The sequence below is a fragment of the Sphingomonas sp. FW306-05-A genome (assembly GCF_058782275.1).
This window is the reverse complement of the sequence record NZ_JBYSXN010000001.1, coordinates 515,985-572,439: the sequence shown is the minus strand read 5'-3', so window position 1 is coordinate 572,439 and position 56,455 is coordinate 515,985. Positions and strand designations below refer to the sequence as shown.

54 protein-coding genes and 2 tRNA genes (2 of these 56 only partly in view) are annotated in these 56,455 nt (G+C 64.2%); 29 read left to right on the top strand and 27 right to left on the bottom strand.

Annotated elements, in window-relative coordinates; translation table 11 throughout:
• The 3 genes in view from glyS to AC3WJR_RS02575 are tightly spaced (each overlapping or abutting the next) and all read right to left on the bottom strand, a layout consistent with a single transcriptional unit that may run on beyond the window.
• Window positions 1-2,186, bottom strand: the 5' portion of a protein-coding gene (glyS, locus tag AC3WJR_RS02585) for a glycine--tRNA ligase subunit beta (protein WP_492722035.1). It extends 91 nt beyond the left edge of the window; 2,186 of the gene's 2,277 nt are visible here — the first part of the coding sequence; the start codon lies at window positions 2,184-2,186; its stop codon lies off the left edge, out of view.
• The gene (locus tag AC3WJR_RS02580; RefSeq protein WP_492722033.1) at window positions 2,183-2,446 is read right to left on the bottom strand and encodes a hypothetical protein; all 264 of its coding nucleotides are present in this window, start codon (window positions 2,444-2,446) and stop codon (window positions 2,183-2,185) included. Before AC3WJR_RS02580 ends, glyS begins: the two co-directional genes overlap by 4 nt.
• Window positions 2,443-3,339: a glycine--tRNA ligase subunit alpha gene (locus tag AC3WJR_RS02575; RefSeq protein WP_277967638.1), complete on the bottom strand. Its 897-nt coding sequence runs from the start codon at window positions 3,337-3,339 to the stop codon at window positions 2,443-2,445. The genes AC3WJR_RS02580 and AC3WJR_RS02575 overlap by 4 nt, the downstream gene beginning before the upstream one ends.
• A 122-nt stretch (window positions 3,340-3,461) precedes the next feature.
• Between AC3WJR_RS02575 and AC3WJR_RS02570 the strand changes: the two genes are divergently transcribed.
• Both AC3WJR_RS02570 and AC3WJR_RS02565 read left to right on the top strand, forming a co-directional pair.
• The gene (locus tag AC3WJR_RS02570) at window positions 3,462-4,385 is read left to right on the top strand and encodes a TraB/GumN family protein (RefSeq protein ID WP_492722031.1); all 924 of its coding nucleotides are present in this window, start codon (window positions 3,462-3,464) and stop codon (window positions 4,383-4,385) included.
• Window positions 4,382-5,242 (top strand): TraB/GumN family protein, encoded by an 861-nt coding sequence (locus AC3WJR_RS02565; RefSeq protein WP_492722029.1) that lies wholly within the window; start codon window positions 4,382-4,384, stop codon window positions 5,240-5,242. Before AC3WJR_RS02570 ends, AC3WJR_RS02565 begins: the two co-directional genes overlap by 4 nt.
• 7 nt (window positions 5,243-5,249) lie before the next feature.
• Here AC3WJR_RS02565 and AC3WJR_RS02560 read toward each other — a convergent pair whose 3' ends face one another.
• Window positions 5,250-8,633 (bottom strand): trifunctional glycoside hydrolase family 18/polysaccharide deacetylase/glycosyltransferase family 2 protein, encoded by a 3,384-nt coding sequence (locus AC3WJR_RS02560; RefSeq protein WP_492722027.1) that lies wholly within the window; start codon window positions 8,631-8,633, stop codon window positions 5,250-5,252.
• Window positions 8,634-8,834: 201 nt separating this feature from the next.
• On the opposite strand from AC3WJR_RS02560, the gene AC3WJR_RS02555 reads away from it, so the two are divergent.
• Window positions 8,835-10,130, top strand: coding sequence for an FAD-dependent oxidoreductase (locus AC3WJR_RS02555; RefSeq protein WP_492722025.1), 1,296 nt, complete (start codon window positions 8,835-8,837; stop codon window positions 10,128-10,130).
• Between the two features lie 70 nt (window positions 10,131-10,200).
• A tRNA-Pro gene (locus tag AC3WJR_RS02550) sits at window positions 10,201-10,277 on the top strand.
• Window positions 10,278-10,470: 193 nt separating this feature from the next.
• Here the strand turns inward: AC3WJR_RS02550 and AC3WJR_RS02545 are convergent.
• Complete coding sequence (locus AC3WJR_RS02545; protein ID WP_492722023.1) at window positions 10,471-11,025, bottom strand: peroxiredoxin; 555 nt, start codon at window positions 11,023-11,025, stop codon at window positions 10,471-10,473.
• Between the two features lie 122 nt (window positions 11,026-11,147).
• On the opposite strand from AC3WJR_RS02545, the gene lepA reads away from it, so the two are divergent.
• A complete protein-coding gene (gene lepA / locus AC3WJR_RS02540) occupies window positions 11,148-12,971 on the top strand; it encodes a translation elongation factor 4 (protein ID WP_010215643.1) in 1,824 nt (607 codons plus the stop codon).
• A 340-nt stretch (window positions 12,972-13,311) separates the two neighbouring features.
• Here the strand turns inward: lepA and AC3WJR_RS02535 are convergent, their stop codons facing one another.
• Complete coding sequence (locus tag AC3WJR_RS02535) at window positions 13,312-13,947, bottom strand: FKBP-type peptidyl-prolyl cis-trans isomerase (RefSeq protein ID WP_492722021.1); 636 nt, start codon at window positions 13,945-13,947, stop codon at window positions 13,312-13,314.
• Window positions 13,948-14,023: 76 nt separating this feature from the next.
• Entirely contained in the window at window positions 14,024-14,230 is a 207-nt protein-coding gene (gene rpsU, locus AC3WJR_RS02530) for a 30S ribosomal protein S21 (RefSeq protein ID WP_034160206.1), read from the bottom strand.
• Window positions 14,231-14,383: 153 nt separating this feature from the next.
• Between rpsU and cysS the strand changes: the two genes are divergently transcribed.
• The 4 genes from cysS (at window position 14,384) to AC3WJR_RS02510 (ending at window position 18,486) form a co-directional block, all read left to right on the top strand.
• Complete coding sequence (gene cysS, locus AC3WJR_RS02525) at window positions 14,384-15,814, top strand: cysteine--tRNA ligase (RefSeq protein ID WP_492722018.1); 1,431 nt, start codon at window positions 14,384-14,386, stop codon at window positions 15,812-15,814.
• 250 nt (window positions 15,815-16,064) lie between these two features.
• Window positions 16,065-16,511, top strand: coding sequence for a TM2 domain-containing protein (locus AC3WJR_RS02520; RefSeq protein ID WP_354279710.1), 447 nt, complete (start codon window positions 16,065-16,067; stop codon window positions 16,509-16,511).
• A 33-nt stretch (window positions 16,512-16,544) separates the two neighbouring features.
• The gene (locus AC3WJR_RS02515) at window positions 16,545-17,480 is read left to right on the top strand and encodes a D-2-hydroxyacid dehydrogenase (protein WP_492722015.1); all 936 of its coding nucleotides are present in this window, start codon (window positions 16,545-16,547) and stop codon (window positions 17,478-17,480) included.
• Between the two features lie 103 nt (window positions 17,481-17,583).
• Window positions 17,584-18,486: an alpha/beta fold hydrolase gene (locus AC3WJR_RS02510; RefSeq protein WP_492722013.1), complete on the top strand. Its 903-nt coding sequence runs from the start codon at window positions 17,584-17,586 to the stop codon at window positions 18,484-18,486.
• Window positions 18,487-18,635: 149 nt separating this feature from the next.
• On the opposite strand, the gene AC3WJR_RS02505 is transcribed toward AC3WJR_RS02510, so the two are convergent.
• Window positions 18,636-19,007, bottom strand: a complete 372-nt coding sequence (locus AC3WJR_RS02505) for a nuclear transport factor 2 family protein (protein ID WP_492722011.1) — start codon at window positions 19,005-19,007, stop codon at window positions 18,636-18,638.
• Between the two features lie 195 nt (window positions 19,008-19,202).
• Between AC3WJR_RS02505 and AC3WJR_RS02500 the strand changes: the two genes are divergently transcribed.
• Window positions 19,203-20,789, top strand: a complete 1,587-nt coding sequence (locus AC3WJR_RS02500; RefSeq protein WP_492722009.1) for a class II 3-deoxy-7-phosphoheptulonate synthase — start codon at window positions 19,203-19,205, stop codon at window positions 20,787-20,789.
• Window positions 20,790-20,813: 24 nt separating this feature from the next.
• On the opposite strand, the gene AC3WJR_RS02495 is transcribed toward AC3WJR_RS02500, so the two are convergent.
• The gene (locus AC3WJR_RS02495) at window positions 20,814-20,960 is read right to left on the bottom strand and encodes a lmo0937 family membrane protein (protein WP_277967943.1); all 147 of its coding nucleotides are present in this window, start codon (window positions 20,958-20,960) and stop codon (window positions 20,814-20,816) included.
• 173 nt (window positions 20,961-21,133) lie between these two features.
• Between AC3WJR_RS02495 and AC3WJR_RS02490 the strand changes: the two genes are divergently transcribed.
• The 3 genes from AC3WJR_RS02490 (at window position 21,134) to AC3WJR_RS02480 (ending at window position 21,872) form a co-directional block, all read left to right on the top strand.
• Window positions 21,134-21,208, top strand: a tRNA-Glu gene (locus tag AC3WJR_RS02490).
• Between the two features lie 86 nt (window positions 21,209-21,294).
• Window positions 21,295-21,480, top strand: coding sequence for a DUF6538 domain-containing protein (locus AC3WJR_RS02485; protein WP_492722007.1), 186 nt, complete (start codon window positions 21,295-21,297; stop codon window positions 21,478-21,480).
• Window positions 21,481-21,701: 221 nt separating this feature from the next.
• The gene (locus tag AC3WJR_RS02480; protein ID WP_492722005.1) at window positions 21,702-21,872 is read left to right on the top strand and encodes a hypothetical protein; all 171 of its coding nucleotides are present in this window, start codon (window positions 21,702-21,704) and stop codon (window positions 21,870-21,872) included.
• Between the two features lie 223 nt (window positions 21,873-22,095).
• Here AC3WJR_RS02480 and AC3WJR_RS02475 read toward each other — a convergent pair whose 3' ends face one another.
• The 7 genes from AC3WJR_RS02475 to AC3WJR_RS02445 form a co-directional block, all read right to left on the bottom strand.
• Entirely contained in the window at window positions 22,096-24,999 is a 2,904-nt protein-coding gene (locus AC3WJR_RS02475) for a TonB-dependent receptor (protein ID WP_492722003.1), read from the bottom strand.
• A 219-nt stretch (window positions 25,000-25,218) separates the two neighbouring features.
• On the bottom strand, window positions 25,219-25,860 hold the full coding sequence (locus tag AC3WJR_RS02470) for a M17 family peptidase N-terminal domain-containing protein (protein ID WP_492722001.1): 642 nt from the start codon (window positions 25,858-25,860) through the stop codon (window positions 25,219-25,221).
• A gap of 90 nt (window positions 25,861-25,950) precedes the next feature.
• Window positions 25,951-27,150 (bottom strand): MFS transporter, encoded by a 1,200-nt coding sequence (locus AC3WJR_RS02465; RefSeq protein WP_492721999.1) that lies wholly within the window; start codon window positions 27,148-27,150, stop codon window positions 25,951-25,953.
• Window positions 27,151-27,220: 70 nt separating this feature from the next.
• Window positions 27,221-27,769: a helix-turn-helix domain-containing protein gene (locus tag AC3WJR_RS02460; RefSeq protein ID WP_492721997.1), complete on the bottom strand. Its 549-nt coding sequence runs from the start codon at window positions 27,767-27,769 to the stop codon at window positions 27,221-27,223.
• 149 nt (window positions 27,770-27,918) lie between these two features.
• On the bottom strand, window positions 27,919-28,548 hold the full coding sequence (locus AC3WJR_RS02455; protein ID WP_354279671.1) for a response regulator: 630 nt from the start codon (window positions 28,546-28,548) through the stop codon (window positions 27,919-27,921).
• Between the two features lie 41 nt (window positions 28,549-28,589).
• Window positions 28,590-29,192: a M17 family peptidase N-terminal domain-containing protein gene (locus tag AC3WJR_RS02450; protein ID WP_492721994.1), complete on the bottom strand. Its 603-nt coding sequence runs from the start codon at window positions 29,190-29,192 to the stop codon at window positions 28,590-28,592.
• Between the two features lie 442 nt (window positions 29,193-29,634).
• On the bottom strand, window positions 29,635-30,456 hold the full coding sequence (locus AC3WJR_RS02445; protein ID WP_492721992.1) for an alpha/beta fold hydrolase: 822 nt from the start codon (window positions 30,454-30,456) through the stop codon (window positions 29,635-29,637).
• Window positions 30,457-30,533: 77 nt separating this feature from the next.
• On the opposite strand from AC3WJR_RS02445, the gene AC3WJR_RS02440 reads away from it, so the two are divergent.
• Window positions 30,534-31,220: a response regulator transcription factor gene (locus AC3WJR_RS02440; RefSeq protein ID WP_492721990.1), complete on the top strand. Its 687-nt coding sequence runs from the start codon at window positions 30,534-30,536 to the stop codon at window positions 31,218-31,220.
• Between the two features lie 80 nt (window positions 31,221-31,300).
• Entirely contained in the window at window positions 31,301-31,684 is a 384-nt protein-coding gene (locus AC3WJR_RS02435) for a response regulator transcription factor (protein ID WP_492721988.1), read from the top strand.
• On the opposite strand, the gene AC3WJR_RS02430 is transcribed toward AC3WJR_RS02435, so the two are convergent.
• The 7 genes from AC3WJR_RS02430 to AC3WJR_RS02400 form a co-directional block, all read right to left on the bottom strand.
• The gene (locus AC3WJR_RS02430; protein WP_492721986.1) at window positions 31,613-33,244 is read right to left on the bottom strand and encodes a sensor histidine kinase; all 1,632 of its coding nucleotides are present in this window, start codon (window positions 33,242-33,244) and stop codon (window positions 31,613-31,615) included. The genes AC3WJR_RS02435 and AC3WJR_RS02430 overlap by 72 nt on opposite strands.
• 129 nt (window positions 33,245-33,373) lie before the next feature.
• Complete coding sequence (locus AC3WJR_RS02425) at window positions 33,374-33,961, bottom strand: carboxymuconolactone decarboxylase family protein (protein WP_492721984.1); 588 nt, start codon at window positions 33,959-33,961, stop codon at window positions 33,374-33,376.
• 96 nt (window positions 33,962-34,057) lie between these two features.
• Window positions 34,058-37,021 carry a sensor histidine kinase gene (locus AC3WJR_RS02420; RefSeq protein WP_492721982.1) on the bottom strand — a complete coding sequence of 988 codons (2,964 nt, stop codon included), beginning with the start codon at window positions 37,019-37,021 and terminating at the stop codon, window positions 34,058-34,060.
• Window positions 37,022-37,189: 168 nt separating this feature from the next.
• Window positions 37,190-38,068 carry an alpha/beta fold hydrolase gene (locus AC3WJR_RS02415; RefSeq protein ID WP_492721980.1) on the bottom strand — a complete coding sequence of 293 codons (879 nt, stop codon included), beginning with the start codon at window positions 38,066-38,068 and terminating at the stop codon, window positions 37,190-37,192.
• Entirely contained in the window at window positions 38,065-39,045 is a 981-nt protein-coding gene (locus tag AC3WJR_RS02410) for an MBL fold metallo-hydrolase (protein WP_492721978.1), read from the bottom strand. Before AC3WJR_RS02410 ends, AC3WJR_RS02415 begins: the two co-directional genes overlap by 4 nt.
• A gap of 86 nt (window positions 39,046-39,131) precedes the next feature.
• Entirely contained in the window at window positions 39,132-40,115 is a 984-nt protein-coding gene (locus tag AC3WJR_RS02405; protein ID WP_492721976.1) for an alpha/beta fold hydrolase, read from the bottom strand.
• Between the two features lie 195 nt (window positions 40,116-40,310).
• Window positions 40,311-40,730 (bottom strand): DoxX family protein, encoded by a 420-nt coding sequence (locus AC3WJR_RS02400; RefSeq protein WP_492721973.1) that lies wholly within the window; start codon window positions 40,728-40,730, stop codon window positions 40,311-40,313.
• Between the two features lie 359 nt (window positions 40,731-41,089).
• Here AC3WJR_RS02400 and AC3WJR_RS02395 point away from each other — a divergent pair, with 359 nt between their 5' ends.
• The 9 genes from AC3WJR_RS02395 (at window position 41,090) to AC3WJR_RS02355 (ending at window position 49,516) form a co-directional block, all read left to right on the top strand.
• A complete protein-coding gene (locus AC3WJR_RS02395; protein WP_492724124.1) occupies window positions 41,090-41,749 on the top strand; it encodes a hydrolase in 660 nt (219 codons plus the stop codon).
• A gap of 4 nt (window positions 41,750-41,753) precedes the next feature.
• The gene (locus tag AC3WJR_RS02390) at window positions 41,754-42,008 is read left to right on the top strand and encodes a XapX domain-containing protein (RefSeq protein ID WP_492721971.1); all 255 of its coding nucleotides are present in this window, start codon (window positions 41,754-41,756) and stop codon (window positions 42,006-42,008) included.
• Between the two features lie 80 nt (window positions 42,009-42,088).
• Complete coding sequence (locus AC3WJR_RS02385) at window positions 42,089-43,942, top strand: amidohydrolase (protein WP_492721968.1); 1,854 nt, start codon at window positions 42,089-42,091, stop codon at window positions 43,940-43,942.
• Window positions 43,943-43,962: 20 nt separating this feature from the next.
• A complete protein-coding gene (locus AC3WJR_RS02380; RefSeq protein WP_492724122.1) occupies window positions 43,963-44,859 on the top strand; it encodes a glyoxalase in 897 nt (298 codons plus the stop codon).
• A gap of 1 nt (window position 44,860) precedes the next feature.
• On the top strand, window positions 44,861-45,301 hold the full coding sequence (locus tag AC3WJR_RS02375) for a DoxX family protein (protein WP_492724120.1): 441 nt from the start codon (window positions 44,861-44,863) through the stop codon (window positions 45,299-45,301).
• Window positions 45,294-46,673 carry an alginate export family protein gene (locus AC3WJR_RS02370; protein WP_492721966.1) on the top strand — a complete coding sequence of 460 codons (1,380 nt, stop codon included), beginning with the start codon at window positions 45,294-45,296 and terminating at the stop codon, window positions 46,671-46,673. The genes AC3WJR_RS02375 and AC3WJR_RS02370 overlap by 8 nt, the downstream gene beginning before the upstream one ends.
• 10 nt (window positions 46,674-46,683) lie before the next feature.
• Window positions 46,684-47,394, top strand: a complete 711-nt coding sequence (locus AC3WJR_RS02365) for a YoaK family protein (RefSeq protein ID WP_492721964.1) — start codon at window positions 46,684-46,686, stop codon at window positions 47,392-47,394.
• Window positions 47,395-47,490: 96 nt separating this feature from the next.
• Window positions 47,491-48,312 carry an alpha/beta fold hydrolase gene (locus tag AC3WJR_RS02360; RefSeq protein WP_492721960.1) on the top strand — a complete coding sequence of 274 codons (822 nt, stop codon included), beginning with the start codon at window positions 47,491-47,493 and terminating at the stop codon, window positions 48,310-48,312.
• Window positions 48,313-48,319: 7 nt separating this feature from the next.
• A complete protein-coding gene (locus AC3WJR_RS02355) occupies window positions 48,320-49,516 on the top strand; it encodes a sensor histidine kinase (protein ID WP_492721956.1) in 1,197 nt (398 codons plus the stop codon).
• Window positions 49,517-49,627: 111 nt separating this feature from the next.
• On the opposite strand, the gene AC3WJR_RS02350 is transcribed toward AC3WJR_RS02355, so the two are convergent.
• Window positions 49,628-50,203 carry a TMEM175 family protein gene (locus AC3WJR_RS02350; RefSeq protein ID WP_492721953.1) on the bottom strand — a complete coding sequence of 192 codons (576 nt, stop codon included), beginning with the start codon at window positions 50,201-50,203 and terminating at the stop codon, window positions 49,628-49,630.
• Window positions 50,204-50,214: 11 nt separating this feature from the next.
• Window positions 50,215-51,144, bottom strand: a complete 930-nt coding sequence (locus AC3WJR_RS02345) for a LysR family transcriptional regulator (RefSeq protein WP_492721950.1) — start codon at window positions 51,142-51,144, stop codon at window positions 50,215-50,217.
• Between the two features lie 340 nt (window positions 51,145-51,484).
• Between AC3WJR_RS02345 and AC3WJR_RS02340 the strand changes: the two genes are divergently transcribed.
• On the top strand, window positions 51,485-52,183 hold the full coding sequence (locus tag AC3WJR_RS02340; protein ID WP_354279634.1) for a pirin family protein: 699 nt from the start codon (window positions 51,485-51,487) through the stop codon (window positions 52,181-52,183).
• Window positions 52,184-52,294: 111 nt separating this feature from the next.
• Here AC3WJR_RS02340 and AC3WJR_RS02335 read toward each other — a convergent pair whose 3' ends face one another.
• Together AC3WJR_RS02335 and AC3WJR_RS02330 are read right to left on the bottom strand one after the other, a co-directional pair.
• Window positions 52,295-53,272 (bottom strand): MBL fold metallo-hydrolase, encoded by a 978-nt coding sequence (locus AC3WJR_RS02335; protein ID WP_492721946.1) that lies wholly within the window; start codon window positions 53,270-53,272, stop codon window positions 52,295-52,297.
• On the bottom strand, window positions 53,269-53,979 hold the full coding sequence (locus tag AC3WJR_RS02330; RefSeq protein WP_492721943.1) for an alpha/beta fold hydrolase: 711 nt from the start codon (window positions 53,977-53,979) through the stop codon (window positions 53,269-53,271). The genes AC3WJR_RS02335 and AC3WJR_RS02330 overlap by 4 nt, the downstream gene beginning before the upstream one ends.
• A 328-nt stretch (window positions 53,980-54,307) precedes the next feature.
• Between AC3WJR_RS02330 and AC3WJR_RS02325 the strand changes: the two genes are divergently transcribed.
• The 4 genes from AC3WJR_RS02325 to AC3WJR_RS02310 all read left to right on the top strand — a co-directional run.
• On the top strand, window positions 54,308-54,616 hold the full coding sequence (locus AC3WJR_RS02325; protein ID WP_492721941.1) for a hypothetical protein: 309 nt from the start codon (window positions 54,308-54,310) through the stop codon (window positions 54,614-54,616).
• 8 nt (window positions 54,617-54,624) lie between these two features.
• Window positions 54,625-55,236 carry a hypothetical protein gene (locus AC3WJR_RS02320; protein ID WP_492721939.1) on the top strand — a complete coding sequence of 204 codons (612 nt, stop codon included), beginning with the start codon at window positions 54,625-54,627 and terminating at the stop codon, window positions 55,234-55,236.
• A gap of 267 nt (window positions 55,237-55,503) precedes the next feature.
• Window positions 55,504-56,061: an NADPH-dependent FMN reductase gene (locus tag AC3WJR_RS02315; protein WP_492721937.1), complete on the top strand. Its 558-nt coding sequence runs from the start codon at window positions 55,504-55,506 to the stop codon at window positions 56,059-56,061.
• A gap of 268 nt (window positions 56,062-56,329) precedes the next feature.
• Window positions 56,330-56,455, top strand: the 5' portion of a protein-coding gene (locus AC3WJR_RS02310; protein ID WP_492721935.1) for a sensor histidine kinase. 2,889 nt of this gene lie beyond the right edge of the window; the window shows 126 of its 3,015 coding nt (coding positions 1-126); its start codon is at window positions 56,330-56,332; the stop codon falls past the right edge of the window.

Sequence of the window (56,455 nt, the reverse complement as noted above, 5' to 3'; positions counted from 1 at the left end):
ACGGGGTCGTTGACGATCACGGTTTCAAAGAACGTATCGATCGGTGCGCGAAGCGTTGCCAGCGCTGCCATTGCGGCCTCGAAGTCCTCGCGCTCGATTGCGGCTGAGGCTGCGGGTTCGGCAGAGTCGAGTGCGGTGGCGAGCGCAGTCTCTGCTGGTTCGGGCGTGTAGGACAGCTCTTTCTGCTCCCTCTCCCCTTCAGGGGAGAGGGTCGGGGAGAGGGGCTGTGCTGCATTATCGAGTGAGCCGCCTGTTGAAGCGTTCCCCTCTCCCCGACCCTCTCCCCGGAGGGGAGAGGGAGAAGAAGGGACGCCCTCCTTTTTCAGGATATTCGCGGCGCGCTTGTAGCCTGCGAGCAGGTTCGTGCCGTCCTCGGTCGCCAGGAAAGCAGCCAAGGCTTTTGCCCTTTGTTCGACTCGCTCCATGCGATCGTCGCTGCTCGTGCCCCAGTCCGTTGAGGCCTGGACGTAATCGTAGCGAACACCCTGTTCCCGCAACTGAACTCCTAGGCGATCCTGCAAAAAGTCCGCCAATACCAGTCCGAGCATTGAGTCGTCGTCGTCCGACCATGCTTCCGATGCAGCGGAAATACGGAACTTTGCACCCGATACCTGGATTGTCCGGAGCACTCCCAATGCCGCACGTCTCAACGCAAACGGATCCTTTGATCCGGTTGGGAACAGTTGCACCGAGAAGAACGAGAACAACGTATCCAGCTTGTCCGCCAGACTTACCGCCACCGTCACCGGATCGGTCGGGACGTCGTCGCCCTGCCCGACCGGCTTGTAGTGATCGCGGATCGCGGCGGCGACGCGGGGGTCTTCGCCTTGTGCGGCGGCGTAATAGCCGCCCATCAGACCTTGCAGCTCTGGGAATTCGCCGACCATGCCGGTGACGAGATCCGCCTTGCAGAGCAAGGCTGCGCGGTGCGCGAGGTTGGCCAATTCTGCCTTTAGCCCCTCCCCTTCAGGGGAGGGGTTGGGGTGGGGCAGTTCAGCAGGCGTGCCTTCGGAAGTAGGCACGGCCCCACCCCCAACCCCTCCCCTGAAGGGGAGGGGCTTAGGAGAAACGATTCCTTCCTCGACCAGCCATCGTGCCAGCTTCGCCACCCGCGCGACCTTGTCCGCGACCGTTCCGAGCTTCTCGTGGAACACGATCCGGTCGAGCTTCTCCGCCTGCGCCTCCAGCGGCACCTTCAAATCGGTCTCGTAAAAGAACTTAGCATCCGAAAGCCTTGCCGCGAGCACCTTGCGGTTGCCCTCGACGATCTTCTCGCCGCCATCCACCGCATCGATGTTGGCGGTGCAGACGAACGCATCCGCGAGTGCGCCACCGGGATCGCGACACACGAAATACTTCTGGTTCACGCGCGCGGTAAGCTGGATCACCTCGGGCGGGACGCTCAGAAACGCAGCGTCGAAGCGCCCGAGCAAAGGCACCGGCCATTCGGTCAGCCCAGCATTCTCGGTCAGCAGCCCCTCGTCTTGCACCAGTTCAAGCCCCGCCTTGCGCGCGGCCATCGTCGCGCCGAGCGCGATGATCTGGCGGCGTTCGGCCTGGTCGACGATCACATGGCAGGCGCGCAATTTCTCGACATAATCGTCCGCCGAGCCGATCGTGATGATCCCCGGGTGATGGAAGCGATGCCCGACGGTCGCGGCACCGCTGGTGATGCCGGCGATCTCGACGGGCACGATCTCGTCGCCGAACAGCGCGACAATGCCCTGCAACGGGCGGACCCAGCGAAGCGATTCCATCGTGGTAGACGCCCCGCCCCAGCGCATCGCCTTGGGCCAGGGGAAGGCGCGGATGATCGCGGGGATCGCGTCCGCGAGCACGCCGGTGGTGGCACGACCGGGCTTTTCGACCACCGCGAACAGCACGCCGTCGCGCTCGACCAGTTGCTCGCGCGTGAGGCCGGTCTTGCGGAGGAAGCCTTCGAGCGCCTGCGGCGGTGCGCTCGCCTTGGGGCCCTTGGTTTCCTCGGACACCGCGGCGGTCTCGGTCGGGAGCCCACGCGCGATCAGCGCGAGGCGGCGCGGGGTGGCGTAGGTGACGAGCTCGGTCGCGGCGAGGCCCGCCTTGGCGAGTTCGGCGGCGAACAGCTTGGCGAGGTCCTCACGGGCGCGGTCCTGCATCCGCGCGGGGATTTCTTCCGAGCGGAGTTCGAGAAGGAAATCGGTCATGCGGGCACCGTTGGGAGGGGGTGGATCAGGAAGGGGTTGATCACGCAAAGGCGCAAAGACGCTAAGAGAAAGCAGGAGAAGGTTTGATAGCCTTCAGCGAGTTTGCCCGAGCGAAGCTCAACAAAACCCTCGCAAGCGCGCGCGCCGCCTGCTGCGGCACACGCCATCTTAGCGCCTTTGCGCCTTTGCGTGATAAAACCCTTCTTCTCACCCAAAGCCACTAAGCCATCAAAAGAGAAATTGCCTGCGGCGCGGATCACGCGGTCCACCCCGGATAGGCTTCCTGCCACGCAGGCGTGTGCTTCTCGATCCACGCCTGGCAGCTACCCTTCGCGAGATCGCGCACCCGGCCCATATACGCCTGCCGCTCGGCGACCGAGATGACGCCGCGCGCCTGCAACAAGTTGAACACGTGGCTCGCCTTGATCGCCTGCTCATAGGCCGGGATCGGCAGCCCCGCCGCCAGGCTGTTCTCGCATTCCGCGACATGCTTGCGGAACGAATCGAACAGGCTGTCGGTGTCCGCCACTTCGAAGTTCCAGGTCGACATCTCGACCTCATTCTCGTGGAACACCTCGCCGTAGGTCACGCCCGCGTCGTTGAACGCGAGGTCGTAGACGCTGTCCTTGTCCTGAATGTACATCGCGAGCCGCTCGAGCCCGTAGGTCAGTTCGCCAGCCACCGGCTTCATGTCGAACCCGCCCATTTGCTGGAAATAGGTAAACTGGGTGACTTCCATCCCGTCGCACCAGACTTCCCAACCCAGGCCCCAGGCACCGAGCGTCGGCGATTCCCAGTCGTCCTCGACGAAACGGATATCATGCTTCGTGAAATCGATCCCGATCGCGGCGAGCGAGCCAAGGTACAGCTCCTGCAAATCCGCCGGGCTCGGCTTCAGGATCACCTGATACTGGTAATAATGCTGGAGCCGGTTGGGGTTCTCGCCATAGCGGCCGTCAGTCGGGCGGCGGCATGGCTGGACGAAGGCGGCGTTCCACGGCTTGGGGCCGAGCGCGCGCAGCGTCGTGGCGGTGTGGAAGGTCCCCGCCCCCATTTCCATGTCATAGGGTTGCAGGATCAGGCATCCCCTGTCGCTCCAATAGTCATGGAGCGTCAGGATCATCCGCTGGAAGCTCATCGGGCGATCGGTCATGATGCGCTGGCTTTGGCGCAGTGCCGCAAGGGGGTCAACGCTTGATCGGAAAGCTGTTAACCCGCGCTGGTTTAGGGGGTAGGGCGGCGACCATTCGCCGGACACGTATCGGGACGCCTCGCATGATCCTCACCCGCCCCTTCCTCGCGCTCACCGCACTGTTGCTGAGCGGCGGCGCGGTCGCGCAGACGGCGCCCGCGCCAGTGCAGATGCCCGCAACCCCCCGCGCCGCCACGGTTACTGCCGATCCGGCTTTGTGGGTGGTCAATGACCGGGACACGACCGTGTATCTGTTCGGGACGATCCATGCGCTCAAGCCGCATCTCGGCTGGTTCGACTCGGCGGTTAAGAAGGCGTTCGACGCGAGCGGACAGTTGATCCTAGAGATCCCCCTCCCCGATCCCGCGACCGCGCAAAGCGTGATGCTCCCGCTCGCAACCGACACGTCGGGGGTGCCGTTGACGCAGAAGCTCAACGCGGGCGACCGGGCCGCTTATGCCGCCGCGATGACCAAGCTCGGCATCCCGCCCGCCGCGGTCGAGAAGTTCGAGCCGTGGTTCGTCGCCGTCACCCTCTCCCAGTTGGCGTTGCAAAAGGCCGGGTTCAGCGCGGCCGACGGCGCGGAGGCCACGCTGACCGCCGCCGCGACCGCCGCGGGCAAGCCGATCACGGGGCTCGAGACGTTGCAACAGCAGCTCGGCTATTTCCACGCGCTGTCGCAGGCGGACCAGATCGCGTTCCTCGTGTCGAGCGTGCGGGACATCGACAAGTTCGACGGGATGATCAACGCGATGCTTGACCGCTGGAAGGCGGGCGACGCCGAGGGGCTGAGCGCGCTGATGAACGAGGATTTGACGAGCCAACCCAATCTGTACCGGATCCTGCTGGTCGAGCGGAACAAGCGCTGGGCGGCGTGGGTCGCTGAACGGATGAAGAAGCCGGGAACGGTGTTCATCGCGGTCGGCGCGGGGCATCTCGCGGGGCGCGACAGTGTGCAGGTGCAACTGGCCAAGCGCCACCTCAAAGCCGTGCGTATCCGCTATTGATCCGGCGGTTCGGCCTTACGCTCGCGCTGCTGCTGGCGGGATGCGACCAGACGGCACCGACGCCGGCGCGGCCCGCGCTGTGGCGGGTGTCGGATGCCGATACGACGATCTGGCTGATCGGGACGATCCACGCGCTGCCGCCCAAGGTGCAATGGCAGACACCCGAGGTGGAGCGCGCGATCGGCGCGGCGGACACGCTGGTGCTCGAAGTGCCCCCGGTGGCAGGCGATGATGCGCACGCGCAGTTCGAAACGCTCGGCCGGCAGCGGGGCCTGCCCGCGCTGCTCGATCGCGTCGCCCCCGCGGATCGCGCGCACTTGCGGCAAGGCATTGCCGCCGCGAACCAGTCCGCCGACGATCTTAACGGATACAAGACCTGGGCCGCCGCGCTGGTGATCGGCGCGGGTGCGGGGCACGTCAGCCGAGCATCGGCGAACGACGGGGTCGAGGCGGTGCTGACGCAGCGGTTCGCGGGCAAGACGATCGGTGCGCTCGAAACGCGCGCGGGACAGCTCCACCTGTTCGATCGGTTGCACGAGGCGTCGCAGCGTCGGTTGCTGCTGGATGCCGCACGCGACGCGATCGACCCTGAGAAGGGCTATCGCACGCTGCTCGCCGCCTGGATCAAGGGCGACACGGCGACGCTGTCCGCAACGCTCGACTCCGTCCGCCAGGACCCAGCAATCGCGGATGCGCTCATCGATCAGCGCAACCGCCGCTGGACCCGCGCGATCGTCGGACGAATGGCGCGCCCCGGCCGCGTGCTGGTCGCGGTCGGCGCGGGGCATCTGGTCGGGCGGGGCTCGGTGATCGCCTTGCTCCGCGACCGCGGGCTGAAAGTCGAGCGGGTCGAGTAAGCCCGGCTTACACGTTCACCCGACCGGTCCGCACCAGCTTGCCCCAGCCGACGCGCGGTCCCCGCAACGCCTGGGTGATTGCCTTGAGCACGACATAATACATGATCTGGCGATAGCCGAAGCGCTGCGGGATCAGCAGCCACAGCAGCCGCCAGTCCTCGCGCCGCTCCAGCGCAAACGCGACGATCGCGGCGAGGAGGTCGATCAGTGTGAACACCAGCCAATAGATCAGCATCTTCTCGACATCATGCTGGGTCTGCGCCCAGCCATGCGCGAGCACCGCGAGATAAGTCGTCACGAAACTGACGATCAGCGCGAGGTCGATGATCGGCGAGATCGCGGCAAACACGATCTGGAACAGGATTGCCTGCGGGAGCCCCACGCGCGCGAGGCCGCGCGGCTTGCCCGTCGCCATGATGCTGCCGTGCTTCCACAGGCATTGCAGCGTGCCGAACGCCCAGCGGAAGCGTTGCTTGGCAAGGCCCTTGATCGTCTCGGGCGATTCGGTCCAGGCGACCGCATATTGGTCGTAGGTGACCTTCCACCCGGCGCGCTGGATCGCGATCGTCAGGTCCTGATCCTCGGCAAGCGTATCGTCGGGGTAGCCGCCAACTTGCTTGATCGCGGCCAGACGCCATGCGCCGACCGCGCCCGGCACCACCGCCATCGCATCGAGCCGTGCGAGCGCGCGCCGTTCGAGGTTCTGCGCAGTGATATATTCGACCGCCTGGAACCGCGTCAGCAGATTGACGCGGTTGCCGACCTTGGCGTTGCCCGCGACCGCGCCGAGCGTCGGATCGACGAACCAGCGCGCCAGCCGGGCAATGGTCGTCGGCTCGAACTGCGTATCGGCGTCAAGCGCGATGACGATTTCGCCCGTCGCCAGATCGAGCGCCCGGTTGAGTGCGCGTGCCTTGCCACCATTCTCGAGCGTGAGCAGTTTCACGCGCGGATCATGGGCAAAGGCGGCGTGCACCACCGCGCTCGTCGCGTCGGACGACCCGTCGTCGATCACGATCACCTCGATCCGCACATCGGTCGACGCAAGCACGCCGTGGACCGCGCGTTCGATCACCAGCTCCTCGTTGAACGCGGGGATCATCACCGTCACGAACGTGTCGGGGTCAATCGGCGGGAACACCATCCGGCTTTCGCGCCGCGCCTGGATCAGCGCCAGCGCCGACAGGATGATCGCGCGCGCAATCCCGATCGTGATCGCAAAGAAGAAGATCCAGCCAAGCGCGACGACGATCCCGCCGAGCGCACTGAAGATGAACAGGTTGAACTGTGCCGTGACCTGCTCGCTCTCCGTGATCGGTGGCATCGCGACGTCGCGCGGGATGCCGGCGAGCTCGGACACGGGCACGAAGTGATAGCCCTTGGCGCGCAACTGATCGATGATCTGCGGCAAGGCGGCGACGGTCTGCGATCGGTCCCCGCCCGAATCGTGGAGCAGCACGATGTTGCGGCTGCACTGCGGTTCATCGTCGCCGGTGCAGCGGCCTGCCGGATCGGTGACTTCGCTGACCGTGCGGTCGATGATCGCCTGCGTGCCCGGCCGCTTCCAGTCGTCCGGATCGACGTGCAGCCCGACCGAGATGTACCCGCGGTTCTGCGCCTGCAGCGCCGGGTAGATTTCGTCCGAGGTGGTCGGCTCGGCGTCCCCGAAATAGGGCGCACGGAACAGCCGCAGCGAATGGCCGGTGAACGCCTGGAACAGCCGTTGCGTGGTGTTGAGCTGGAACCGCGTTTCGGTTTCGGACGCGCCCGCAAGATTGGGATGCGTATAGGTGTGGCTGCCGATCTCATGCCCCTCGCGGATCATGCGGTCGAGCAGGCGGCGCTGCGTCAGCGCATTCTCGCCGATGACGAAGAACGTCCCCGGAACCTGCTTCTGCTTGAGCACATCGAGGACGCGCGGGGTCCAGGTCGGGTCGGGGCCGTCGTCGAAGGTCAGTGCGACGAGGCCGGGGCGATAGCCCGTCCGCGCAACGATATACGGCGATGGCAAGGTCACGAAATGGACGTCGGCGATCCCGCCATCGGGGGCCGCGATCGCCTGCCGCACGCCCGCCACCGGCACGCCTGCGATCTTGAGGATTTCGCCGCTGCCCTCGATGTCGACATCGGTCCCGGCGGGGATCGCGTTGATCGCGGAGGGCGCCGGCAGCGTGCGATGCGACCGCCCGAAGATCGACCACAGCCCGGGGTCTTCCGCGCCGAGCCGCCATACGGCGACTCCGTTGAGCCCGACCCGGCTTAGGAACTTCATCTGGTTATACGCGGACGCCGCATCGAGCAGCCAGACGACGTGGCGGCTGCTGCCTTCCATATAGGCGAAACCGGTGTTGCCGCTGGCCTTGTCGAAAATCGGCATCGCGCTCGATTCGCGCGCGGACTGCCAGGCTTCGTCGATCGCGAGCGGATCACCGCCGCCGTCGTGCCAGTCATAGCCATAGCTGCCGATCGCGACGACGATCTTGTTGCGCGGCACGCCCTGGACAGCGCGCGCGACCGAGCGTTCGAACCAGCTTTGCGACGCGATCGGGCCGGAATCGCCGCTCGTCTCATGCTCGTCATACGCCATCAGGAAGACGCGATCGACGATCGAAGCGAAGGCGGCGATGTTCCAGCCATCCTCGCCTTCCGCCGCCCCGATCGGCACCGCAATCGCGATGACCCAGTTATGCTTGGCGAAGCGCACCTTGGCTTCGCGCAGGAACGTGCGGAAGTCCGCCTGCCCGCGCGGGCTGAGTTCCTCGAAATCGAAGAACGCCCCGCCGGCACGGTTACGGACCAGCCACGGTTCCAGCTTGTCGAGGAACGCCGCGCGTTGCGTCGTCGAGTGCAACAGCGCTTCCATGCCCTTCGCGTCCCACACGCCATCCTTGGCGTTCTGGATCATCGGCAGCAGCAAGGGACGATGCGTCGAGCGGTTGATGATCTCGCGTCCCGCCGTATCGCGAAACACGGATATGTCGTGGTTGGTACCGGTGACCGAGACCCAGCCCGGAATCAACCAGTCGAGATCGTTGATATGCCGCCTGAGCGACGCGACGCTCGATTGGTCCCACGGCACATGGAAGCCGATCGCAAGCGGCTGGTCGACCGCAGTGCCGACGCCGCGCGCCGGCGCGGCACCCATCAGGCGCGCATAATCGATGATATTGCGACGTGCGCGGCGCAGCAGCGGATCGTGCGGGGGCGGCAGCTTGGTGTAAGCGGCGTGTTCCGCCTCGACCGGGAGCAGCGGAGGAGCCGGGACCGCGCCGATCGACACCCCCAGCGCAACGATCGACAGCAAGACGAGCAGCACGAACGCCGCCACCGCCATCGCGAAACGCCGACGCCGGCGACCGGACGCATCGTAGAAGATCGGTGCGCGGCTCATCGACGAGGCATCCCTGGAAACCTTCCCAACTGTAACGATCGTACACAATCGCATTGCCGCCTTGGCATGGCGATACGACGACGCCAAGATGACATCGCGTTCATGCAGCGGGATTCCTCGGGGCGTTCGACGTGTCAGCGCGCTTGGTGCTTGCCCCATGATCTCCTCGGGTTACGATCCCCGCACAGGAGAACGTACGCCATGCGGCATATCGCGATCATCGGCTCGGGCCCGGCGGGCTATTATACCGCGGAGGCGTGCCAGAAGGCGTTCGGCGACGATTGCCGGGTCGACATCATCGATCGTCTGCCTGTCCCCTATGGGCTGATCCGCAGCGGGGTCGCGCCCGATCACCAGTCGATCAAGGCGGTCGCGCGCCGCTACGAGGCGGTCGCGCTGAGCGACACCGTGCGCTTCGTCGGCAACGTGTCGGTGGGGGACGCGGTGTCGGTGCCGGAGTTGCTCGAGTTGTACGACGCGGTCGTGCTCGCGACGGGGGCGCCATCGGACAAGCCGCTCGGCGTACCGGGAGACGATCTGCCCGGCGTGATCGGGTCGGCGGCGTTCGTCGGTTGGTATAACGGGCATCCCGATTTCGCCGCGCTCGATCCGCCGGTCGGCGGTCTCGATGCAGTGGTCGTGGGGGCTGGCAACGTCGCACTCGACGTCGCGCGGATCCTTGCGAAGACCGAGGCCGAGTTTGGCGGCTCCGACATCGTCGGCCACGCGCTCGATCGGTTGCGCGATGCCGAACATGCGACGGTCACGCTGCTTGCGCGACGTGGGCCGCACCAGATCGCGATGACGCCCAAGGAACTGGGCGAGCTGGCGCATCTGACGCGTGCGGTGGCGCTGGTCGACCCGGCGGACTTGCCGTCCACGGAGGCGGATGTCGATCTCGATCCGGGGATGCGCAAGGCGGTGGCGCATTTGCGCGCGTTCGCGCTGCCGCAGGCGGACAAGCCGGTCCGGATCGTGTTCGACTTCTTCGCCCGCCCCGTCCGGGTGGAAGGCGAAAGCCATGCCGAACGCGTGATCGTCGCGCGCACGCGACTCGACGCTGACGGGCGCGTGGTCGATACGGGCGAGGAATATGCGATCCCCGCCACACTGGTGGTCAGTTGTATCGGATATCGCACGCCCCCGATCGCGGGCGTCCCGTATGACGATGCGCTCGGGCGGTTTGCCAATGTCGACGGGCGGATCGCGGCGGGGCTGTATGCGGTCGGCTGGGCACGGCGCGGGCCTACGGGGACGATCGGCACCAACCGGCCTGACGGGTTCGCGATCGCCGAACTGATCGCGGCGGACGTTCCGGGAGGGAGCGGCAAGGCCGGGCGGGTCGGGCTGGACACGTTGCTCGCCGATCGCGGGGTCGACATCGTCACCTTCCGCGACTGGCAGAAGATCGAGGCTGCCGAAGTGACACGCGCGCGAAGCGGCGCACCGCGGGAGAAGTTCGCAACGATCGCGGAAATGCTCGCCGCGCGGGCCTAAAGCGCGGGGCCGCAACTTTTCGCTTGCTCCCCTGCTCCGCCCCGGCTAACCGCTCGCCCCTGCAATGTGTCGGGGCGTGGCGCAGTCTGGTAGCGCACTGGTCTCGGGGTCCAGGGGTCGTAGGTTCGAATCCTATCGCCCCGACCATTGCAGCGATGGCTTCGCCTGAATGGCTTGAGGCAGGTTCCCCGAAAGTGCTTTCTTCTATTTACGCTTCCCCGGCGAAGGCCGGGGCCCAGTAGCGGGCGTTCTGCTAACGGACGCTGCGCGCCGTTATCTCGACCTTCACTACTGGGCCCCGGCCTTCGCCGGGGAAGCACCAGTGTTTAAGCACCGAGCCTCAGCCCTTGTGCTTCGCGCGCCAGTCGCGAACCGCGCCGAGCGTGCCCTCGACATGCCCGACCGGATTATTCTGCGTCAGCTCGTAGATCACCTCGCCGGTCGGCGCGATCACGTACGAGGTGCGGCTCGTGATCTTCGAGCCCGCAGCATAAGACACGTCATAGTTGCTGATCATCGGCGGAGTCGCAGCGGCGACCGGGAAGGCGCTGCGGCATTCTTCCTTGGAGAAAGCATCGATCTTGTCGATCCCGCCCGCGGTCAGCCCGACTAGCGTCGCGCCCGCCTTCTTGAAGTCGGCAGCGGCCTCGGCGAACTTGTGCGCCTCGATCGTGCAGCCCGCAGTGAAGGCGGCGGGGAAGAAATACACCACGACCGGCCCCTTCTTGAGCGCGGACGCGAGCGAGAAGGTGAACGGCTTGCCGCCGAGCGCGCCCTGCGTGGTGAAATCGGGCGCCTTCGCCCCGACCTTGAGCGCGGCGGTGGCGGGCATGGCGAAGGCGATGGTTGCCGTCAGTGCAAGGGCGGCTGCGGCATACGGACGGGCGAGCTTCATGCGACTTCTCCTGATGATCTTTTGCAAAGCCTAGCCTGCCCCCTTTTGTTCCGCCAGCGACGAATCGCAGCCGACGAATCGCTGATGTTGCGTTGGCCCCCGCGCATGCTATCGCCGCGAGCATGACCACCCCGCTCGACCGCATCCGCAACTTTTCGATCATCGCGCATATCGACCACGGCAAGTCGACACTTGCCGACCGCCTGATCCAGCAGACCGGCGGGCTGACCGCGCGCGAAATGTCCGAGCAGGTGCTCGACAACATGGACATCGAAAAAGAGCGCGGGATCACGATCAAGGCGCAGACCGTGCGCCTCGCCTATCACGCCAAGGACGGTCTCGATTACGTCCTCAACCTGATGGACACGCCGGGGCATGTCGACTTCGCCTATGAGGTGAGCCGCAGCCTCGCCGCATGTGAGGGCGCGCTGCTGGTGGTCGACGCGGCGCAGGGCGTCGAGGCGCAGACCTTGGCCAACGTCTATCAGTCGATCGAGCATGACCACGAGATCGTGCCGGTCATCAACAAGATCGATCTGCCCGCCGCCGAGCCCGAAAAGGTCCGCAAGGAGATCGAGGACGTGATCGGCATCGATGCGTCCGGCGCCGTGCTCGCGTCGGCCAAGTCGGGGATCGGCATCGAGGACATCCTCGAGGCGATCGTCACGAAGATCCCGCCGCCCAAGGGCGACCCCGAGGCACCGCTGAAGGCGATGCTGGTCGACAGCTGGTACGATCCGTATCTCGGCGTCGTCATCCTCGTCCGCGTGATCGACGGCGTCCTGAAGAAGGGCCAGCAGATCAAGTTCATGCAGACCGGCACGATGCATCTGGTCGACCGGGTCGGCTGTTTCCGCCCCAAGATCGAGCAGCTGACCGAACTCGGCACGGGCGAGATGGGCTTCATCACCGCGCAGATCAAAGAGGTCGCGCAGACGCGCGTCGGCGACACGATCACCGATGCCAAACGGCCTGCGCTCGAAGCGCTGCCGGGCTTCAAGGAAGTCCAGCCGGTGGTGTTCTGCGGGATGTTCCCGGTCGACGCCGCCGAGTTCGAGAAGCTGCGCGAGAGCATCAGCAAGCTGCGACTGAACGATGCGAGCTTCTCGTTCGAGATGGAGACGTCGGCGGCGTTGGGCTTCGGCTTCCGCTGCGGGTTCCTGGGGCTGCTGCATCTGGAGATCATCCAGGAGCGGCTGACGCGCGAATATGACCTCGACCTGATCACGACCGCGCCGTCGGTGGTGTACGAGATCGAGCTGACCCACCCCGATCCTGCGGGCACGACGCAAATCGAGTTGCACAACCCCGCCGACATGCCCGAGCCCAACAAGATCGCGACGATCAGCGAGCCGTGGATCGAGGCGACGATCTACGTCCCCGACGAGTATCTCGGCAGCGTGCTCAAGCTGTGCCAGGATCGCCGCGGCATCCAGAAGAACCTGACCTATGTCGGCGGCCGCGCGCAGGCGACCTACGAACTGCCACTCAACGAAGTGGTGTTCGATTTCTACGATCGGCTGAAGTCGATGTCGAAGGGCTATGCGAGCTTCGATTATCATCAGATCGGCTATCGCGAGGGTGATCTCGTGAAGATGGGGATCCTCGTCAACGAGGAGCCGGTCGACGCGCTGTCGATGATCGTCCACCGCGGCACCGCCGAAGTGCGCGGCCGCGGCATGGTCGAGCGGTTGAAGGACCTGATCCCGCGCCATCTGTTCAAGATCCCGATCCAGGCAGCGATCGGCGGCAAGGTCATCGCGCGCGAGACGATCAGCGCGATGCGGAAGGATGTGACCGCGAAATGCTATGGCGGTGACGCGACCCGCAAGAAGAAGCTTCTGGAAAAGCAGAAGAAGGGCAAGGCAAAGATGCGCGAGTATGGCTCGGTCAGCATCCCGCAAGAAGCGTTCATCGCTGCGCTGCGGATGGGCGACGACGGTTAACGCTCTAGGGTCGCGCTCGCCCTTCCCCCCAATAACTGTCATCCCCGCGGAGGCGGAGATCCATACTGGCTGGCCGTCGCTGTTACCGCCGCCGTTGCGGTAACGCATACCCGCCATTGCCGGACCTCTGCATGGAGGGAATCGAAGTTTGATCGTCACCCCGCGCAACAGGCATAGTCCGGACTCGCGGAGAACTGGATCCTGAAACAAGTTCAGGATGACGGGCAGTTATGCAGATCGCTCGCCTACGCGGGAATGACGGCGTTAGGCGGTACGTCCAAACGCCAAAAACCCCGACCGAGGCCGGGGTTCTGGTATCGTTGGCAATGTGCCGAAGCGCTCAGTTGCCCTGCGGCACCGCTCCGCTCGGGGCCCCACCCGGCGCACCAGGCATCGCGCCCGGCGGCATCCCACCCGGCGCACCGCCGCCCTGCATCATCTGCTGCTGCATCATCTGCTGCTGCTGAAGCTGCTGGACCGCCGCCTTGGAGAGGAAATCGAGCATCTCGATGTCGAACACCAGCGTCGAATGCGCAGGCATCCCCGGACGCGCGGTGTCGCCGTAAGCAAGGCTCGGCTTGATCCACACGCGATATTTGCCGCCCTTGGGGATCAGCGTCAGCGCTTCCTCGAACCCGGGGACGACCTGATGCTCGCCGAGCGGCACCGGGAACGGGCGCTGGCTCTTGTCGAACACCGTGCCATCGACGAACTTGCCCTCGTAATTGACGAGCGCGACGTCCTGGTCGGTCGGCGGGGCACCGGTGCCGGGGGTCAGCACCTGATATTGCAGCCCCGACGGCGTCTGCTTCACACCCTTGTTCTGCGCATTGTGCGCAAGGAACGTTGCGGCCGGGTCGACCGGGGTCTGTACAGCAAGCGCCGCTGCACCGACCGCGGCGACCGCGATTCCGGCCCACAGATACACCAGCACACGCCGCTTGACGGGCTTCAGCGGAACAGCGGTGATCGACATGGGCGCTCCCAGATGGGCGGTCAGTTCAGGAGAAAAGAAGCTGGCAGGTCATCGCGACCCGCCCGAAGTCACGGTCTTACCGTGCTCCGTCACGCTCCAGGCGCTTGCGCTCGAGCTTGCGGGCGCGGCGAACGGCGGCTGCACGCTCGCGGGCGCGCTTCTCGCTCGGCTTTTCGTAGTGGCGGCGCAACTTCATTTCGCGATAAACGCCTTCGCGCTGCAGCTTCTTCTTGAGCGCGCGCAGCGCTTGGTCGACATTGTTGTCGCGAACGATGATTTGCATAAACTCGAACAGCTCCGAATCGATAGAAAAGCGCCGCCGCGAACCGAGGGTCCGCGTCGCAAGGCGTGCGCCCTACACGGCTGGGTCGTAAGTTTCAACCCGCGCCACAGCTTTTACGTGACTTGCCCGCCCTGCTCTCGCTAAGCGAACGACATGACCGGAACACCCCTTACACTGTATAATAGCCTGACGCGCGCGTTGGAGACGTTCACCCCGATCGATCCGCATGTCGTGCGGATCTACACCTGCGGACCGACCGTCTATAACTATCAGCACATCGGCAACATGCGCGCATTCCTGTTCGCGGACACGCTCGGGCGCGTGATCCGCTGGAAAGGCTGGCCGACCAAGCACGTCATCAACATCACCGACGTCGGCCATCTGACGAGCGACGCGGATGCGGGCGACGACAAGATGGAAAAGGCCGCCGCCGCGCAGGCGAAGTCGATCTGGGAGATCGCCGCGCATTATACGGCCGCGTTCAAGGAGGACGTCGCACGGCTCAACATCGAGCCGCCGGCCGAATGGACCGTCGCGACCGACCATATCAGCGAGATGATCCACTTCGCACAGCGGATCGAGCGCGATTGCTATCTGATCGACGGCGGACTGTATTTCGACACCAGCAAGGTGCCGCATTACGGCGCGCTCGCGCGGAGCAACACCGAGGCGGGCGAAAGCCGGATCGATCCGGTGTCGGGCAAGCGCAATGCCGCCGACTTCGCGATCTGGCGACGGTCGCCGCCGGGCGAGCAGCGCCAGATGGAGTGGGATTCGCCTTGGGGCCGCGGCGCGCCCGGGTGGCATCTCGAATGCTCGGTGATGAGCCTCAAGCATCTCGGGCATCCGTTCGACATCCATACCGGCGGGATCGACCACCGCGAGATCCACCACCCCAACGAGATCGCGCAGAACCAGGCGTTCTGCGGGTGCGAGGACAGTGGTGCGCGGATCTGGATGCACAACAACTTCCTGGTGGACCGCGGCGGCAAGATGTCCAAGTCGACGGGTCAGTTCCTGCGGCTCCAGACACTCGTTGATGCCGGGTTCCACCCGCTCGCCTATCGGCTGATGTGCCTGCAGGCGCAGTATCGCAGCGAGCTGGAGTTCACCTGGGACAATCTCGCCGCGGCACTCACTCGGCTCAAGCGACTGGTGATCGCGCTCGATGCGTTGCGCGGGCGCGATGACGGGACGATCAAGGGCGATGCCGAGCCGTATCTCGCGCGGCTCGAGGAGGCGGTGGCGGACGATCTCAACACTCCGCGCGCGCTGATCGTGCTCGACGAGCTGATCGCGGACAAGAAGCTGTCGCCTGCGGTGCGGATCGGCGCGATTGCGGATTTCGACGCGGTCCTGGGCTTGCGGCTCGCGGATTTGACGCGCGCCGAGCTGCGGTTGCGGCCGGTGGATGCGACGATCGACGAAGCGACGATCGTCGCGCGGATCGCCGACCGCAAACAGGCGCGGATCGACAAGGACTTCGCCGCGTCCGACGCGATCCGCGACGAGTTGGCGGCGGCGGGGGTCGAGGTGATGGACGGCGATGCGCTGGGATGGGACTGGAAGCTGACGGTTTCCTAAAGGCACCGTGGATCGGGTTTGATCGCCTTCCCGCGCCTCAAAGGCTGCCGTCATGCTGAACTTGTTTCAGCATCCACCGCGCAACAGGCATAGTCCGGACTCGCGGAGGGCTGGATCCTGAAACAAGTTCAGGATGACGGGTGAGGGCGCGCGATGCGTTACGCCCCTTCAGAAACGAACGGAGAACACCCCCCTTCCCTTCGGCCCGCCGCTTGCTAAGCTGCCGCACCACAACCGGGGGGACGTGACGATGCAGGGCAAGATCTTGGGGTTCGACCCCGGCAGCGGAGAAGGCATGATCAGCGGCGAGGACGGTCGCCGCTATGCGTTCGGTCCCACCGAATGGCGGCACCGCAGCGCGCCGCAGAGCGGGCAACGCGTCGACTTCGATGCGCAGGACGGTCGCGCAGCCGGCATCTACGTCACCGGCGGCGGCGCGATGGCGGCGGACAAGAACCGTTTCGTCGCCGCCTTGCTCGCGTTCTTCCTGGGCACGCTCGGGCTCCACAAATTCTATCTCGGGCGGATCAAGGCCGGGATCATCATGCTGTGCGTCGCGGTGTTCGGGTCGATCCTGTTCGGCGTCCCGACCGCGATCATCGCGATCATCGCGCTGATCGAATGCATCATCTATCTGGTCACGCCGGACGAAGCGTTCGAACGCAAATATGTCGAGGGCGATACCGCCTGGTTCTGACCCAGCCTGATGCCCGTCTGATGGGAGCCATTGATGAAAGTCGTTCTGCCCGCGCTCGCCCGTGCCCTGCTCGAACCGCGATTGCCGGAGGGGCTGGACCTGGTGTGGGTGACGACGCGGGAGGAGGCGACCGCGGCGATGGCGGACGCCGACATCGGCTGGGTCGACCTGTATCCGCATGGGCTGACCGGCGAGGCGGTCGCCGCCGCGCGCAAGCTGCGCTGGCTGTTCACCGCGATCGCCGGGATCGAGTCGCTCGATCTCGCCGCGTTGCGCGCGATGGGCACCGTCGTCACCAACGGCGCCGGGATCAATGCGATTGCGGTGGCGGAATATGCGGTGATGGGCGTGCTCGTCGCGGCCAAGCGTTATGACGACGTGGTACGGATCGCCGACCGCCGCGCATGGCCCGATTATGCACCGGGGCGGCAGGAACTGTACGAAACCAGCGCGCTGATCGTCGGCTATGGCGCAATCGGACGACTGATCGGCGAACGGCTCGCGGCATTCGGGGTCGACGTGACCGGCGTCACCCGCTCGGGCCGCGACGGGACACTGACGCCGGATGCGTGGAAGCCGCGGCTCGCCGAGTTCGACTGGGTGATCCTAGCGGCGCCCTCGACCGGCGACACCCGCGCCGTGATCGGCGCACCCGAACTCGCGGCGATGAAAGCGAGCGCATGGCTCGTCAACATCGCACGCGGCGACATGGTCGATCAGGACGCGCTGATCGACGCGCTCGACCGCAAGACGATCGCGGGCGCATTCCTCGACACGGTCGACCCGGAACCGCTCCCGCCCGAGCATCCGCTGTGGACCGCCCCCAACGTGATCCATTCGATGCATCTCGCCGGTCGCAGCCAGACCAAGATGTTCCGTCGCGCCGCCGAGCTGTTCCTGCGCAACCTTGCGCGGTTCCAGGCGGGGCAGCCGATGGAGAATGTGGTGGATCTCGACGCGGGGTATTGAGGTGGGGCGCACGTCGTGCGCGACTCGATCGATGAGCATAGAAACCGACGTTGTGCTCCGCCTGCAAGCCAGCTTACATCGTCACTCCTGATCGGGGCTTCAGATGCGTACCTTATCCCTTGCAACGCTATTGTCCTGCATCGCCATCAGCACGTCTGGATTGATGGTTGCGCCACGAGAAAAGCCTGTCAACGGGCGCTTCGATGTCGGGGGGCGCTTCATCCGCCTTGCTTGCAAGGGCGCAGGAAGGCCGACGGTAGTGATCGACGCTGGATTAGGAACAGCACCGGTCGAGGATGCGGGATGGCAGGCCATAGCGGCGCACGTTACGCCGGTAACGCGCGTCTGCCTCTATGATCGGGCTGGCGTCGGACAGAGCGATCCGGCGGCACCTGGGCCCCGCTCCAGCGTGGATGCCGCCCACGACCTGCATGCCGCATTGTCAGCGGCAGGGGTGAAGGGACCTTACCTTCTTGTCGGCCATTCAGTGGGCGGGCTGCATGCCCAAGTGTTCGCGGCGCAGTACCCGACCGACACGGCCGGGTTGGTACTGGTATCAACAACGCATGCCGACCAGTTTTCGACGTGGCTGGCGCTTCTACCGGCATCGGCACCGGGCGAAGAACCGGCCGTGACCGAAACCCGATCTTTCCTCACCAGCATGCAAACGGATCCGAGCAAGAACGAAGAGCGCCTGGATATGCATGCGAGCACCGCAGAGGCACACCAACTTACCACGCTCGGCAACAAGCCGGTAATCGTGCTGACGCATAGCCCGCGCTTTCGCATGGTACCCGGACTGTCCGAGCCGATCGCTGTCCGATTGGAAGACGCGACCCAGCGAATGCAGCGCGAGTTCCTTTCGCTGTCTACCAACACGCGACAGAATGTCGCAGAACGGGCGGGGCATGGTCTGCCCCACGAAGTCCCCGCGTTCGTCGTTGATGGCATCCTGCAGGGCATCGCCGCTGTTCGGGCGCAAGCACCTGCCGAAGACCTGAAGTGAGCGACGCTTTGCCATGTTCGTGCAGCCGGACAGCTTGCGTCAGATCCGGATTTTGGAGGCTTCAACCGACCGCTTTCTAGGTCCGCTTTTCCGATCGCGAACGGCGACAACTGAGTGGAAGCAGCCATCAGCTTTTAGCATCGGACCGCCTACCCCGCCTCCGCCGGATCGAAGAAGAACCAGTGTTCATGGATCTTGCCGTCCAGAATGCGCACCGCATCCGCGCCACTGACGGTGACCTGCCCAGGAGGCCCGCCGTGCCAGCGTGTGACCGCCATACCGTGATGGCCAAGCGTAGGCCCGGTGACCGCGAACCGGAAATCGGGCGGCATGTCGGCGAGGACACCCGCAACGGTATCGGAAATGGCGGCATGTCCGGTAATCGACCGCTCGGGTTCGTAGATGTGCGCCTCGGGGTGATAGATCTCCGCCAGCGCAGCCAGCCGTTTGTCGCCGTCATGCTCGTTCCAGACCCGTTCGATGCTCGCCTCGAGCAGTCCCGTCGCGATCACGTCGTTCATGTCGGGTTCCCGTATCTGTCCGGCAACGCTGCCGAGGGGGTGCCACTAAACGCCTAGCCGGCACACGGTAACAGATCGGCCCGGGCGGCGGCAAATCGCCGTCATCCGGCCGCAGCAGGCGTGACGGCCCACAAATTACCCCGCAAGGGAAAATCCCGGTTGCACCCCTTACCCAGCCTGGGTAATAGCCTCCGCATGACAACGATGGCCGGCCTCAAGATCAAACGCTTCCGCGAAGAACGGGGTCTCACCCGGGCTGCGTTCGGCGCGTGGTATGGCGCGCCGGGCTCAACCGTCCAGGGCTGGGAAGAGGATGGCAAGCGCGCCAGCGGCCCGGTGGTCAACCAGATCGCCGCCAACGCCATCGCAGCACACGCCGACTGGTATGTACAGATTCGTATGGAGAATGACATGAGCAGCTGGGCCCCCGATAGCTGGACCCGCGCCGACGCGCGCCAGATGCCGCATTATGAGGATACCGCCGCACTCGACGCCGCGACGACGCAGCTCAGCAGCTTCCCCCCGCTCGTTTTCGCGGGCGAGGCACGCAACCTGACCGCCGATCTCGCGCGCGTCGCCGAGGGGAAAGCGTTCCTGCTGCAAGGCGGCGACTGCGCGGAGAGCTTCGCCGAGCATAGCGCGAACAACATCCGCGATACGTTTCGCGTCATCCTCCAGATGGCGGTCGTGCTGACCTTCGCCTCCAAGCTGCCGACGGTGAAGCTCGGGCGGATGGCGGGGCAGTTCGCCAAGCCGCGTTCGGCCGACACCGAGACGATCGGCGACGTCACCCTGCCCGCCTACCGCGGCGACATCGTCAACGATATCGCCTTCACGCCTGAGGGCCGCGCCAACGATCCGCAGCGGATGATCCGCGCGTACAGCCAGTCGGCTGCGACGCTCAACCTGCTGCGCGCGTTCGCTGGTGGTGGCTATGCCAACCTCCACCAGGTCCATCGCTGGACGCACGATTACATGGGCCGCAGCCCGTGGGCGAAGAAGTTCGCGGACGTCGCGGACCGGATCGGCGAGGCGCTCGACTTCATGGAAGCGTGCGGAATCAGCCCCGAAACCGTGCCACAATTGGCGCAAACCAGCTTCTATACCAGCCACGAAGCGCTGCTTCTGCGCTACGAACAGGCACTGACCCGACAGGATTCGCTGACCGGCGACTGGTATGACACCAGCGCGCATTTCCTGTGGATCGGCGACCGCACCCGCTTCGAAGGCAGCGCGCACGTCGAATATCTGCGCGGGATCGGCAATCCGATCGGGATGAAATGCGGGCCCAGCCTAGAGCCCGATGCGCTGTTGCGGCTGCTCGACACGCTCAACCCGTCGCGCATTCCGGGGCGGATGACGCTGATCACCCGCTATGGCCACGACAAGATCGAGGCAGGGCTCCCTAAGCTGGTCCGCGCGGTGCTGCGCGAGGGGCATCCGGTGGTGTGGAGCTGTGATCCGATGCACGGCAATACGGTCAAGGCCGCGACGGGGTACAAGACCCGGCCGTTCGATCGTATCCTGGCGGAAGTGCGTGGGTTCTTTGCGGTGCATCGCGCCGAGGGCTCGATCGCAGGTGGCATTCACGCCGAGATGACGGGGCAGAACGTCACGGAATGCACCGGCGGTGCGGTCGACGTGACCGAACAGTCGCTGGCGGATCGCTATCACACGCATTGCGACCCGCGGCTCAACGCGGGTCAAAGTCTGGAACTCGCATTCCTGCTCGCGGAAATGCTCAATGTCGAGATGGCGGAACGGCGGCGCGCGGCGGCTTGAGCCGCCACGCGCCGGCCGGCTAAACTAGATCGCCGAACGACCCTGCAGCAGGCGAACGACCACGACGACGGCCGCGATGACGAGCAGGAGATGGATCAATCCGCCGCCGATGTGAACCGCAAGGCCGAGTGCCCAAAGCACCAGCAGAATGACGACGATGGTCCAAAGCATATAAAGTCCCTTTTCAAAACCGGCCCCTCGCCGGAATGGGCAACATGTCACCCATCGTTAGCGGAACGTAACGCTGCCGAACCGGTTCCACGCGATCCGCGGATAGCAGCGACTGGCCAAAACGCCTGTTGACGCGGCGCGAGCGCGTGCGTAAGGACGCACCTCCCGCGCACGGCCCCTTCGTCTAGCGGTTAGGACGACGCCCTCTCACGGCGTAAGCACGAGTTCGATTCTCGTAGGGGTCACCATCTCGCCACTAAGTGGTTGAGAGTGGCAGAATACCAAGAAAATCAATGCTTCGTAAGGCGCCTGGTGCTACAAAAGGGTGCTACAAATGGGACGTCGCATGTCGCATTCCGTCAAGCGCAGCAAATTGCATATCGAGCAATTTCGCATGGTCGTTCCGAAGGACGTCCGCGGGGTCATCGGCAAAACCGAATGGACGGAATCGCTTCGGACCACTGACCATCTGATAGCTTGCAGAAAGCGCGCCAATCTGGTGGCCAGATACACTGCGTAGATCGCGGCAGCGCGAGAAGGAATCGCGGCAGCGCAAGCGGAGATCGCCCGTCACCGCTCGGTTGGGGTGCGGCTCTGGCAGAGCCTGCCAAACCGTTACCTGTCCCGATTGCCGTACCGCAACCTGTCCCGGTTGCCGTGGACAATCCTAGCCTCTCGGCGATGCGCCTGTCGGAAGGCCTGCAATACTGGATTAATTAGCGTCGTCCCCGCCAGGCGGCTGTGACCGAAGCTAGACGTGGTGTCGCCCGTTACATCGCCTTGTTCGGCGATGTCATCGTAGGCGACATCACCCGGGCGCAGGTGATCGAGTTCCGCAATCTCATTGCGGACATCCGCCTCAAACCGAACTCGCCAAGCTTGCCGCTACCCGCCGCACACTACGCTCGGTGATCGATCAGGCGCGTCAGAAACGGAAGATCTGGGAGGCGACGCGTCGACCTCGGGCAAGCGGGTGGTGCGCGATCTGGGTGATCTGACCGCCGAGGCACCCCCCCCCCAAGTCGCGTGCAGATTCTGTCCCTCCATCGCACGTGAAGCACCGTCAGCCTGGCCCGGAACCATTGCTGACGATAGGAGAACCGCAGCAGCAACAGGCGCTGACAGACGGTTCGATCTAGAAGCGAAATTGCAAACCTCCATAATATTGCGGCCCACTTTCACTGACCTCGGCAATGCTATCACTGCCGCCTTTGACGAAGACGTCTTTGGTCCCTGTGACATTCAGGGCCTGGAGCTTTATTCGCACACGTTCCGTCAGCTGATAGTGCGCGGAAAGGTTCAGATAGCCTGCCGCCAGAACGCTTCGGTTGGTACCCCCGTTGGGTTTCAGATAGGAGGAACGGTACCGGTAGCTCGCGCGCAACGAAAGTCTGCCGCGCTCCCAATAGGCGGTGCCGCTGGCGACGTAGCGCGACAGTCCAGGCAGGTTTGCCGGGTCGACGTAATTCCCGAGCGCTGATGTGTCGGGATATTGGAAATTGGCATCGGCGACATTCAGCGAACCGGTCACGCCAAAGCCGCTCAACAGGCCCGGGGCCCAGGTCAGCGCATGCGAAGCGGACACCTCGACGCCATACAAGTGACGAATCTGTGGATCATTGGCAGGGGCTATTAGGTTCACCGAATAATCGCGCAGCCCCGCAGGCCGTCCATCGACGATTGTGTTCACGTCGATTGCGGTCGGGATTGCCCCCACGCCCGAGATGACGGTTCCGCGCAACCATTTTCCGTAGACGGCGGCGGAAAGAACGGTGTCGCGCGACGGGTAGAATTCTAGGCTGGCGTCCGCGTTCCACCCCCGCAGCGGCTTGAGCCCAGGGTTCCCGCTCGTCGCATTGAACGTGACCGTATCCGAACCGCCGGAACCGGCGGATGGATTGAGATTGATCCCCGCCCCGAAGGACTCGATCCCGGTTCTTGCCAAGGCTCTGTAGACAGCAAGCCGCAACTTCGTCGTTCGCGAAAGGTCGAACGCAACGTTCGCACTAGGGAGCCAGTACCGGTACGCGCCGCCCAGCGTATCGGTTGAAATCGAACCGGTCGGATCAGCTGCAACCGTATAATTGTCGGCCGCGGAATCAATCGTCACTACGAAGGGCAGCCGATAGCCGATGGAAGTAACCGAGGTCTCGACGTAGCGGACGCCAAGGTTCCCGCTGAACGGCGTTGATGCGAACGAACCCGCAAAGCTCGCCATGGCGTACAGAGCGGTGATCCGCTCACGGACATTTATATCGCTCGGGTCGCGCCGGTCGTTTGGAAAGGGCAACGCGCCGTCGCTGCCGGCGAATGCTCTGAACAGACAGGCATTGCCGAAGGTAGCCCACTGCTTGGGAGCATCGGTCGCCGGGAAATAGCTCGAAGAGGGAAAAGGCGTGCGGCAGGCCAGATTGGCGTCGTTGATGATCTCGGCGACCGATCGACCGCCGGACGGCACGAGCGTATTGAGATCACTGTTCGCGTTTTGCGCCAGGGTTCGACGCTGTTCGGAGTAACGTGCGCCCACCTTCATGGCGCGAAGAAAGCCATCCAGTGCGCGTTCTACATCAAATCTGGCCGCATAGATGTCGTCGCGACGGTCGGTCGCGAGCCGGTTCCGAGCGTAGACGGCGGTTGCTGCGGTGTTACCAAAATTGGCCGGATCGGTCACGTCAAAGCTATCGAACATGATCGCCGGAACGAAAGGGCTGTTCCGGTAATCGAGCGTGTACCCGACGCGCGTGTTCGAGCGCATGCGCGTTTGCTGCTGGGTCTCGGTGCGATGCGATTTGGAAAGGCTGACGTCGCCTTCGACTGTCCAGCGGCCCGGGGTCCACCGTGTGGTTGCCCCAACCCCTAAATATGTCTCGTCTCGCAATCGGCGCTCTAGCTGGTCCTCCAGAAAAGAATTACCGGAATAAGCGATCAACGCGCCTTTCGACCAGCCGTTGCTGCCATCACCAACGAGGATCGGCGAGACGCCGCGCAGACCCTCGGTTATCTGAAGGACGTTTCGATTCTCGGTGGACTGCCGGCGGGAATATTGGCCGTCCACGGTGATATCCAGATTGGACGCCGGTCTCCATTCCAGCGTCCCAAAGGCCGCATTTCTGAGCTCGCGTGTTTTTTGCTCACGGAAACTCCTGGACTGGGTCGCGTAATAGACTTGCCCGACCTTTTCGCGGATGCCTGACCGCGCCGCAGACGCGTTCGCGCAATTCGCGCTCGCACCTGCAGCGGACAGCTGCGAAGCCGTCCCGCGGACGAGCGTACCGTTGGAAGCAGAGGTCGTGCACGGCACGAAGTTCGCGTTGCCGTTGTAATAGTCCTCTGGCGCGGCACTATCCTGCCGCCGCAACCCGATCGAAATGCCGATGTCACCGACCGCGGTCTGGAACTGGTCGAGATAGGTGACATAGGCTCTGTAGCCGACACCGTTTCGGCCGCGGATCGCGTCATCCTTCGGAAAGTAAGAACCCAGTATCTCACCCGTCAGACGCGCGCGTTTCGCGTCCAATGGGCGGGCGGTGCGAAGGTCGATAACGCCTCCGATCCCGCCCTCCAAAAAGTCTGCCTGCTGGGTCTTGTAGACCATGACCGCGCTGATCAGCTCGGACGGAAATTGCTGGAAGCTTACGGAACGATCGACACCAGCCGCCGATGCCTCCCGCCCGTTGATGGTCATGAAATTGAGCGTGGGTCCGAGCCCCCGCACCGAGGGGTCGTTCGCATTGCCCTTGAAGCGATCGGCCGTCACGCCCGGAATGCGCTCCAGCGTATCCGCCACGGAATTGTCGGGAAGAGCACCGATTTCGTCGTCGACGATGCCATCGGCGATGACGGTCGCCCGCCGCTTCACATCGATGGAGTTGCGCTGCTCCTGCCGTGCACCCGTCACGACGATGTCGCCCGAAGCGTTTGCGCCGTCGGTCGACGATATCGATCGGTCGAGCGCCTGCGCGTTCGCACCGCCGACGACGAGCCTTGCGAAGACCAGACAGCTCAGGCTGTTGGAAAATAGTCGCGCGACAGCCGCCACCCGACACCCTTCCCCCGTTTGTTCCCCATGGCGCAGAATTAGCATGATCGGGCTAGCCCAACACCACCCTTTCGGGTGGACGGCAACGATGGTCGTTGGGCGCAGAATCCCTGCGCTCAATACCGTTGTTTGGGTTGGCCACGAAAGATCGCTAGAAAGGGGACCATGCAGCGGAATCCCGCGCCGCGGGATCCGGTGTATTGCGGCAATCGGCTGGAATTACGACCGGACCGGAGGGCCTTGACAGCAACCTGAGGCCGACACGCTGTCCCGTAACGCAGCTGCGAATTCCGCCACAGCGTCCTCGTATCGCGCGACGCCAACGTCGAACACCCATTGGCGCACCGAACTGTCGCGCGCGAGTGCCTCGTCTCGCAGCCATGCCCGTTTGGCAATCGCGCTGGTCAGCGCACCTATCATCTTTGCAGCAGCGCCCGCAGTCTGTGCTCCGGACAGGCCGCTATCGAGCATGCTAGGCGCGAAGGCGACGCTGGTTAGTCGCATCAGAACAGCCGAAGCGTAGGCAGTCGATACTGCGCCAGCCATCACGTCAGTCGACCAATCGTCAGGATCGCCGAGGCCCACGACGAGTATCGCAGCGGCCTCTACCGCATCCGGCGGATGATCGATCAGCAGGATCTCACCCCGTTCCGCGCGGAAGACACCATTCGCGCGCGCGACGAGGAGCCTTCCGGAAAGCGCGGCATCAAGATGGGCAAGGCCGCCACCGGGCCGATCGCCGCGCGCTTCACGCGTAAACATGCAGGCGCACGAGAGGTCCACCGTCGCGGCAACGCCGTCCCAGGCCGCGACCTCGATTCCAACGCCCAGATGGTCGCCAACGGATCTATGCTTCGCCATCGCTAATTCCCACCCAACTGCGGCATCATAGTCTCCGACGCCGCGATCAGTCCGCCAACGTGCCCTCCTGCAACAGCGATCTGCACCGCGTCAGCGCCGATGGAGCAGGCTTCGCGCCTGCAATGCTACGGCCAGCAGCGACAGGACGACACCGAGCAGCGACACCGCTTGCCATCCCCCGAAACCCCAGACAGCAGTGGCCGCTGCCGAACCGGCGGCACCGCCAAGGAACATCGCTCCCATGAAAATCGTGTTCAACCGCGCGCGTGCTTCCGGGCGAAGCGCGTAAACAACATGCTGGTTGGAAACGAGGGCACTCTGGACCGCGAAGTCGAGAACGATCACCCCCACGACAAGGCCCGGCAAGCTCAGCCAGAGACCGAAGATCGCCCACGAAACCAAGGTCAGCAACGCGCCGAACGCGATCACGCCGTGCGGGCCGCGCTTGTCCGCAAAGCGACCGGCGATGGGCGCTGCCAGAATACCGACTGCGCCCACCACGCCGAACAAGCCGGCGACATCGGCTCCAAGGCCAAAGCGCGGTTCCTGAAGATGCAACGCGAGAATCGTCCAAAAGGCAGTGAATGCGCCGAACAGCAGGGCTTGGGTCACAGCTGCGAGCCGCAGATCGGCGAAATCCATCCAGAGATGACGAAGCGAGACGAGCAGGCCTCGATAGGTCATGCGGCTGTCGGGTCGGCTGACCGGTAACTTGACCAGCATGAGGGCCCCGGCACCGAGCGCCATGGGTACGCCGAGCCAGAACATCTCGCGCCAGCCGGCATGGGTGGCGACAAGTCCGGCAAGCGTCCGGCTGAGCAATATGCCACAAAGGACCCCTGACATCACGGTCCCGACTGTGGCCCCCCGCTTCTCGGGCGAAGACAGATGCGCCGCAAATGTCACGATCTGCTGCGCGACGGTCGCCGCGACACCGAGCAACAGCGACGCCAGCAAGACCAACCAGACGTTGGGTGCCAGCGCTGCCGCGACGAGCGCCACGGCGAGCACCGCGAACTGGATCACGATCATCCGCTTGCGCTCGGCCAGGTCGCCGAGTGGCACGAGCAGGAACAGTCCTGCTGCGTACCCGAACTGGGTCGCGGTCGGGATCAGGCCAGTCGCACGTCCGGGAAGGTCACGTTCCATCACGCCGAGCATCGGCTGGTTGTAATAGATATTCGCGACCGCCACGCCCTTGGCAATCGCCATCGCAAACTTCATGCAGGCGCTGATCCCGGCTGGCGTTGGCACAATCGCGGCGTGTTCTGCTTGCGTCGAGGTCGTCATGGCACGGCTCCTGCGGCGCACCGCTCAAGTTAAACGGTTGGGTAGCGGCTGGCTCCCCGTCCCGGTTGCTTCAGGCAGTGCGCCAGGTGCGCCGCCATGCGAGCGGCGTTTCATTCAAGACGCGGCGGAAGAGGCGTGTGAGATGCGCCTGGTCGGTCATGCCGCATGCGCACGCAATGTGGCTGAGTGTGTCGTTCGTTTCGAGCATGAGCCGTTGCGCGCGAAGGATGCGTTGCCGAACAATGTAGCCGTGCGGCGTCTCGCCGGTGCTGGTCTTGAAGGCACGGCAGAAGTGGCCGGGGCTCAGTTCGGCAACGACTGCGAGATCGTCGATCAGGATGGTGCCGTCGAGTTCTTCCTCGACATAGGCGCGCACGCGCTTCAGTTGCCAGGGTGCCAGGCCGCCCTTCGTCGCGTTGGCCGGTGCCGGCGCACTCTCGACCGAGGGGCGCTCGAGCGTGTCGGCGTTGCCCAGAAGCGTCGAGGCCTCGTCAAGACAGCGCCGCGTGAAAGAGGGATCGACCTCGATGGATCGGCGCGCCTGTCCGAGCAGATCAAGGAGATAGGGCGGAAGCGCCTGCCTCGGTGTAGCGCCCTTTTCGATTACATTGAGCAGCATAGCGTAGTCCCCCAGCCGTGGATGGCAGGATCACTATCGAGCGGGTTGCCCCCGAAATGAATCGAACAGGGGTAGCGTCCGCACCCCATCAAAGGCCTGCGCACCCCAACCAAAAGTTCTAGGGGGTGGCTGGTCCGCTCCGCGCAGCCTCAGAGGTCGATGACGCCGCGCCGTGCTGCGATGGTCACTGCGTGCGTTCGGTCGGCAGCGCCGAGCTTGGAATAGATGATTTTCAGATACCCTTTGATCGTGTCTTCAGCGAGGCCGAGCTTGGCCGCGATCTGCCTGTTGGAGTTGCCTGCCGCAGCGAGCGTCAAGACTTGCGACTCGCGTCCGGACAAGACGTCTTCGGCCAGGTGCAGGGCGATTTCGGTCGCGATTGCGGATGAAAGGTGTTTGGCGCCGCCGTGCACGGAGCGGATTGTCTCCAACAGCTCCTTTCGCATGCTGCTTTTCAACAAATATCCAACGGCTCCCGCCCGCAAGGCGCGCATTGCCTGCGCATCGCCAGAATAGGTGGTGAGCACGATGATCCGCGACGACGGGTGCACGCTCCGCAGCGTTTCGATCGCGGCAACACCGCCCATCCCGGGCATTTGCAGATCCATCAGGACGATATCGGGCTGATGGATTTGATAGAGCTCGATGGCTTGTTCGCCCGTCTCGGCTTCCGCCACGAGTTCGAGGTCGCCCTGGGTTTCGATGACGGCGCATACGCCTTCGCGCAGGAGCGGATGATCGTCGACGACCATGATTCGAATGCGATCGGGCTTGGTCATGTTACGCGCTTTCCATCTCCCCGGCGAAAACGGGCGAATATCTATTGTTCCCAAACCAGAGCGAACGCCATGCGGAATTCGTCTGCTAGAACGGCGGCCTCCGCAGGCGGCGCGACGAATGACCAGCGCTCGAGCCGTCCCGGCTGCGCGCTCAAGACATCGATAATGCCACGCAGGATCGCACGGGTGCTCGCAGCGGCTTCGAATCGTGTGCCGCCGGTCACCAGACGCGCCGGTGCAAAAGCTGCGTGCCCACCGCTTAGGCGAACCGCTTGGTTCGCCGCCGAACGCAGCGCTCGGCGGGTATGCGACGCGACGCTTCTCCCTGTCGGGCCGAGGCCGAGAAGCAGCACGCCCTTTGCTTTGATCGGGGCGGGTGGTGACGAGAGGAATAGCGTCTCGCCCCACTTTCCAGCGAAGATTCCGTCCGCACGCAACCGTGCGATCGCGTCGTGCATCGCATGGTCGAGCCCCTCGACTGCGGCTGCAAGCTCAGCGCCGGCTGGCGTACGCGAACAGATGCCGACGATCGCCAGATCCGCCGCAATCGTCGAAAGTTCACCGGCAACGACATCGAGTGCGGTGCCGCAGCATCGACCGATCGGCAGGATCGAATCAACGGGCACATGCCGATCATTCGACATCCGAGGCTCCTCCTGCGCGGCCCGTACCCCTCACGTTTTACTCTCCCCCCAACGACAGCCCCCCATGGGACAACGTTTAGGTCACGGATGGCGGGTGCGCGTCTTGGACGTACATGACGTCTTCGCAGCGACGCCTGGAACCGAGACCTTCTCAGTCCCGTGAGGGCGCCACACCCGGCCAAAAACGCCGAGCCAAGCGCCACTGCTGCACCTCCCGCGGTTCGGAGCGGACACCACCCCGGCGGCGACCACGGTCCGGCCAGATACGCCCCTATCCCGACGATCGCGTCGTCGCCTGCTGCCACGTTTTCCCAAACCGTTACCCGCGAGCAAATGATGCGAACGCACACCAGGGCCCCGATCCATGGGATCGCGACCCTGGGGCCCTTGCGGAGCGGGGCAGCGGGGGAGGAACTGCCCTGCAGCCCGGGGGCGCGGCGTCCTAGCTCCGCAGGAAGGCGAGGAGATCGGCGTTGTACCGATCCTTGTGGGTAAAGGTCAGCGCATGTGGAGCGCCCTCGTAGACAAGGAATTGCGAGTGGGGGATCAGCCTGTGCGCGGCCGCGCCAGTAGGCGCGATCGGCACGACCTGGTCGGCCGCGCCGTGGACGATCAGCGTGGGCATGGTGAAGGCCGCCATGTCCGGTCGAAAATCGCTTTCCGAGAATGCACCGACGCAGTCATACGTGCCCTTGATGCCGCCCATCAACGCGATCTGCAGCGTCTGCTTGAATACGCCTTGAGAGACGGCACCCGGGTTCTGGTTGGTGCCATAGAACAGCGCGTTGAAATCATCGAGAAACTGCGGACGATCGGCGAGCAGACCCTTTCGGATCCCGTCGAAAATCTCCGCCGGCGCGCCTTCGGGGTTGTCGTCCGCCTGGATGAAGTACGGGGTCACCGCAGAGGTCAGGCAAGCCTTCGCTACCCGAGTACCCTTATACTTCGAGATGTAGCGCGCCACGTCGCCGCCGCCCATCGAGAAACCGACAAGCGTCACGTCCTCGACGCCGGCGGCGTCTAGGACCAAGGCGATATCGTCGGCAAAGGTATCATAGTCGTAGCCGTCCCACGGCTGGCTCGAACGACCGAACCCGCGGCGGTCATGCGCGATCACCCGGTAGCCGTTCATGCCGAAGAACATCATCTGCTGCTCCCACATGTCAGCACTCAGCGGCCAGCCGTGACTGAAAAATACCGCCGGACCGGTCCCCCAATCCTTGTAATAGATTTCCGTGCCGTCCTTGGCAGTTACGTAGGGCATCGTTAAGGTCTCCAAGGATCGCGGGCAGCGCGACCTTCCACCGACTTCATAAAGACTAGGCTCCCTAGGGAGATTGTATGGACGGCACCGATTTTGCGCGAACCGAACCTCAAGACATGACTACACCGCCAGTCCCCGAGCCGAGCGCGATGGTCATCATTGTCGATGACGATCTGCTGGTGCGAACCGCGCTCGACAGCCTCTTTCGGTCGGTTGGGTTTGCAACACGGCTCTACGCAAGCGGTCGGGAGGCGCTCGCTGACACACTCCCCGACATGGTATCGTGTGTCGTCACCGACGTGCGGATGCCGGAGATTGGCGGCTTCGAATTTCAGACCGCGTTGAATGCCCGCGGGGCCGAGATACCGGTGATCTTCATGACCGGGCATGGGGACATCCCGATGAGTGTTCGCGCCATGAAGGCCGGCGCGATCGACTTCTTGAGCAAGCCGTTTCGGGATCAGGATATGCTCGACGCTGTCGGCGCGGCGATCGAGCGAGCTCGCCTTCACCGCGAAGCAAGCCGCGGGAATGCCGAAGCAAAGTTCCGCTACGAAACCCTCACGCCGCGCGAACGCGAGGTTATGGACGGCGTCGTAAGAGGCCTGCTCAACAAGCAGATCGCCGGCGAGCTTGGTATTGCGGAAATGACCGTAAAACTTCATCGATTGAGCTTGATGCGGAAAATGGGCGTGAAACGGGTTCCCGATCTATTACGGCTTTCCGATCTGATTAAGGCCCCGGTGAATTACGACCGATCCTAAACCTTCGTTGGGGATCGCTAACGCCGGCACGTTCCCGTAACCGCTGTCGGATGGTATCCTTTTTTCGGGGGAGCGGCGTTTTGGGCAATCGCCTCATTGCTATTGTCGATGATGATCCGCTCGTCCGTTCGGCGACAACAAGCTTGCTGCGATCGTTCGGTTATGATTGCCACGCCTTCGGTTCCGCCGAAGAGTATCTGCGCCACACCGGGTTCGCCTTTGATTGCGTTGTGAGCGACATTCAGATGTCTGGCATGTCCGGCGTCGAATTGGCGAACCTGCTGCACAAACAATCCATGGCGCCCCCTATCATCCTCATCACGGCCTATCCGGAAGCGCGCGCCGCCAATGCCAAGAATACCGGTGTGGTCGTGGAACTGCTCGAGAAGCCACTAGACGGCCAGGCGTTGCTGGGCGCCGTCCGAATGGCCATCGGCACCCCCGATCGCGCTGAGGGCGATTAGCGGAAGGGTCACTTCCGCGATGGCGCCACCGCCCGTGCCGTTGCGGCGCGAAATGGAGCCGTCATGCCGGTCGACGACCATTTTCGCGATAGAGAGACCGAGGCCCATTCCCGTCCGCTTGGTCGTGAAAAAACTGCCAAAGACCTTGCCGGCTTCTGCCGGATCCCAGCCTGGCCCCGCATCCGCGACCGTCACGACGGCCTGGTCATCCTTCTGATCGAGCGTGAGCGTCACGATCCTGCGATCGGGCGGCGTGTTCACCATCGCTTGGATGGCATTCGTGATCAGGTTGATGAGGACCTGTTTTAGGAGAATCCGATCGCCGTTGACCGTCAGCGTCTCCTCGGTCGCCGGGATGATCATGATCCGAGCACCGTGCTCGGCGGCCTCTCGTCGCATCAGCGCAACGGTGGTTGCTATCAGACCCTCGAGCTCGATTTCGCAGAGCTCGATACGCGATTCCCCGACGAGCGCACGCACCCGCTGCATCACCATTCGGGCGTGCTGAACGCCGAGGGTAAGTCCCGCCAGCGCGTCGCGCGCCTCGTTGAGGTTCGGCGGGCTCCTGGTGAGCCACCGGCTGGCCGCATCGGCATAACTCTGGATCGCGGACATCGGCTGATTGAGCTCGTGCGCGATCGACGCAGACATTGCTGCGACGGCACTTGTTCGATGGGAATCCGCAAGTTCCTCGCGGGTTCGTAAGATCTGGATCTCGAGCGCGCGGCGGTGGGAGACGTCGAGAATTGAGCCCGGGACGCGGTCGAGCGACGCATCGGGGCCGAGGCCGAATGCAACGATGACCTGTCGTGGAGCACCGTTCAACGGCATCACGATCGCCTCTGTCTGGAACAGTGGGCGCCGTTCGTCGATCGCAACGATGCATTCGGCGAAGCTATCGTCGGTTTCGGGCAAAAAACCGCTCAAATGACTGAAGAAGTCCTGCTTGCTGGTCACGCCCATCATCGTCAGCGCGGTTGCGTTGACATCCGTGATCCGAACCGACCGCCGCATCTGGACCACGAACTTGGGATGCTCGGCGACATACCGCCGAATGTCGGTCACGCCGCTTTCCCGCAAGCGCGTCAATTCGGCAACGATCGGCGTGAAATCATGCTCCCAGATCGCAATCGCCAATGTATCGAAGACGATGCGAAAGCGTCGGTCGCCGCGCTCTTTCGATGAGTTTATCGACTGATTGCGCAGCAGCAGGAACGTCGTGACGAGCAGGACCGTCAAGCTGATCCCGAGGTGGGCCAACGCAAGCGGCGGCGCGCCATAGCTCTCGAAGATACAGTAGCCGAGCATCGCCAAGGCTACGCAAATCGTCGCCCACGCAAGGATCGCGGTCCTGCGCACCGGTCCGCCGACGCTGGATCCGATCAGCAATACCAGCACATAGAGACTGGCGACGGCCAGATCATCTGTCGTGAACGCATCGAACCAGAAGATGAAGGCTGCCAGGGCCGCAGCGAGTGCGGATTCCTTTCCCGGACCGCGCCGCGCGCGTCGACCTGGCGTCTGCCACGTAAACCCACGGATGAGCGGCTGAAATATCATGCATCTATTTTACCGGTCGTGGCGGATGGAGCAGCCCCCCAAAGCGTTGTCCGACACCACCCGATCGGGTGTCCTCGCTTTGCCGTGACGCCGATCCTCCGTGGCGCGATGCAAGCGCGCTACCCGCGCTCAGCCCGAGGAAACACCAACGTCGGCCCGTGGAACCGGGACGGCGAAACCGTTGAGCGTCATCGATACGAAGCAATAATGGCCGACCAGATAGATGAGCTCATTCGCCCCGGCCTGCCCGAAGCGCGACACGGCCAACGCGTAGAGCGGATCGGGCAGTACGCCGCCCCGCAACAACGCCTTCGCGACGTCATGCGCGACTGCTTCGGCATCGTCGAGATCTTCCGGACGTTCCCCCGCCGCAAGCGTCGCCAACCGCCGCTCGGACATGCCGTGCTTGCGCGCCGCGACCGCACCGTGTGCGTAGGTTTCATAGGCGGCGCCGAAATGCGCGCCGGTCACCAGGATCGCAATCTGGCGAGGACCGTCGGGAATGCGCCGGGCCTTCGTCATGGCTTGCGTCACGCTCCAGAAGGCCTCGCCAAGCTCTGGATCGTGAAGCCATGCATTCCATGGGCCGAGCAACGCGCCGTCGTCGCGGCGGGTGACGAAGGCATCATATTTCGACGCGACACCCGCGGTCATTGCGTCGAACAGGGGCAGTTGCTCGGGGGTGACCTGGTCGGGAGCAATAGGGGGCAGTCGCATGCGCATCTCCTTTGGCGCGACGCTAAACGCCCTTCGCGGCGTGCGATACGCGCGCCAGGAGGTTTGCATCGCACCGATGCAAAGAATGTTTCGTTTCTACAAAATGGCTTTGGCCCGCCTCGCCCAAGGCCATAGCGATCGCGCCCGATAGGCGATGCGCGCCGGAACCCGCACATGGATCGTCGTCCCCCCTTCCGGTCGGCTCTCGATAAGAAGGCGCCCACCGAGCTGCTCTGCGCGCTCCCGCATCCCGAGCAGACCGAAGTGACCGTCGCGGCCGCCCGCCGCGATGATCGTGGGAGCGATACCGATCCCATCGTCGCGAACGAAAATGTCGAGCGCGAGGGCACCGTGATCTAACTCGACAACGACGTTCCCGGCCCGCGCATGGCGTTCGACATTGGACAAGGCCTGACCGACGATCGCCACGAGTTCATCGACGACGGGCGCGCAAACGGGTCTGGTGCCGCCGCGAACACGCAGGTCCACGCTATCATAGCCGAGTGCCGCGATGCGCTGCTCGATGTCACCCGGCTGAGCGGCGCGAAGATCTCTCACCCGTTCGCGACTCTCGATCATGACATCGTCGCCCCGCTCGAGCACCTGTTCGATCATCGCACGAGCACGGGTGTTGCTTGGGATCACTTCGGCGACCGCCTGAAAACGGAGGATGAGACCCTGGACGCCTTGAAGGAGGGTGTCATGCAGTTCGCGCGCGATCCGTTCGCGCTCCTCGACCCGCGCCTCGACCCGATTGCGAACACGTTCCGCAATACTGCGGGTCCGCCACCGCAGCAAAGCGAGCGCGATGGCCACGACCGCGAGGATGACGACGATCGTAAACCACCAGGTCTCAAAGAAGAACGGCGCGATCTCAAAGGAAACAGAGGCGCCTCTCCGGTTCCACACCCCGTCGCCATTCGCCGCGACAACCTCGAACGTGTAGTGCCCCGGGCGGAGGTTGCTGTAGTAGGCGACCCGCTGCAGATCCGCGTTGGACCATCGCCGGTCCAACCCGATCAACCTGTACTGGAAGTGGTTGGCGCGGGGGTTGGTGAGGCTCAACGCCGTGAATGCGATCGATAGGCGTCCCGTCCCGGCAGGAAGCCGGACGGTCGCGCCCGAGACGTCCACGGCGCGCTCGTCTGCCGTAAACGATCGGATCGCAACGGGCGGCGGAAGATCGTTGCGGACGAGCCGTCGCGGATCGACCCATGCCAACCCCTGGTTCGTCACGAACCACAGCTTTCCGGCGGAATCGAGCGTGATGTCGTTTCGATCGTAGCCGGTCGCAGCGGCGTGCAGTCCGAGATCCTCCCCGATGGAGAAGGCGGACAGCTTCCGGCTCGGCGTGTCGAACGTCGCCATCAGGTCGGACGTCTTGATCCGAGCAATGCCCTTGGCCGAGATCACCCAGGTCGTTCCGTCGGCGAGCGGCTGGATCCCCGTGACGTTGGCGAAAAAGGGATGCGACCGGTCGTCGATCACGCGAAACGTTCGACCGTCGAACAGCGCGATCCCGTGCTCGCCGCCGATCAGCCAGCGATGTCCGTCGCGGGCGAGGGTCTTCATGAAGCCGATCGGAATACCGCGGCCCTGCCACAGCGTGGTCACGCGACCGGCGTGCCATAACCGCAGTCCATTAAGCGCCCGATAGGACAAAAGGTCGCCCGGCGCGGGCGATCGCATCATCATCGCGTGCCCCAACGCCGTTAGCGGCCCGGAAACCTTGTCGATCTTCGTGCCGTGCAGATGGTAGAGGTCGAGCGCGCTTATCCACCAACCGCCAGCGCCATCGCTCGCGCAGGCAACCGGGGCTGCATCGTCCGGGCGGCGGATGTCGGTGCGCGTGACCGTCTTGCCGACCTTTTCGAAAATGCCGCGGCTCGTCAGGACCAGGACGTTTCCTTCACGTGCCGCACAGAAATCCGTGATCTGTCCCGGAAAGGTCAGCGCCAGCTCGGGATCCCTACCGTCCGGCTGAAGCATAAAAATACCGGTAGAGGTGCCAAAGTACAAAGGCCCGCCCGGTCGCGTCGGCACGAACGTCGTGATCGTTTGCGGGGCTTTGGTATAGAGATTGATGTCGGGTTCGGAGAGACGGTCCAGGCTGCGCTCGCCTCCGACCCAGATGTTACCTTCGCGGTCTCGATACAGCGATAGCGGGACGCCCGAGGTGATGCCCTGGAGCGTGTCGAACCGGATTCCTTCCGCCCTGCCGGCCGTCAACGCGCGCAGCGACGCCGCCTTGACCCGGATCAGTCCACTGTCCTGCCGGGTAACCCACAGGTCCCCGCCGCGATCCATCAGGATTTTCAGTCCGACCCAACTTTGTTTGATCGGCGGCAGCGGCAAGGCGGCGCCAACGCCGTCGACACGATGGACGCTGTCTGTATCGATGATCCAGGCATCGCCGCGGGCATCCTTCTCGAGCCGACCGGATTGCGACGTTGTACCCCGTTGTCGGACGAGCTTTCCGACGCGATCGCGCACATAGACCGAGGGAAAAGACGCCAGGAGCACAGTGGGGCCAGGCATTGGGAGAATATCGAGTAACCGCGCAGTCGGCATGTCGCGCCCACTCTCGAGCCAATGCCACTTTCCGCGCGCGTAGTATCGCAGAAAATTGCCCCGCAAGCTGGTTGAGTAGACCCAGATCGCGCCGTCTTCGTCCTGCGCGATGGTGGAAACGGCGCCGGTCGGGCTGCGATCGTTCGCCGACCGCAACTGACCGCGATGATATCTCGCGACCCCGCCATAATCGTACCCGACCCAGAGATCACCATCACGCGCAGCAAGCAGGGCCGTCACCTGGAGCGATCGCGCCGGATCGCGGTCTGCGGGTTCGATCCGCTCGAACGTGATGCCGTCGAACCGGTAGAGGCCGGTAGCGGATCCCAGCCACAGGAACCCGTCGCTGGTTTGCGCGATCGCCAGAATATGCGATGGAGCGCCCTCGTTGCTGGTCCAGCGCGCATGCCGCATGCGCTCGACCGGCGTGTCGGACGCATTGGCGACACCGCTTCCCACGATCGCGGTAAAGGCGATCAGCGCGATCACCTCCCTTAGCCAGGAGAGGACCAACCGAGTCAGTCTGGGCTTGCGGGTAGATTTCGGCACGACCCAGTTACCCCGAAACCGCAGTCGGATCATACGAGGAATCAAAGCCTGGCGAACTGGGCAAGCGCGTCGCCTCGGGATGCAGAGGAAGGTCCACCGTCCGGAGGGTCAGGCGCCATTTTCCTGTTCGCCCCATCCTTGAAGAAACTCGAGAAGCAGCGCGTTTACCAGCTCCGGGCGCTCTTCATGCGGAAGATGGCCGCAGCGTTCGATCGGCACGGCCCGCAGGTTCGCGGCCATCTCGCCCCAAACCTTGGGCATGTCGAACATTTCGCCGACGGCGCCGAAATTCGCCCCCCACAGCGCCAGCGTCGGACAGGCGATCTTGACGTCTGCATCCGCGAGGTCCTGCGCGACATCCTCGGCGTTGGCCCGGTAATCCGCCATCGCGCCGCGGACTGCGCCCGGCGCGCGATACGCGCGAACATAAGTGTCGAACGCCTCCCCGCTGATCGCCGCCGGGTCATAGGTCCAATCCGAAAAAAACCAGCGGAGCCACGGCTCTTCTTTCCCCGCGATCAGCGTTTCGGGAAGGTCCGGGATCAGGTGGAAGAGGAAGAACCAATAGGCTTTGGCAATGCGAGAATCGAGATCGCGCGCCACGATCCGCGTCGGGACATTGTCCATAACCACCAGCCGATCGACCCGATCGGGAAAATCCTTGGCAAAACGGGTGGCGACCCGCGCCCCACGGTCATGGCCGACGAGCGCGACCTTCTCGATCCCCAGCATGTCGAGCAGCGCCGCGATGTCACGCGCCATGGTACGCTTGTCGTAGCCCGAGGCCGGCTTTTCGGTCTCGCCATACCCGCGCAGATCGGGAACGATCAGGCGGTAGAGCTCGCCCAGCACCGGGATCTGGTGTCGCCAGGCATAATTGGTCTCGGGGAAGCCGTGGAGCAGCACGACCGGCGCCCCCTGCCCCGCATCGATAAAGTTCTGCCGAATGCCGTTGGCGCGGCGGGTATGGTTCTCCAGTCGGATCACGGCTGTATCCTGTTGAGGCTGTAATTCAGCGGAACCCATTCGAAGCTATCGGGCCCCGTGCGCCTGATATGTCCGATGCCCGGGAAGGAGATGTGCGCGCCGGCAACCCACCATCCCTTGGCCGCCGCGGCGGCAAGCGCTGTCTCGCGCGAGCCGACCGCGGACGCGGCGTCCGTGTCGTATTTTATGGCGATGTGCGGTTCCGGAATCTGCGCGGGCATCACGTGGACCGTGTCGCCCCAGATGAGCAGCGTCTGCCCCCGGCTCTGCACGAGATACTGTCGATGCCCCGGGGTATGCCCCGGCGCTACGACGGGTGTGATACCGATTGTGAGGGGCGCCTCGCCCTCGAACGGCTTGAACCGTCCCGCGGCAATGTAGGGTTTGAGAACCTGTTCGGCGCCATCGAACATCGGACCGAGGATCGCCGGCACCTTCGCGCGATTGGCATCGTTGAGCCAGAAGTCCGCTTCCGCCTTCGAGACGCGGACGATAGCGCGGGGGAAGACCATCTGGCCACCGCGCATCAGACCGCCGACATGGTCGCGATGGAGATGCGTCAGATATATCTCATCGACCTGCTCCGGACTGAAGCCAGCCGCTTTGAGGCTGGAGACGAGAAGGCCGCCATCGCGTCCGTACAGGTCACCGGCACCGGTATCGATCAGCACGAGCTTGTCGGTCGTCTTGACGAGGAATGCCGTGATCATCCCTTCGACCGGGGACTTGAGATAGGCCTTGTCGAGGAGCCGCTGCATCTCTCCGGGTTTCGCGCCTACCGCGAGGCCGGTCGCATCGAACGGATGCGTACCGTCGAGCAAGGCGATCACCTCGAAATCGCCAAGCTCGAACCGATAATAGCCCGGTGCCTGTTTCGGCGCCAGGACGGGCGGCGATGCTTGCTGCGCGGACGCTGCCGCGGAGACGACGCTGACGCCGACGAGGACGAGCACCGCAAGCGCACTGGCGCAGCGCATCACTTGGACGCCGCGACGGCCTTGACCGCCTCTTCGATCATCGCGGCGACCTTTTTGGAATGCGACAGGAGCGAGGCCATACGTTCTCATCCCTTGATGAAGGTCAGGATGTCGGGGTTGAGAATATCGCCGTTGATGGTGAGCATACCGTGCGACAGTCCTGGATAGATTTTCAGGCGATTGTTCGGGAGCAGCTTGGCCTGCAGCAGGGACGCATCCTTGAACGGGACGATCTGGTCATCGTCGCCCTGCAGGACGAGAGTCGGCACCTTGATCGCCTTCAGATCCTCGGTCTGGTCGGTCTCCGAGAAGGCCTTGATGCAGTCGTAATGCGCTTGCGCGCCGCCCATCATGCCCTGACGCCACCAATTCTGCCGCACGCCCTCGATCACCGACTTGCCCGGCCGGTTGAAGCCGTAGAACGGGATCGGAACCTGCCAGTAGAAGTCGGCGCGGTTGGCGGCGAGCTGCGTCCGGAAACCATCGAACACCGAACGCGGCAGGCCGCCGGGATTGGATGGGGTCTGGAGCATGATCGGCGGAACCGAGGCGACCAGCACGACCTTGGCGACCTTGCCTTGCCCGAAGCGCGCGACGTAGCGCGCCACCTCGCCGCCACCCGTCGAATGCCCGATATGGATTGCGTCGCGAAGACCAAGCTTTTTGACGACCGCGTCGACGTCGGCCGCATAGGTGTCCATGTCATTGCCGGTCGAGGTCTGCGTCGAACGGCCGTGGCCGCGCCGGTCCATGGCGATCACGCGGTAGCCGTGTGACGAGAAATAGAGCATCTGCCCATCCCAGTCGTCGGCGCTGAGCGGCCAGCCGTGATGGAAGAAGATCGGCTGCCCCCGCCCCCAGTCCTTGTAGTACAGACGCGAGCCGTCGGCCGCGGTCGCATACCCATCGCCGACGGGGCCGGAACTCGGCGTACCGCCTGTTGCCGCCTGCGCGGCGTCGGGCAAGGTTGTCGAAAGCGCTGCGGCCCCAACGGTGAGTCCGGCTCCGGCAAGGATGCCGCGACGGGTAAAGTCAGCACCCTGACCGTTCGAAGCGTCATGGTCATGCATAGTCGTCTCCTGTTCTTGAATTCGGAGACGGTCTGAAGCGTGCGCTTGCCGCGCGATTGTCGAAGCTGGCGGAAATTGGCACGAAACGAACGCGAAGCACGCGGTGTCGCTCGGCAATCGCGAACGGTGTCCTGCCCGCACGAAAAGACCGGACAGTTGCCTGCCCGGTCTGCTCGTCCGGCCTTTGCGAAAGGATCAACGCCGCGCGTCGAGGCTCCAAGCACCGCCGCCCAGCGCGATGACATTGAGCAAGCCGCCGGCGATCGCCACGTTCTTGAAGAAGTGAATGAACTGGTTCTGGTCACCCAGCGCCGAGTGGAAAGCGAGCGCGGTCGCGATCGAAAAGACGGCGAGAATGGCCGCCACCAGACGCGTGCGGTAGCCAAGCACCAATGCGGCACCGCCGACCAGTTCAATTAGCAGCGCGATCGCAAGTGCAACCTGCGGAAGCGGAAGGCCTGCGGATTGAATGTACCCGATCGTCGCGGCGGGTGCCGCGACCTTCGACAGACCACTCAGGATGAAGATACCAGCGATCCCGATGCGTCCTGTGAGGGACAGCGCCGCGGCGGAATTCGTCGTCGGATTCGAAGCGTTGAACGGAACAGTTGCCATTGAAAGTCTCCAGTCGGAGGCGAACCCCTGTTCGCCGCTGACCGCACAGATGGCATCCGCGGATCCGTTCCGACAGTGGAACAAAGTCCTGCCTTTCGTTCGATAATCTAGAAATGCCGGAGCATTCCGCTCGCCGGAACCTTCGTCGAAGGTTTCGACGTCCTTCGACGAGCACGGCCCCGGGCGCATCCCCCAAAACCGCCGCCGTTCGCATCACGATCGTCCAAGACTCCGCCAGTCTGCTCGATCAAAACACCTCCGACCAGCAAGACCGGCCAACGCGGCGCTGGCGCTTGAGAAAGCGCCGAGCGGACGCCCTTGCCGTCACCGAATTTGCCTTCACAAAACGGGAGATCCGCATGTCCATCACCGCCACCGCAACGCCCGGCAAGACGCTCATCGCGCCGAGCGATCACACGCTTATCCTTATCGATTTTCAGTCGCAGATGGCCTTCGCGACCAAATCGATCGATACGACCCTGCTGCGCAACAATGCTGCGCTCATCTCGCATGCGGCGAAGATCTTCGACGTCTCGACCATCCTCACCACGGTCGCCGAGGCATCGTTCTCCGGCCCGATGTTCTCCGAGATCACCGAGGTTTTTCCCGGCCAGAAGCTCTTCGACCGCACATCGATGAACACCTGGGAAGACGCCCCGGTGATCGAGGAGGTCAACCGGATCGGAAAGCAGCGGATCGTCCTTGCCGGCCTGTGGACCGGCGTCTGCATCGTCGGGCCCGCCGCGTCGGCAATCGACCAGGGGTTCGAGGTCTACTTCATCTCCGACGCTTGCGGCGACGTGTCGACCGAAGCGCATGAGCGCGCCTGCCAGCGCATGATCCAGCTTGGCGCGATCCCGCTGACGTCGGTCCAGTATCTGCTCGAGCTGCAGCGCGACTGGGGCCGCACCGAGACGTACGATGCGGTCACCGGCGCGGCCAAGAAGCTCGCAGGTGCCTATGGTCTCGGCATCACCTACGCCAAGACCATGTTCGGCGCCTCGGAAGGCGGGCACTGAGGTCGTGCGGCCGTACCTTATCTCGCTCGCGGCGGGTGTGCTCGTCGGCGTGATTTACGCCTTGATCAAGGTACGGTCGCCGGCCCCGCCGACAATCGCATTGGTCGGGCTGGCGGGCATCCTCATCGGTGAACAAGCCGTCCCGCTCGTGAAGAGCCTGTGGTCGAGCAAGGAAAAGGCGGCGGAGATCCATGCCGCCTGCAACAACCACGTCTTCGGCAAGCTTCCCGCCAATACCGACACGGACGCCGCCGCGTGACGCTCAGCAGGCGTGACACTCTTCTCGGCGGCGCGGCGGTTACGCTCGCGCCGCTGCTCTCTGGAAATGCGAAAGTAGCCATGACCAGCACCGACTTGATCCTCGTCAACGCCAAGGTGACCACCCTCGACCGCGCGAACCCCGAGGCCGAAGCTGTCGCGATCCGCGACGGCAGGTTCCTCGCGGTTGGCAGCGAGAAGGACGTCCGCGCGGCCGCCGCGCCGAACGCGATCGTGATCGACGCTGCACGCCGGCGGCTGATCCCCGGCCTGATCGACAGCCACATGCACATCATCCGCGGCGGCCTGAACTATAATATGGAGCTGCGCTGGGACGGCGTGCCGAGCCTCTCCCAGGCGATGGCGATGCTCAAGACGCAGGTCGACAATACACCCGCGCCGCAATGGGTGCGCGTCGTCGGCGGGTTCACCGAGCATCAGTTCGCCGAGAAGCGCCTGCCGACCATCGCCGAGCTGAACGCGGTCGCGCCCGACACACCCGTCTTCATCCTCCATCTCTACGATCGCGCCTTGCTCAACGCTGCCGCGCTGCGCGTGGTGGGCTATGGCAAGGACACGCCCAACCCGCCAGGCGGCGAAATCGTCCGCGATGCGGCGGGCAACCCGACCGGGCTGCTCCTTGCGCAGCCCAATGCGACGATCCTCTATTCAACGCTCGCCAAGGGGCCGAAACTTCCGCCCGAATATCAGCTCAACTCCACGCGCCACTTCATGCGCGAGATGAACGGGCTCGGCGTCACCGGCGTGATCGATGCCGGCGGCGGCTTCCAGAATTATCCCGACGATTACGCGATCGTCGAGAAGCTGCATGCGGATGGACAGCTGACGCTGCGCATCAGCTACAATCTGTTCACGCAAAAGCCGAAAGAGGAACTGGCCGATTTCGCGGGCTGGGTAAAACAGGTATCGCCGGGGCACGGCGACGACAGCTACCGCCACAATGGCGCGGGCGAGATGCTGGTCTATTCTGCCGCCGACTTCGAGGATTTTCGGGTCGAGCGCCCGGACATGCCCCCCAGCATGGAAGGTGACCTCGAACCCGTCATTCGGCTGCTCGCCGAGCACAGATGGCCGTGGCGGCTGCACGCAACCTACGACCAGACGATCGACCGCGCGCTGGACGTCTACGAGAAGGTCCACCGCGATATCCCGCTGACGGGCATCAACTGGTTCTTCGATCATGCCGAGACGATCAGCGATCGCAACATCGACCGGATCGCCGCGCTCGGCGGCGGCATCGCGGTGCAGCATCGCATGGCGTATCAGGGCGAGTATTTCGTCGAGCGCTACGGCGCGCGCGCCGCCGAGCGCACGCCGCCGATCGCCAAGATGATCGCGGCGGGTATCCCCGTCGGAGCGGGCACCGACGCGACCCGCGTTGCGTCCTACAACCCCTGGGTTTCGCTCAACTGGCTCGTCACGGGCAAGACCGTGGGCGGCCTCAGTCTGTATCCGGGCGCGAACCGCGTCAGTCGCGAGAAAGCGCTGCGGATGTGGACGCACGAGAATACGTGGTTCTCGAACGAGGTCGGCAAGAAGGGTCAGATCAAGGTTGGCCAGCTCGCCGATCTGGCGCTTCTCTCCAATGACTATTTCAGCGTGGCCGAAACGGAGATTCCGCATTTGCGGTCCGTCCTCACGGTACTGGGGGGCAAAGTGGTTTATGGTGAAGGCGATTTCAGCCCGCTCGCGCCTGACATCCCCAAACCGATGCCCGACTGGTCTCCGGTCGCCACGTTCGGCGGATACCACCGCACCCCGGAAGCGGCTGCAAAACTCGCGAGCGCCTGCGGATGCGCCAGTGCATGCCAGGTCCACGGTCACGACCACGCAGCCGCACTTGGCCGCGCGGTTCCAACGCGCGACGTCCAGACCTTCTGGGGCGCGATGGGCTGCGGCTGCTGGGCAGTTTGAGAGAAATGGAGATGAAGATGTTGAAACGCTCGGCCCTACTCCTCGCCACGGCGCTGCTCGGTGCAGCCTCCTCCGTACCGGCAGCCGCGCGCGAGCCGACCGTATCGGCGGATTACGCGGTCGGCGCGCAATATGACACGACTCATGTCTATGTCGCCGTCGACGACTTCGACCGCTTCGTGGCGAGCCTCGTCGCGACCTTTGGCGGCACCACGTCGAAGCAGGGCGTCTTCCAGGTCACGCCGACGCCGAGCCAGACGATGTCCCAGCTCGTGCTGACCCCGGTCGGCACGCTCTCGGTGTTCGGGTTCAAGACGCCGATCCCCTACCCCTTCGGAAGCGAACGGACCGGATATCTGGTCACCGACATGGATGCGGCAACGAACGCTGCCGTCAAGCACGGCGCAGCCCGGCTGGTGACGACCTTCCCGGACCCGATCGGCCGCGATGTCGTCGTCCAGTGGCCTGGCGGCGTGAACATGCAGCTGTATTGGCACACCGCCAAGCCCAACTATCCGGCGCTCGCCCACGTCCCCGAGAACCGGGTCTATCTCACACCCGATGTCGCCGATACGTTCGTGAAGCACTGGACCGCCTTTGCGCACGGCAAAGTCACGCGTGACGTGCCGAATGCAGGCGGCGCCGAGATCGGTCAGCCGGGCAAGTCCTATCGGCGGATCGAACTGACGTCCGGCTATGGCAAGATGCTGGTGATGGTCTCGGACGGTCAACTCCCGTGGCCCTACGGCCGCGACATGACCGGCTACGAAGTCGATGATCTCGGCGCGACCCTGTCCAAGGCGAACGCCGTCGGCGTCGAAACGCTCGTTCCCGCCCATAGCGAGGGTGGGCGTTCCTCCGCGCTCGTGCGCTTCCCCGGCGGCTACGTTGCCGAGATCCACAGTCGTGCCGGCTGACATGCTGCACCCGCTCGATCCCGCAAAGGAGCCGCGCTTCGTCGATACCATACTGGAGTGGCGAGCGACCTGGTTCCTGGCGCGCCTAGCGCTCGTCGGGGCCTATCTGCTCGGCGGCATCGTCAAGGCCAGCGACTGGCAAGCCGCAGTCGCGGAGCAAGCGCATTTCGGCATGCATCCGGCACCGCTTTGGGCCGCGATCACGATCGCGGTCGAACTGATCGGTCCGATCCTGATCCTTTGGGGCCGTCTGGTCTGGCTCGGCGCTGGAATGCTGGGGGTCTTCACACTGCTGGCAGCGTACACGGCCAACGCGTTCTGGACGATGCCGACCGGGCAGGATCGCTTCATGGCGACCAACGCGTTCTTCGAGCATCTCGGGCTAATTGGCGGGTTCGTGCTTGCGGCGCTGGTCGCCGAGCGCGAGCGACGGCGTGCGTAAGTTCGCGCTTGTCGGCCTCGTCGTTGCCTCCCCGGCGTTCGCGCAGGACCGTGAGCCCTGGCAACCGCCGACGCTGACCATGACCCGCTATGATGAGGATTGGTCGACGATGGCCGATCCGGCAGACCGGCCCGGGCGCTGGAGCGACGATCTTAAATACATCCCGATCACCAACGATGCCTATGCCACTGTCGCGGCGGAAATACGGATCCGCAACGAGAGCTATCGCAACAATCTGTGGGGCGGAGCGGCGGCACCCGATGACGGCTATCAATGGGTACGCTTCGTGCCCAGCGTCGACTTTCATGCGGGACGCGTGCGGGCGTTCGTCCAGCCGATTGCGGCCTATGCCATCGGCGTCGCGCCGTCCGCGAGTCCGATCGACCAGACGCGCGTCGATATGCTGCAAGCCTTTGCCGACCTCCGTCTTGGGGACGCCGGCACCGGATCGCCTGATGGAGTCGGCGTCACGCTACGGGCCGGCCGCCAGATGATCAGCCTGGGAACCGAGCGACTGGTGGGAACGCGATACGGCCCGAACGTTCCCCTCGCCTTCGACGGTGTTCGCGCACTCGCGTCGCTCAACGGCGCAACCCTCAGTCTGTTCGCCGTACGGCCCGTCCAGCCGGGGCCATCGAGTTTTGACGATCGCCGTTCCCGCACCAAGACGCTCTGGGGTGCCTATCTCACACGCCACGGATTGGACCTGTACTATCTCGGCTATCACAACATACAGGCCCGGTTCGGCGGTGTCGCTGGCGACGAGATGCGGCACAGCGTCGGCGCCCGCGTGTTCGGCAGCCGTGAGGGATGGCACTGGAATGCCGAGGGCATCTATCAGTTTGGCCGTTTCACGAACCAGACCATCTCCGCCTGGAGCGTCGGGACCGAATTGGGGCACGCCTTTCAGGATCTCCCGGGGGCGCCCGACACGACGCTGCGCTTCAATGTCGTCAGCGGGGACCGGCACCACGGCGACACGCAGCTGAACACGTTCAACGCCCTGTTTCCCAAGGGCAAGTATTTCGGCGAGCTGTCACCCGTCGGGCCATCCAATATCGTCTCGCTGAATCCGCGGGTTGCCGTCTCGGTGGCGAAGACCGTGTCGATGAGTTTGGCGGGAATGGCCTATTGGCGGTTCTCGCGCGCCGATGGGGTCTACGATATTCCGGGCAATCTCATCCGCGCGCCCGGCACTGCGACGTCGCGCTTCATCGGTCGGGAAGTCGAAGCGACGCTCGCGTGGCAGGCGACGCCCGATCTCGAACTCTCGACCTCAGTCTCGCTGTTCGGTCCAGGCGGCTTCATCCGCCAGACGGGTCCGGCGCGCACCATCGCTATGCTGGGCCTCGAGGCCAATTTCCGTTTTTGAAGGAACGAACATGGCCCTTCCGTCTTCCACGCCGCCTGCATCTCCGTCTCCGCTGCCGGCTTTGCTGTTGCTGCTGTCCGCCATCACCGGGCTGGTCGACGCGGCCAGCGTCCTGGGCTTGGGCAAGGTTTTTACCGCCAACATGACCGGCAATGTCGTGTTCCTCGGTTTCGCCGCCGCGGGTACGCCCGGGTTTAACTGGTCGCTCTATGTCGTCGCCATCCTAGCTTTCATGGCGGGAGCGCTTGTCGCGGGGCGGCTGGCGCATGGCCATGTCGCTCGCCCCGTGCGCGGCTGGCTGATGCGTGCCGCTCTTCTCGAAACCCTGCTCCTCTGGGTCGCGGCAGCGATCGCTTTCGGGGTGGGAATCGCCGATCTGAGCATCGAACGAACCTATGCCATCATCGTCTTGACCGGCGTCGCGATGGGATTTCGCAACGCGACGATCCGGCAGCTCAAGGTTCCCGACCTCACCACGACCGTGTTGACGTTGACGATCACGGGCCTCGCCGCGGATTCAACCCCCGCGGGGGGGAGCAATCCCAACTGGACCCGGCGGATTGCCGCGGTGGTGTCGATCTTCGTGGGTGCTGCGATCGGCGCATGGCTGGTGCGCGCCTCCGGCCTGACGGCGGCCCTGGCCGCAGCCGGCCTGCTGGGGCTGGTCGGGACCTTCGCCTGGAGCCGCCACCCGACGGCTGCCGCCCCGATTTCGCGCTAGCACCACCCTTTCGGGTGGACCTCGACGACCCCATCGGGGCGCGCGCTGAGGGCGTTCAGCGGCTAGGGTGCGACCGCGGGCGGGTGGAGATTTGGAATGCCGATGTTGCAGGTGCGGGACGGTACCCGTCTGTATTACAAGGATTGGGGAAGCGGGACACCGATCGTGTTCGCGCATGGCTGGCCGCTCAACAGCGATATGTGGGAAAACCAGATGATGTTCCTCGCGTCGGAGGGATATCGCGTGATCGCCCATGATCGTCGCGGTTTCGGCCGCTCCGACCAGCCGTGGGATGGATATGATCACGACACCTTCGCCGACGACCTCTCGGAGTTGATGGTCCATCTCGATCTCGGCGATGTGACCTTGGTCGGATACGCGATGGGTGGCGGCGAAGTGACCCGATATGTCGGCCGCCACGGTTCCGAGCGGGTGTCGCGCGTTATCCTGATCGGCTCGACCACACCGAAGCTGGGTCAAAGCGAAGACTATCCGCATGGCGTTCCCGAGCTGGTCTTCGATAATGTCCGAAGCGGTCTTCTTGCCGATCGTTCGGAGTTTCTGCGCGGATTTGCCCGGTTGTTTTTCGCGACCGGAGAAGACGAGAACGATGTGTCGGAAGGCAGTCTCGCACACATCCACCAGATGGGACTGCAAGGCTCGCTCAAGGCCGGACATGATGCGGTGACCGCGTGCGCCACGACCGACTATCGCGACGACATCGAACGCTTCGACGTTCCCGTTCTCGTCATTCATGGAGAGAAGGACGCGTTCGTTCCCTTCACGGCGACCGCGCGACAAGCCGCAGAATTATTCCCGGACGCGATTCTGAAAGTCTACGAAGGTGCTCCGCACGGTATCCTCTTCACGCACAAAGACAGGCTCAACCAGGATATTCTGGAGTTCATGACCGCCTGAGACGACAGTGACCGACTTTGCCAATTTTCCATCTCCAGTAGCGGAGGCGCTGGAACTCGCGCTCGGCCATCTGGACGTGCGAGATGCCCATACACTTCTGGAGAGATTCGAGGACGTCGGGCTTGCTGGGCCGCGTCGCGAGAATCTGGCGCGCAAGCTTCTCGCGGCAATCCGGCTGGTGTCGGGAAATTCTCGGGCGCTTGCGATTCTCGGGGTCGCAGGGGAAGCGCTCCCGGTCCCGCTGTCTGGCATCTGGCCCTTCGTGCAAGTCGAGCAGTTGCGCCTTGCGCTGATCGCGACGCGCAAGCAGGGCGGCAGCTTCAGGACCGGACTGCGGCTGCAGGCGGTCGATGGCCGCGCGATCCATGTCACCTTCGTCGCCTGGCGCGAAAAGGAGGACGAGGACACGTTGTCGTTCGGGCTGCTCGACATCACCGAGCAGATCGCTGCGCAAGACGAACTCCTGCGGTTGCACGCCCAAATGGCCCATGCGGACCGGCTTTCCACGCTCGGCGTGATGACCGCGACGATTGCGCATGAGGTTCGTCAGCCGCTCGCGGCAATGATGACCTCGGCGCAGGCCGGGCTGCGCTGGTTGCGCCGGCATCCGGCGGATCTCGCCCAAGTGGAAAGCTGCCTCGAGACCATCGCGCTCGGCGCGACCAAGGCCAATGACACCGTGGCAAAACTGCGCACAATGGCATCGAACCGGAACCACGATCTGGAACGCTGCGATGTCGGCGTCATCATCGAGGAAACGGCGGCATTCCTCCGGCAGGAGCTTGCCAGTCGCCAAGCGTCGCTCTCGCTCGATATTGCGATTGGGCTTCCGCCTGTGGCAGCCGACCGCGTTCAGCTGCGGCAGGTCCTCACCAACCTCTTGGTCAACGCCGCCCAGGCGATGGCGGATGCGCAATGTTGGAGCCGAACGCTCAAGGTCAGGGCCCGCAGTGACGACGGTTTTGTCATCGTCGATGTCGAGGATAGCGGTCCGGGCGTCACGGAAAGAGATCGCGACAGGCTGTTCGAAGGCTTTTTCACGACCAAAGAGACTGGCTTGGGACTAGGGTTGCGCGTCTGCCGTGCGATCATCGTCGGTCACGGGGGAACGCTCGAACATCTATCCAAGGCCAGTGCAGGTTCGATCTTCCGCTTCACGCTCCCTTATGCCGCCCAAGACACGGCATCCGCCGACGAGATTTGAGATGAGCCGCTATGAGGCGTTGATCGCGGCTCTTTCGACTTTACGCAATGAGCCCATTCGTCATCGACAAGCCGGGTGGCGAAAGACCGAACGCGACGTGTCACCTGCGCATTATCGGTCGAGCGCTCTTACGATCCTCCGGTCGGGCACGAGCCAGAGCAGAAGAACGACGATGTATAACGCAAGCGCCAACCAGCGGCTCACATAGGCCAACGGCACAGCCACGAGATAGAAGCTGATGCTGCCCAAGCCCTTTCGGTCCCCGCCGATCGCGCGCGCAACGGCTGAATCGGGCCCGTTACAGGCAATGATGGCGCGTTCGGTCAGGGCGTAGCCGACGGCTGCCATGCCGAGGACAATGCCATACCCGGCGGTTGCTCCGGACGAAAAGCCACTCTCGTCGAGCCACCGGATCACAAAGGGCACGAGGCTGAGCCAAAACAGCAGGAAGAGGTTCGCCCAGAGCACCCGTCCGTCGATTCGGTCGGTCGCATGGAGCATGTGGTGGTGATTGTTCCAGTAGAGACCCACGTTCACGAAGCTGAGCACATAGGCCAGCAACACGGGCGCTATCCCCGCCAGGTCCCGCAAGCTGCCGCCCTGCGGCACCTTGAGCTCCAGCACCATGATCGTGATGATGATCGCCACGACACCGTCGGTGAAGGCCTCCAGCCGCCCGGTGTCCATCCCGCGCGGCCTCACAGGTCGCGTGCCCCGGCGAGATCGACATCGCTCAGCGCGCGATCGACGAAATCGCGGATCAGCCAGGACGCGGCTGGCCCGGGCGGGCGGTCGCGCCGCCAGATCCCCGAAAAGCGATACATCCCGCCCGGGTCGTCGGGCATGGCGAGACGTTTCAAGGTTCCGGCGACCAGGTCGGGCTCGATCAAGGGCAGCGGCATGTTGCCCCAACCGATCCCTTCGCGAAGGAGCTGATGCTTGGCGCCGAGGTCGGCCAGCCGCCACGTCCGCGGACTGACGACCGCGAAATCGCGACCGTCCGTAAGCGGCGAGCGATCCGTCAAAACGAGCTGAACGTGCTCCCTGCCCGCGCCCGAAGGAATCTGCTCATAGCGTGCAAGCGGATGGTCCGGCGCAGCGACGGGGACCATCGCAACGCTGCCCACCGATGCCGCTTCGAGGCCATCGATACCGCTTGCGAGCGGACCGGACACGCCGACGATCGCGGTCCCCGAAAGCACGTGCCCGGCAACGGCCCCGAGCGCTTCGACATGCAGGCGTAGCGTGACGGTGGGATAGGTAGCGGCAAAGGCACGCAAGACCTGGCCGAGCCGGCGTGCCGGGAGCATGACATCGACTGCGAGATGCACCTCGGCTTCCAGGCCATCCAGCAGGCCCTTCACCTTGGCCTTCAGGCCATCGATACCGCCCGCGACGGTACGCGCCTCGGCGAGCACCGACCGTCCTGCCTCGGTCAGTCTTGGCCTCCGCGTCCCTTCGCGGTCGAACAGGACGATCCCGAGTTGCGCTTCCAGGTTGGCGATACCGTAACTGACGACCGAAACCGCGCGGTTGAGCCTTCGTGCCGCCGACGCGAAACTGCCCTCGTCGACGACGGTCAGGAAGATGCGAAGTTGGTCGAACGTCGGGGTTCCCGGATCGCTCATCTAGCCGCTCGCGAATGGTCATTGGCATCGTGTCGAGCCGACCCGAAAAAGGTGTCGCCGCATGACAGCCTTCGTTTTTCGCAATACAAGCGCGTGCCCTTTCGTCCTTGGGTCGTGCGGCCGGTACCGGCCGAACCCGGCCGCACTGTCTCTCACCTCGCGCCAAACCGTAATCCCAACGATGGTTTGTGGTCCCGCAACGGGTGTGCCCCGCTTTCCAATTTCATCGAACAGTTCGGTCCATTTTATGCCGCTGATCCATACCGCTGGCCTCGACTAAATCGGTGCCATCGACAGCGACCGGGCAGCACGCCCAATCGCCCAGCATGGAGTTTGTGACATGATCGACCTTCGCCCGTTCGACAGCCTCGGTGGCGCCAACCACGGCTGGCTCGACGCCAAGCATCACTTCTCGTTCGCCAATTACTACGATCCACAGCGCACCAACTGGGGCAATTTGCGGGTGTGGAATGACGACACGATCCAGGCCGGGACCGGATTTCCGCCGCATCCGCACCGCGACATGGAGATCATCACATACGTCCGCGAAGGCGCGATCACCCACAAGGACAATCTGGGCAATATGGGCCGGACCGAGGCGGGCGATGTGCAGGTGATGAGCGCCGGCACCGGCATCACGCATTCGGAGTACAACCAGGAGCCTGGCACCACCAAGATCTTCCAGATCTGGATCCAACCCACCCGTTCGGGCGAGAAGCCCAGCTGGGGTGCGCGGCCTTTCCCCAAGGGCGAGCGCTCGGGCCAGTTCGTGGTGCTTGCCAGTGGCTTCGACACTGACGAGGACGCGCTGCCGATCCGCACAGATGCCCGCATCGTCGCCGCGACGCTCAAGGCTGGCGATACGGCGGAATATCCGATCGGCAAGGATCGTCGCGGCTATCTCGTCCCCGCCACCGGCGCGGTCGAGATCGATGGTGTCCGGGTCAACGCCCGCGATGGCGCTGCAATCCGCGACGAAGCGGTCTTGCGGGTAACCGCGATCGAGGACAGCGAGATCGTCCTGGTCGACGCAGCCTGAAGCACGAGGGCCGTCCGGCTGAAGACCGGACGGCTTCACCGCCTCCCGCCCCGTCCGCACGCGGTGCTGGCTGGGTCGTGGAGCGCGTGGCGCGCGTATCGAGCAGATGCTTCAGGGGATCGCGACCAGCTTAGTCGAGGGGATCCAACGCCATTGCTCGGGCCCGCGCTCTAGTCTGCCGATCCCCGGGAAAGCGAGGTGAGCGCCGGCGATGAGATAGCCTTGCTGCGCAGCCTCTGCAAAGACGCGATCCCTACTCGTCCGGGCCTCGCCTGGAACCGAGTCAAATTTGATGGTGATGCCCGGATCCTTCAGTTGCACCAGGGCGACGTGGACGACGTCGCCCCAGATCAGCATCGTCTCGTTGCCGCTGTGCACGCGATAGCCGGTATGGCCGATCGTGTGCCCCGGCAAATCCTCTGCCGAAACGCCCGGCGCGATCGAAGCGCCCGGACGGAAGGTCTTCACACGGCCCGCTGCGATATAGGGCGCCAGCGAAGCCGCTGCAGCATCGAACGACGACTGAACCGAGGCATCGACCCTGCGCGCGTTCGCCTTGTCGAGCCAGAAGCGCTCCTCCGAATCGGCGAGGCGTACGATCGCGTTCGGGAATGCCATTCGTCCGTCCACCGACAGGCCACCGACATGGTCTGGATGAAGGTGGGTGATCAGCACTTCGTCGATCGTGTCCGGGCCGTAGCCCGCCGCGGACAGCCGCTTGAGGACATTGCCAAGCGTGGGACCGAAATAGGTACCGCTTCCGGTATCGACCAGAATGCGCTTTGCGCCGGTATCGATGAGATAGGCGTTTACCGACGTCGGCTGGATCGTCGGCTGCGCAGCGCCCGCGAGAAGCGCGCTGACCTCCCCTGGCTTCCGATCGACCAGCAGCTGATCCGTCGCCAGCGCAAAATCGCCGTCGGAGATCGCGACGACCGTGAATGTGCCGACCTTCGTTTTGAACACGCCTGCGTCGCGCGCGGTTGCAGGTTCGGCGGTAGCCGCGCTGGTCTGCGGGGGCGCCGCGACCAGTGCATTCGGCGCCAAGCTGAGGAGCAGCGCGGCGGCATGACGCGAAAGGCGGTTCATGCCGCGGCTCCCGTCGCGTTCACGGCGTCGAGAATAACGTCGGCAACAGCATCCGGCATCGAAAGCAGCGACAGGTGACCGGCCTTCAGCTCGGTCGTCTTGGCCTTCATCATGGCAGCGAGTTCGCGTTCGAGCGCGACGCTGACCACACGATCCTCTGCGGAGACGACGTACCAGGTCGGGCGCGTCGACCACGCTGCCTCGGTGATCTTGTCGCCGAACGCGCGCGCCGGGAACGGTGGCTGGACGACTGCCAGCACGCGCGCCTCGTCTTCGGGAAGGTCGGAGGCGACGTCTTCCACCCAACCCTGCGCGCTCAGCGACAGGAAGCCGGCACCGTCGTCACGGATCTTGGCAAGCGCCGGTGGCGATTCATGGGCCCCGACGAGATCGCCGACGGACTGTCCGACCTTCGGGGCGAAGGCCGCGACATAGACCAAGGCCTTCACCTTCGGGTCGTTTCCGGCTTCGGTGATCACAGCGCCACCCCAGCTATGACCGACCAGCACGATCGGACCCTCGATTGAATCAAGCGCCCGCTGCGTGGCCTGGACGTCGTCGCCGAGCGAACTGGTCGGGTTCTGTACGGCCACCACCGGGATTCCCTTCGCAAGAAGATGCGGGATCACGCGCCGCCAGCTCGATGCGTCGGCCCAGGCGCCATGGACGAGGACCACAGTCGGTGCGGTCGACGGGGATTGGGTCATGGATTGCACTCCTTCGGGAGCCGAAGCGGCCCTTCATCGCAGCGAAGCTAGAGCCGGCGTCCGTGCCGCTATTGTCGGAATGTCAGCAAATTTGGCCGGAACCGCTTTGTCTTCGATCCCCGTCAAGAAACGCGATCTCGCGTTCGTGACTTAGGCGCGCGAATCTACAGGTCGCATCAGCCGTGTCCAAGACGGTCCGAGCGCGGGAGCCGATGCTCTCCCCATGATCCATCTATTCGGTTTCCTGGAACAGATCGGACAAGACTTTCCGGCTTTTGCGGAGAGGCCTCCCGGAGCAGTTCCGCTTCCAGCACGACAGGAGGTCAGCATGCCAACGTCCGATCCCACGCCAAGTCTCAGCGAGCGCGAGTGGCTCGAAGTCGCCGCCGCCCTGCGCAAGGCAAACGCCTGTGGGTGCGCCGCCCCCCTGCCTGGCGAACGCGTGGGCTTAATGACCCGATTGCGAAACGCGCTTTCGGGGCCACCGCGCGAGCCAGATCCACGGCTCGACGCCATCCGTCGCTTCGCCTGCGGCACCTATCGCCGTCGGGCACCAGCGGAAGCGCTCGTCGACGATCTCACCCGCCAGGGCTTCAGTCTCGCGCAGATCGACGCCATCGCGCTGCTGTCGGCATGAGCAGGGCCATGACCTTGCTTTCGGCCGAACCCGACACGGTCGAAACCGTCATCCTCCCGCCGCTGCACGACTTGGGTGACGGTTTTCAAATCAGGGGCGCGTTATCTTTCGCACCGCTCGGCTTGCTGCGGTTCTTCTGGTTCAACCTTCGTTCGCTATGGGCGCAGCAGGGACAGGAGAATAGAATGAGCAATACCCTTGGTAAAATCCTCGTCGCTGGGATCACGATCGGCTGGAGCACGATCGCCGTAGCGAGCGTGGACCGATCGTCCAAACCCGGCGGGATCTACCGCCTGAAACCAGGCATTTATGTCCAGAAAGGGGTCGGTTGCGGCACCGCGCCCAACGCCGCGGTGCGCAGCTATGACGGGCGGGGGATCAGCGATGCACACACCCATTCGTGCCGCGCCCGCATTCTCTCCCGGCGCGGAGCCCAATACGACGTCAGCCAATCGTGCGTGGATGCGGGTGTCGGGCCGGCCCCGCGCGTGACGGAGCGGCAAAAGCTAACCGTGCTGGATGCGCTGACGTTCACACTCCAGACGCGTGGCGCAGGGACGACGTACCGATATTGCCCAATCTATCAGCTGCCCACGGGTTTGCGAGGCCAGGCACGATGAGCCACGGCGCGCGAGCCGCGGGCCGAGGTCTCGGACGCGATGGGCTGATCGGCCCGATGGAAGGCCGACCGCACCCTTTTCAAGAAAATCGAACGCGAAGCGCGAGATTATCCACATGGTGCGGGCAGCGAAGCGCGCTCATCTAACGCGGAATCCGCAACACCGACACCGTCCCCAAACACCCGCGTTTGGGTAACATCGTGGCGGTGGCGATCGCTGCCGCTCTTAGGACTCAAGCGCTGCCCCCCAAACGAAAGCAACCGACCCATGTCCCATCCGAAACCGCTCCGCTTCGTCACCCTCCTCGGCAGCCTGCGCGCGGGCAGCTATCATGCTGCACTGGCAAAGGCTCTTCCCGCGCTGGCGCCTGAGGGGGTGACGATCACCCCGCTCGCCTCGATCGGCGATTTTCCGCACTATAACGCCGACGTCCAGGCCGAAGGCTTCCCGCCCGCCGTCCTGGAAATGGCGGACAGCATTCGCGGTGCGGACGGCGTCCTGATCGTCACACCGGAATACAATTACTCGGTTCCGGGCGTGCTCAAGAACGCGCTGGACTGGCTCTCGCGCGTGACGCCGCAGCCGCTTGCCGGCAAGCCGGTGGCGATCCAGACAGGGTCGCCCGGCACGATCGGCGGAGCCCGCGCGCAATATCATCTGCGTCAGATGATGGTCTTTCTCGACGCGCAGGTGCTGAACAAGCCGGAGATCATGATCGGCGGTATGCCGAGCCGCATCGATCCGACGACCCATGAGATCACGGACGAAGCGACTGCAGGCCTCGTGGCACAACAGCTCGTCGCCTTGGCAGCCATGGTCCGCTGACCGTTCGGCGGCGAGGGACGGAGATCGACATGACGACGTTCGTGCTGCCGGCGCTGCTCCTCGTCGCGATGGCGATGACCTGGCTGACGGTTCGGTCGCTTGCCCGGCCATGGCGCCCTCGCCGGATCGCGGGGCGATCAAGTATCAAGACTGCCCGGTGTATGTGTGCGCCAGAAATGTGGCCCCGCCCCCCTTTCGGGTCGCTCGTCCGTGCTCCAACCGCGTGGTAACGCTTTAACGTCGCCCCTCCATCTGACACGCGAGATCCATGTTTGCTGTCCGCCTGTGTCTGCTGATCCTGCTTTGCGCGTTAAGCGCAGTCGCGTCGGCGAGAGACGGTGGCGGGACGAATGGTAAGTTCACCCATACCAGCTGGACGAGCAAAGACGGCGTG

What these genes read in the sequence shown, in the direction of transcription:
- AC3WJR_RS02575 (WP_277967638.1), bottom strand. Translation starts at nt 3,339, where the DNA reads ATGACCGATCGCCCGATGAGCTTCCAGCGGATGATCCTGACGCTCCAT.
- AC3WJR_RS02570 (WP_492722031.1), top strand. Translation starts at nt 3,462, where the DNA reads ATGATCCTCACCCGCCCCTTCCTCGCGCTCACCGCACTGTTGCTGAGC.
- AC3WJR_RS02560 (WP_492722027.1), bottom strand. Translation starts at nt 8,633, where the DNA reads ATGAGCCGCGCACCGATCTTCTACGATGCGTCCGGTCGCCGGCGTCGG.
- AC3WJR_RS02555 (WP_492722025.1), top strand. Translation starts at nt 8,835, where the DNA reads ATGCGGCATATCGCGATCATCGGCTCGGGCCCGGCGGGCTATTATACC.
- AC3WJR_RS02545 (WP_492722023.1), bottom strand. Translation starts at nt 11,025, where the DNA reads ATGAAGCTCGCCCGTCCGTATGCCGCAGCCGCCCTTGCACTGACGGCA.
- lepA (WP_010215643.1), top strand. Translation starts at nt 11,148, where the DNA reads ATGACCACCCCGCTCGACCGCATCCGCAACTTTTCGATCATCGCGCAT.
- AC3WJR_RS02535 (WP_492722021.1), bottom strand. Translation starts at nt 13,947, where the DNA reads ATGTCGATCACCGCTGTTCCGCTGAAGCCCGTCAAGCGGCGTGTGCTG.
- rpsU (WP_034160206.1), bottom strand. Translation starts at nt 14,230, where the DNA reads ATGCAAATCATCGTTCGCGACAACAATGTCGACCAAGCGCTGCGCGCG.
- cysS (WP_492722018.1), top strand. Translation starts at nt 14,384, where the DNA reads ATGACCGGAACACCCCTTACACTGTATAATAGCCTGACGCGCGCGTTG.
- AC3WJR_RS02520 (WP_354279710.1), top strand. Translation starts at nt 16,065, where the DNA reads ATGCAGGGCAAGATCTTGGGGTTCGACCCCGGCAGCGGAGAAGGCATG.
- AC3WJR_RS02515 (WP_492722015.1), top strand. Translation starts at nt 16,545, where the DNA reads ATGAAAGTCGTTCTGCCCGCGCTCGCCCGTGCCCTGCTCGAACCGCGA.
- AC3WJR_RS02510 (WP_492722013.1), top strand. Translation starts at nt 17,584, where the DNA reads ATGCGTACCTTATCCCTTGCAACGCTATTGTCCTGCATCGCCATCAGC.
- AC3WJR_RS02505 (WP_492722011.1), bottom strand. Translation starts at nt 19,007, where the DNA reads ATGAACGACGTGATCGCGACGGGACTGCTCGAGGCGAGCATCGAACGG.
- AC3WJR_RS02500 (WP_492722009.1), top strand. Translation starts at nt 19,203, where the DNA reads ATGACAACGATGGCCGGCCTCAAGATCAAACGCTTCCGCGAAGAACGG.
- AC3WJR_RS02495 (WP_277967943.1), bottom strand. Translation starts at nt 20,960, where the DNA reads ATGCTTTGGACCATCGTCGTCATTCTGCTGGTGCTTTGGGCACTCGGC.
- AC3WJR_RS02485 (WP_492722007.1), top strand. Translation starts at nt 21,295, where the DNA reads ATGGGACGTCGCATGTCGCATTCCGTCAAGCGCAGCAAATTGCATATC.
- AC3WJR_RS02470 (WP_492722001.1), bottom strand. Translation starts at nt 25,860, where the DNA reads ATGGCGAAGCATAGATCCGTTGGCGACCATCTGGGCGTTGGAATCGAG.
- AC3WJR_RS02465 (WP_492721999.1), bottom strand. Translation starts at nt 27,150, where the DNA reads ATGACGACCTCGACGCAAGCAGAACACGCCGCGATTGTGCCAACGCCA.
- AC3WJR_RS02460 (WP_492721997.1), bottom strand. Translation starts at nt 27,769, where the DNA reads ATGCTGCTCAATGTAATCGAAAAGGGCGCTACACCGAGGCAGGCGCTT.
- AC3WJR_RS02455 (WP_354279671.1), bottom strand. Translation starts at nt 28,548, where the DNA reads ATGACCAAGCCCGATCGCATTCGAATCATGGTCGTCGACGATCATCCG.
- AC3WJR_RS02450 (WP_492721994.1), bottom strand. Translation starts at nt 29,192, where the DNA reads ATGTCGAATGATCGGCATGTGCCCGTTGATTCGATCCTGCCGATCGGT.
- AC3WJR_RS02445 (WP_492721992.1), bottom strand. Translation starts at nt 30,456, where the DNA reads ATGCCCTACGTAACTGCCAAGGACGGCACGGAAATCTATTACAAGGAT.
- AC3WJR_RS02440 (WP_492721990.1), top strand. Translation starts at nt 30,534, where the DNA reads ATGGACGGCACCGATTTTGCGCGAACCGAACCTCAAGACATGACTACA.
- AC3WJR_RS02430 (WP_492721986.1), bottom strand. Translation starts at nt 33,244, where the DNA reads ATGATATTTCAGCCGCTCATCCGTGGGTTTACGTGGCAGACGCCAGGT.
- AC3WJR_RS02425 (WP_492721984.1), bottom strand. Translation starts at nt 33,961, where the DNA reads ATGCGACTGCCCCCTATTGCTCCCGACCAGGTCACCCCCGAGCAACTG.
- AC3WJR_RS02410 (WP_492721978.1), bottom strand. Translation starts at nt 39,045, where the DNA reads ATGCGCTGCGCCAGTGCGCTTGCGGTGCTCGTCCTCGTCGGCGTCAGC.
- AC3WJR_RS02405 (WP_492721976.1), bottom strand. Translation starts at nt 40,115, where the DNA reads ATGCATGACCATGACGCTTCGAACGGTCAGGGTGCTGACTTTACCCGT.
- AC3WJR_RS02400 (WP_492721973.1), bottom strand. Translation starts at nt 40,730, where the DNA reads ATGGCAACTGTTCCGTTCAACGCTTCGAATCCGACGACGAATTCCGCC.
- AC3WJR_RS02395 (WP_492724124.1), top strand. Translation starts at nt 41,090, where the DNA reads ATGTCCATCACCGCCACCGCAACGCCCGGCAAGACGCTCATCGCGCCG.
- AC3WJR_RS02385 (WP_492721968.1), top strand. Translation starts at nt 42,089, where the DNA reads ATGACCAGCACCGACTTGATCCTCGTCAACGCCAAGGTGACCACCCTC.
- AC3WJR_RS02375 (WP_492724120.1), top strand. Translation starts at nt 44,861, where the DNA reads ATGCTGCACCCGCTCGATCCCGCAAAGGAGCCGCGCTTCGTCGATACC.
- AC3WJR_RS02365 (WP_492721964.1), top strand. Translation starts at nt 46,684, where the DNA reads ATGGCCCTTCCGTCTTCCACGCCGCCTGCATCTCCGTCTCCGCTGCCG.
- AC3WJR_RS02360 (WP_492721960.1), top strand. Translation starts at nt 47,491, where the DNA reads ATGCCGATGTTGCAGGTGCGGGACGGTACCCGTCTGTATTACAAGGAT.
- AC3WJR_RS02350 (WP_492721953.1), bottom strand. Translation starts at nt 50,203, where the DNA reads ATGGACACCGGGCGGCTGGAGGCCTTCACCGACGGTGTCGTGGCGATC.
- AC3WJR_RS02345 (WP_492721950.1), bottom strand. Translation starts at nt 51,144, where the DNA reads ATGAGCGATCCGGGAACCCCGACGTTCGACCAACTTCGCATCTTCCTG.
- AC3WJR_RS02340 (WP_354279634.1), top strand. Translation starts at nt 51,485, where the DNA reads ATGATCGACCTTCGCCCGTTCGACAGCCTCGGTGGCGCCAACCACGGC.
- AC3WJR_RS02335 (WP_492721946.1), bottom strand. Translation starts at nt 53,272, where the DNA reads ATGAACCGCCTTTCGCGTCATGCCGCCGCGCTGCTCCTCAGCTTGGCG.
- AC3WJR_RS02330 (WP_492721943.1), bottom strand. Translation starts at nt 53,979, where the DNA reads ATGACCCAATCCCCGTCGACCGCACCGACTGTGGTCCTCGTCCATGGC.
- AC3WJR_RS02325 (WP_492721941.1), top strand. Translation starts at nt 54,308, where the DNA reads ATGCCAACGTCCGATCCCACGCCAAGTCTCAGCGAGCGCGAGTGGCTC.
- AC3WJR_RS02320 (WP_492721939.1), top strand. Translation starts at nt 54,625, where the DNA reads ATGACCTTGCTTTCGGCCGAACCCGACACGGTCGAAACCGTCATCCTC.
- AC3WJR_RS02315 (WP_492721937.1), top strand. Translation starts at nt 55,504, where the DNA reads ATGTCCCATCCGAAACCGCTCCGCTTCGTCACCCTCCTCGGCAGCCTG.